At 45.9% G+C, this 57671-nt stretch carries 54 protein-coding genes and 1 riboswitch (1 of these 55 running past the window's edge); of the genes, 20 read left to right on the top strand and 34 right to left on the bottom strand.

The window, feature by feature from the left end; genetic code table 11:
* Both AB4493_RS15725 and AB4493_RS15720 read left to right on the top strand, forming a co-directional pair.
* On the top strand, positions 1-324 hold the 3' portion of the coding sequence (locus tag AB4493_RS15725; RefSeq protein WP_017063015.1) for a thiol:disulfide interchange protein DsbA/DsbL. The gene continues 276 nt to the left of window position 1, outside the view; 324 of the gene's 600 nt are visible here — the last part of the coding sequence; its start codon lies off the left edge, out of view; it ends in the stop codon at positions 322-324.
* Between the two features lie 140 nt (positions 325-464).
* Positions 465-1421, top strand: a complete 957-nt coding sequence (locus AB4493_RS15720) for a DUF2860 domain-containing protein (RefSeq protein ID WP_017066751.1) — start codon at positions 465-467, stop codon at positions 1419-1421.
* Between the two features lie 62 nt (positions 1422-1483).
* Here AB4493_RS15720 and AB4493_RS15715 read toward each other — a convergent pair whose 3' ends face one another.
* Positions 1484-3007 (bottom strand): YifB family Mg chelatase-like AAA ATPase, encoded by a 1524-nt coding sequence (locus AB4493_RS15715; protein WP_372155373.1) that lies wholly within the window; start codon positions 3005-3007, stop codon positions 1484-1486.
* 472 nt (positions 3008-3479) lie between these two features.
* Between AB4493_RS15715 and ilvG the strand changes: the two genes are divergently transcribed.
* The 5 genes from ilvG to ilvA are packed head-to-tail and all read left to right on the top strand — an operon-like array spanning position 3480 to position 9816.
* Entirely contained in the window at positions 3480-5126 is a 1647-nt protein-coding gene (ilvG, locus tag AB4493_RS15710) for an acetolactate synthase 2 catalytic subunit (RefSeq protein ID WP_102321080.1), read from the top strand.
* Position 5127: 1 nt separating this feature from the next.
* Positions 5128-5412 carry an acetolactate synthase 2 small subunit gene (gene ilvM / locus AB4493_RS15705; protein ID WP_017055442.1) on the top strand — a complete coding sequence of 95 codons (285 nt, stop codon included), beginning with the start codon at positions 5128-5130 and terminating at the stop codon, positions 5410-5412.
* A gap of 12 nt (positions 5413-5424) precedes the next feature.
* The gene (locus AB4493_RS15700) at positions 5425-6393 is read left to right on the top strand and encodes a branched-chain amino acid transaminase (RefSeq protein ID WP_065584154.1); all 969 of its coding nucleotides are present in this window, start codon (positions 5425-5427) and stop codon (positions 6391-6393) included.
* A 33-nt stretch (positions 6394-6426) separates the two neighbouring features.
* Entirely contained in the window at positions 6427-8268 is a 1842-nt protein-coding gene (gene ilvD, locus AB4493_RS15695) for a dihydroxy-acid dehydratase (protein WP_372155371.1), read from the top strand.
* 3 nt (positions 8269-8271) lie between these two features.
* The gene (ilvA, locus tag AB4493_RS15690) at positions 8272-9816 is read left to right on the top strand and encodes a threonine ammonia-lyase, biosynthetic (RefSeq protein ID WP_372155369.1); all 1545 of its coding nucleotides are present in this window, start codon (positions 8272-8274) and stop codon (positions 9814-9816) included.
* Between the two features lie 97 nt (positions 9817-9913).
* On the opposite strand, the gene punR is transcribed toward ilvA, so the two are convergent.
* Positions 9914-10828 (bottom strand): DNA-binding transcriptional activator PunR, encoded by a 915-nt coding sequence (punR, locus tag AB4493_RS15685; protein WP_136974240.1) that lies wholly within the window; start codon positions 10826-10828, stop codon positions 9914-9916.
* Positions 10829-10991: 163 nt separating this feature from the next.
* Here punR and punC point away from each other — a divergent pair, with 163 nt between their 5' ends.
* Entirely contained in the window at positions 10992-12203 is a 1212-nt protein-coding gene (gene punC, locus AB4493_RS15680; RefSeq protein WP_017063021.1) for a purine nucleoside transporter PunC, read from the top strand.
* A gap of 124 nt (positions 12204-12327) precedes the next feature.
* Here the strand turns inward: punC and glmU are convergent, their stop codons facing one another.
* The 23 genes from glmU to AB4493_RS15565 all read right to left on the bottom strand — a co-directional run bounded on the left by glmU (position 12328) and on the right by AB4493_RS15565 (position 32523).
* A complete protein-coding gene (gene glmU / locus AB4493_RS15675) occupies positions 12328-13689 on the bottom strand; it encodes a bifunctional UDP-N-acetylglucosamine diphosphorylase/glucosamine-1-phosphate N-acetyltransferase GlmU (RefSeq protein WP_017058790.1) in 1362 nt (453 codons plus the stop codon).
* 182 nt (positions 13690-13871) lie between these two features.
* Positions 13872-14294 (bottom strand): F0F1 ATP synthase subunit epsilon, encoded by a 423-nt coding sequence (locus AB4493_RS15670; protein WP_017058791.1) that lies wholly within the window; start codon positions 14292-14294, stop codon positions 13872-13874.
* An 18-nt stretch (positions 14295-14312) separates the two neighbouring features.
* On the bottom strand, positions 14313-15716 hold the full coding sequence (atpD, locus tag AB4493_RS15665; protein WP_017058792.1) for a F0F1 ATP synthase subunit beta: 1404 nt from the start codon (positions 15714-15716) through the stop codon (positions 14313-14315).
* A 34-nt stretch (positions 15717-15750) separates the two neighbouring features.
* Positions 15751-16617: a F0F1 ATP synthase subunit gamma gene (gene atpG / locus AB4493_RS15660; protein ID WP_017058793.1), complete on the bottom strand. Its 867-nt coding sequence runs from the start codon at positions 16615-16617 to the stop codon at positions 15751-15753.
* A gap of 48 nt (positions 16618-16665) precedes the next feature.
* Complete coding sequence (atpA, locus tag AB4493_RS15655; protein WP_102321083.1) at positions 16666-18207, bottom strand: F0F1 ATP synthase subunit alpha; 1542 nt, start codon at positions 18205-18207, stop codon at positions 16666-16668.
* A gap of 13 nt (positions 18208-18220) precedes the next feature.
* A complete protein-coding gene (gene atpH, locus AB4493_RS15650) occupies positions 18221-18754 on the bottom strand; it encodes a F0F1 ATP synthase subunit delta (protein ID WP_017058795.1) in 534 nt (177 codons plus the stop codon).
* 15 nt (positions 18755-18769) lie between these two features.
* Complete coding sequence (atpF, locus tag AB4493_RS15645) at positions 18770-19240, bottom strand: F0F1 ATP synthase subunit B (RefSeq protein ID WP_032545592.1); 471 nt, start codon at positions 19238-19240, stop codon at positions 18770-18772.
* Between the two features lie 59 nt (positions 19241-19299).
* Complete coding sequence (atpE, locus tag AB4493_RS15640) at positions 19300-19557, bottom strand: F0F1 ATP synthase subunit C (RefSeq protein WP_004411110.1); 258 nt, start codon at positions 19555-19557, stop codon at positions 19300-19302.
* 48 nt (positions 19558-19605) lie between these two features.
* Complete coding sequence (gene atpB / locus AB4493_RS15635) at positions 19606-20403, bottom strand: F0F1 ATP synthase subunit A (protein WP_017058797.1); 798 nt, start codon at positions 20401-20403, stop codon at positions 19606-19608.
* 8 nt (positions 20404-20411) lie between these two features.
* Positions 20412-20801 (bottom strand): F0F1 ATP synthase subunit I, encoded by a 390-nt coding sequence (locus AB4493_RS15630; RefSeq protein ID WP_017058798.1) that lies wholly within the window; start codon positions 20799-20801, stop codon positions 20412-20414.
* Positions 20802-20993: 192 nt separating this feature from the next.
* Positions 20994-21875 (bottom strand): ParB/RepB/Spo0J family partition protein, encoded by an 882-nt coding sequence (locus tag AB4493_RS15625; protein ID WP_017058799.1) that lies wholly within the window; start codon positions 21873-21875, stop codon positions 20994-20996.
* A 23-nt stretch (positions 21876-21898) separates the two neighbouring features.
* Positions 21899-22672 carry a ParA family protein gene (locus AB4493_RS15620; RefSeq protein ID WP_029235097.1) on the bottom strand — a complete coding sequence of 258 codons (774 nt, stop codon included), beginning with the start codon at positions 22670-22672 and terminating at the stop codon, positions 21899-21901.
* A gap of 14 nt (positions 22673-22686) precedes the next feature.
* Complete coding sequence (gene rsmG, locus AB4493_RS15615) at positions 22687-23319, bottom strand: 16S rRNA (guanine(527)-N(7))-methyltransferase RsmG (protein ID WP_017058801.1); 633 nt, start codon at positions 23317-23319, stop codon at positions 22687-22689.
* A complete protein-coding gene (mnmG, locus tag AB4493_RS15610; RefSeq protein WP_017058802.1) occupies positions 23319-25214 on the bottom strand; it encodes a tRNA uridine-5-carboxymethylaminomethyl(34) synthesis enzyme MnmG in 1896 nt (631 codons plus the stop codon). Before mnmG ends, rsmG begins: the two co-directional genes overlap by 1 nt.
* 482 nt (positions 25215-25696) lie before the next feature.
* Positions 25697-26131 carry an FMN-binding protein MioC gene (mioC, locus tag AB4493_RS15605; protein ID WP_017058804.1) on the bottom strand — a complete coding sequence of 145 codons (435 nt, stop codon included), beginning with the start codon at positions 26129-26131 and terminating at the stop codon, positions 25697-25699.
* A gap of 50 nt (positions 26132-26181) precedes the next feature.
* The gene (gene mnmE, locus AB4493_RS15600) at positions 26182-27543 is read right to left on the bottom strand and encodes a tRNA uridine-5-carboxymethylaminomethyl(34) synthesis GTPase MnmE (protein ID WP_029235098.1); all 1362 of its coding nucleotides are present in this window, start codon (positions 27541-27543) and stop codon (positions 26182-26184) included.
* A gap of 130 nt (positions 27544-27673) precedes the next feature.
* Positions 27674-29296 (bottom strand): membrane protein insertase YidC, encoded by a 1623-nt coding sequence (gene yidC / locus AB4493_RS15595; RefSeq protein ID WP_017058806.1) that lies wholly within the window; start codon positions 29294-29296, stop codon positions 27674-27676.
* A 2-nt stretch (positions 29297-29298) separates the two neighbouring features.
* Positions 29299-29556: a membrane protein insertion efficiency factor YidD gene (gene yidD, locus AB4493_RS15590; RefSeq protein ID WP_004735802.1), complete on the bottom strand. Its 258-nt coding sequence runs from the start codon at positions 29554-29556 to the stop codon at positions 29299-29301.
* Complete coding sequence (gene rnpA, locus AB4493_RS15585) at positions 29523-29846, bottom strand: ribonuclease P protein component (RefSeq protein WP_017055478.1); 324 nt, start codon at positions 29844-29846, stop codon at positions 29523-29525. Before rnpA ends, yidD begins: the two co-directional genes overlap by 34 nt.
* A 45-nt stretch (positions 29847-29891) precedes the next feature.
* Positions 29892-30026: a 50S ribosomal protein L34 gene (gene rpmH / locus AB4493_RS15580; RefSeq protein ID WP_004735800.1), complete on the bottom strand. Its 135-nt coding sequence runs from the start codon at positions 30024-30026 to the stop codon at positions 29892-29894.
* A gap of 206 nt (positions 30027-30232) precedes the next feature.
* Positions 30233-30970: an amino acid ABC transporter ATP-binding protein gene (locus AB4493_RS15575; protein WP_017058807.1), complete on the bottom strand. Its 738-nt coding sequence runs from the start codon at positions 30968-30970 to the stop codon at positions 30233-30235.
* Complete coding sequence (locus AB4493_RS15570; RefSeq protein ID WP_009848134.1) at positions 30967-31638, bottom strand: amino acid ABC transporter permease; 672 nt, start codon at positions 31636-31638, stop codon at positions 30967-30969. The genes AB4493_RS15575 and AB4493_RS15570 overlap by 4 nt, the downstream gene beginning before the upstream one ends.
* Positions 31639-31773: 135 nt before the next feature.
* Positions 31774-32523, bottom strand: coding sequence for an amino acid ABC transporter substrate-binding protein (locus AB4493_RS15565; RefSeq protein ID WP_009848135.1), 750 nt, complete (start codon positions 32521-32523; stop codon positions 31774-31776).
* A 311-nt stretch (positions 32524-32834) separates the two neighbouring features.
* Between AB4493_RS15565 and dnaA the strand changes: the two genes are divergently transcribed.
* From dnaA to gyrB, 4 genes are all read left to right on the top strand, one after another.
* On the top strand, positions 32835-34256 hold the full coding sequence (gene dnaA / locus AB4493_RS15560) for a chromosomal replication initiator protein DnaA (protein ID WP_017058808.1): 1422 nt from the start codon (positions 32835-32837) through the stop codon (positions 34254-34256).
* Positions 34257-34337: 81 nt separating this feature from the next.
* Positions 34338-35438, top strand: a complete 1101-nt coding sequence (gene dnaN, locus AB4493_RS15555; RefSeq protein ID WP_017058809.1) for a DNA polymerase III subunit beta — start codon at positions 34338-34340, stop codon at positions 35436-35438.
* A 53-nt stretch (positions 35439-35491) separates the two neighbouring features.
* Entirely contained in the window at positions 35492-36571 is a 1080-nt protein-coding gene (recF, locus tag AB4493_RS15550; protein ID WP_017058810.1) for a DNA replication/repair protein RecF, read from the top strand.
* Between the two features lie 17 nt (positions 36572-36588).
* The gene (gene gyrB, locus AB4493_RS15545; RefSeq protein WP_017058811.1) at positions 36589-39006 is read left to right on the top strand and encodes a DNA topoisomerase (ATP-hydrolyzing) subunit B; all 2418 of its coding nucleotides are present in this window, start codon (positions 36589-36591) and stop codon (positions 39004-39006) included.
* A 239-nt stretch (positions 39007-39245) separates the two neighbouring features.
* Here the strand turns inward: gyrB and AB4493_RS15540 are convergent, their stop codons facing one another.
* Positions 39246-39368, bottom strand: coding sequence for a hypothetical protein (locus AB4493_RS15540; protein WP_267869012.1), 123 nt, complete (start codon positions 39366-39368; stop codon positions 39246-39248).
* A 142-nt stretch (positions 39369-39510) separates the two neighbouring features.
* Between AB4493_RS15540 and AB4493_RS15535 the strand changes: the two genes are divergently transcribed.
* On the top strand, positions 39511-39945 hold the full coding sequence (locus AB4493_RS15535; protein WP_009848140.1) for an Hsp20 family protein: 435 nt from the start codon (positions 39511-39513) through the stop codon (positions 39943-39945).
* 106 nt (positions 39946-40051) lie between these two features.
* Here the strand turns inward: AB4493_RS15535 and AB4493_RS15530 are convergent, their stop codons facing one another.
* From AB4493_RS15530 to glyQ, 4 genes are all read right to left on the bottom strand, one after another.
* Positions 40052-41302 carry a valine--pyruvate transaminase gene (locus AB4493_RS15530; protein WP_372155367.1) on the bottom strand — a complete coding sequence of 417 codons (1251 nt, stop codon included), beginning with the start codon at positions 41300-41302 and terminating at the stop codon, positions 40052-40054.
* A 254-nt stretch (positions 41303-41556) separates the two neighbouring features.
* Complete coding sequence (locus tag AB4493_RS15525; protein WP_017058813.1) at positions 41557-43644, bottom strand: alpha-amylase; 2088 nt, start codon at positions 43642-43644, stop codon at positions 41557-41559.
* A 202-nt stretch (positions 43645-43846) separates the two neighbouring features.
* Positions 43847-45913 carry a glycine--tRNA ligase subunit beta gene (gene glyS / locus AB4493_RS15520; protein WP_017071788.1) on the bottom strand — a complete coding sequence of 689 codons (2067 nt, stop codon included), beginning with the start codon at positions 45911-45913 and terminating at the stop codon, positions 43847-43849.
* Between the two features lie 2 nt (positions 45914-45915).
* Positions 45916-46833, bottom strand: coding sequence for a glycine--tRNA ligase subunit alpha (glyQ, locus tag AB4493_RS15515; RefSeq protein ID WP_017058815.1), 918 nt, complete (start codon positions 46831-46833; stop codon positions 45916-45918).
* Between the two features lie 210 nt (positions 46834-47043).
* Positions 47044-47160, top strand: a riboswitch (yybP-ykoY riboswitch).
* Between the two features lie 93 nt (positions 47161-47253).
* On the opposite strand from glyQ, the gene AB4493_RS15510 reads away from it, so the two are divergent.
* Together AB4493_RS15510 and AB4493_RS15505 are read left to right on the top strand one after the other, a co-directional pair.
* The gene (locus AB4493_RS15510) at positions 47254-47811 is read left to right on the top strand and encodes a TMEM165/GDT1 family protein (RefSeq protein WP_004739245.1); all 558 of its coding nucleotides are present in this window, start codon (positions 47254-47256) and stop codon (positions 47809-47811) included.
* Positions 47812-47958: 147 nt separating this feature from the next.
* Positions 47959-48213 (top strand): hypothetical protein, encoded by a 255-nt coding sequence (locus tag AB4493_RS15505; protein ID WP_017058818.1) that lies wholly within the window; start codon positions 47959-47961, stop codon positions 48211-48213.
* 83 nt (positions 48214-48296) lie between these two features.
* On the opposite strand, the gene tusA is transcribed toward AB4493_RS15505, so the two are convergent.
* Entirely contained in the window at positions 48297-48548 is a 252-nt protein-coding gene (gene tusA, locus AB4493_RS15500; protein WP_004736675.1) for a sulfurtransferase TusA, read from the bottom strand.
* Between the two features lie 149 nt (positions 48549-48697).
* Between tusA and AB4493_RS15495 the strand changes: the two genes are divergently transcribed.
* Positions 48698-48883 carry a hypothetical protein gene (locus AB4493_RS15495; RefSeq protein WP_004736674.1) on the top strand — a complete coding sequence of 62 codons (186 nt, stop codon included), beginning with the start codon at positions 48698-48700 and terminating at the stop codon, positions 48881-48883.
* A 156-nt stretch (positions 48884-49039) separates the two neighbouring features.
* The gene (locus tag AB4493_RS15490; protein WP_004736673.1) at positions 49040-49981 is read left to right on the top strand and encodes a LysR family transcriptional regulator; all 942 of its coding nucleotides are present in this window, start codon (positions 49040-49042) and stop codon (positions 49979-49981) included.
* Positions 49982-50116: 135 nt separating this feature from the next.
* On the opposite strand, the gene AB4493_RS15485 is transcribed toward AB4493_RS15490, so the two are convergent.
* The 3 genes from AB4493_RS15485 to fadB all read right to left on the bottom strand — a co-directional run bounded on the left by AB4493_RS15485 (position 50117) and on the right by fadB (position 54701).
* Positions 50117-51097: an MDR family oxidoreductase gene (locus AB4493_RS15485; protein ID WP_017058820.1), complete on the bottom strand. Its 981-nt coding sequence runs from the start codon at positions 51095-51097 to the stop codon at positions 50117-50119.
* Positions 51098-51339: 242 nt separating this feature from the next.
* Complete coding sequence (fadA, locus tag AB4493_RS15480) at positions 51340-52503, bottom strand: acetyl-CoA C-acyltransferase FadA (protein ID WP_017058821.1); 1164 nt, start codon at positions 52501-52503, stop codon at positions 51340-51342.
* A gap of 26 nt (positions 52504-52529) precedes the next feature.
* Positions 52530-54701 carry a fatty acid oxidation complex subunit alpha FadB gene (fadB, locus tag AB4493_RS15475; protein WP_017058822.1) on the bottom strand — a complete coding sequence of 724 codons (2172 nt, stop codon included), beginning with the start codon at positions 54699-54701 and terminating at the stop codon, positions 52530-52532.
* A 227-nt stretch (positions 54702-54928) separates the two neighbouring features.
* Here fadB and AB4493_RS15470 point away from each other — a divergent pair, with 227 nt between their 5' ends.
* The 3 genes from AB4493_RS15470 to hemG are packed head-to-tail and all read left to right on the top strand — an operon-like array spanning position 54929 to position 57582.
* Positions 54929-55552: a YigZ family protein gene (locus AB4493_RS15470; RefSeq protein ID WP_004736669.1), complete on the top strand. Its 624-nt coding sequence runs from the start codon at positions 54929-54931 to the stop codon at positions 55550-55552.
* A 34-nt stretch (positions 55553-55586) separates the two neighbouring features.
* A complete protein-coding gene (locus tag AB4493_RS15465; RefSeq protein ID WP_008223210.1) occupies positions 55587-57044 on the top strand; it encodes a TrkH family potassium uptake protein in 1458 nt (485 codons plus the stop codon).
* Between the two features lie 10 nt (positions 57045-57054).
* Positions 57055-57582, top strand: a complete 528-nt coding sequence (hemG, locus tag AB4493_RS15460) for a menaquinone-dependent protoporphyrinogen IX dehydrogenase (RefSeq protein WP_017058824.1) — start codon at positions 57055-57057, stop codon at positions 57580-57582.
* Positions 57583-57671 lie beyond the last annotated feature (89 nt).

Here is a 57671-nt window from a genome sequence, read left to right as displayed (position 1 = left end):
GCGACAATGATTGCACTGAAAGTTGAAGATAAAATGGTGCCAGTGATGTTTAACCGCATCCACACAATGAACAAGCCACCACGTGATGAAGAAGAACTGCGTCAAATCTTCCTAGACGAAGGCGTTGATGCGAAGAAATTCGATGCTGCGTATAACGGCTTTGCTGTAGATTCTATGGTTCGTCGCTTCGACAAAGCATTCAAAGACAGCGGCCTTTCAGGTGTACCCGCTGTTGTGGTTAACAACCGCTACCTAGTAGAAGCTCAAGGTATCAACTCTCTTGATGAGTACTTCGAGCTCGTGAACTTCTTATTAAAGAAGTAAGCCATTGATGAAAGGAAGCTTCGGCTTCCTTTTTTTTTGCTAGTTCAAAAATCATTATTGATAAATAATTAACCTGGAAGTTTAAAGCTTTACTGCTATTAATAACCCGTCCTAAGAACCGGTGGGCAAGGAGCCCTTGAATGAAAATAAAAATAACTCTCTTGGCATTGAGCGTTGCGGCTTCTCCCGCTTTTGCCAAGCTTGCAGACCAACAAGGTTTCAGTGGTGAAATCTCTCTCAATACCGGGGTTACCTCTTCCACCTCGAACTTTAATACCGATGCTGATAGCAATCTTTCATCCACAGATCAGAAGGCTTCTTCGGAAAGCTCTTTTCTGGTTGCTCCTTTAGGTAGTGTTGCTTATACCTTTGGTGAAAAGCTAAACCATCAGGTATACACAGGTACCGCGCGAGATGATGTAGCAACAGGTACTGTAGTTCTCGAAGTCGGTTACAAATACCAACTTGAGTCAGGCATGGTGATCGACGCTTCACTGCTGCCAACCATTATGTCTGGTGAAACTTGGGCTGATCCATACAACACCACATCAGCTCGCACCAAGACCGATGAAACTGGCAATGCGTTTCGTTTGAAGCTAAGCAACATTGCGGGCTCAGCTTTCTCGCTAGACATGGCCTATGCGACCAAAGATGTCGACAAGGATGATATTCAAGATCAAGAGCTCAAACGAGATGCCAATACTCTCTACTTGAAAGGTCAATATCGCCTGCCACTTAGTCGTACCATGATGCTTATTCCATCCGTCATCTATCAAACACGTGATGCTGATGGTAAAGCTGAATCTTACGACCAATTCGGTGGTGAGGTAAGCTTGTTTGGTGGCATGGGGCGTCACAAGTACGCACTAACAGCGGGTTACAACCAACGCTCTTACGATGCGAGCAACCCGATCTACGACAAGAAACGCAGCGACGACAATATCAACCTATTCGCCGCCTATGAGTATGATCAATTCATGGATTGGGAAAACTGGTCGTTTATTTCACTGGCAGGCTACGGCACCAGCGACTCGAACATTACCTTCTACGACGAGTCTCAATATATAGTTTCAGTTGGCTTGAACTACAAGTTCTAACCTTAGCGAGTATGAACTGCAATCCAACGAAAGCCTGCATCTAAGCAGGCTTTTTCTGCTTGCTAGACAGCTTGAGCCGTGAGTTGTTTCAGCAAGCGATCCATCGCGCGATAGCCTAGCGCTTCTGATAGATGTTTCTTTTCGATCTGCTCGTTACCGTCAAGGTCGGCAATGGTTCGTGCCACCTTAATAATTCGATGATAAGCACGAATCGATAAACCCAAGCGATGTAGTGCTGTCTCAAGAAACTCTGCATCTTCGCGTCGCAGTGGGCAATACTTCTCAATTTCTCGGCTACCTAACAGTGCATTCGATTTATGGTTGCGAGATAGCATTAACTCTCGCGCCTGCCTAACCCTTTGCTTAACTACTTGAGTGGTTTCACCGCGATCACCGCCTTCGGCCAACATTCCTTTTGGCAACAGAGGTATCTCCAATGACATATCGAACCTATCCAGCAAGGGCCCAGATAAGCGATTGAGGTAACGCAGGATGATCTGTGGGTTGGCGCGCGCCTGGTTACCTTCGTAATAACCCGTTGGACTTGGGTTAAGTGCACCGACCAATTGAAAACGCGCAGGAAAACGAGTCTTGCCCGCAGCACGGGAGATAATGATCTCGCCCGACTCTAGTGGCTCTCGTAATGAATCAAGCACCTTGCGCTCAAACTCCGGCATCTCATCTAAGAACAATAAGCCGTTATGCGCTAAAGAGATCTCTCCGGGGCGAGGCACCGAACCACCACCCACTAATGCCGCCATTGAACTGGAATGGTGAGGAGAGCGAAAAGGTCGTTGCTTCCAGTTGTATTGATTGATTTCTTGTTGCGTTAACGAGGCCACCGACGCGGTTTCCATCGCTTCGTCATCACTCATTTCAGGTAATAGGTCACGCAGTCGAGAAGCGAGCATAGTTTTTCCGGTTCCGGGTGGGCCAAGAAACAATAAGTTATGATTCCCAGCAGCGGCTATCTCTAGAGCTCGCTTGCCTTGTTGTTGGCCGATAATATCTTGTAGGTCGCGAAGCACTGAAACATCAGCCTGATGATGTTCCGTTCTATATAGCCCAAGCTGAGCCTGTCCACACATGTCAGCACAAACCTCCAACAAGGTTTGTGCAGATTTATGCGCTCCCTTGCCCACCAGCGCAGCCTGATCACCGTTATGATGTGGGACAACTAAGCATCGCTCTACACTGTCGGCGGCTAACGTCGCAGGCAAAACGCCCTTTACCGAGCGAAGTTCTCCTGACAATGCCAACTCACCGATAAATTCATGTTGAGCTACTTTTGATGTCGGAAGCTGATCTGACGCCACCAAAATCCCAAGCGCGATGGGCAGGTCAAAACGGCCACCTTCTTTGGGCAAATCGGCTGGGGCGAGATTAACCGTGATTCTTTTCGATGGAAACTCAAAGCGAGAATTGATGATCGCGCTTCTCACTCGATCTTTAGATTCCTTGACCGTTGTTTCAGGTAGACCCACCAGCGTGAAGCCAGGCATTCCGTTGCTTATATGCACCTCAACGGTCACTTCTGGCGCCTCTACACCCACACTAGCTCGGCTATGAATTATCGCGAGTCCCATAACTTTCCTTTGTCTTTGATTTAAAAGTATTCACTCTGGATATTCGTTGCTCACCAAAGCGATAAGGTTGTTATATAGCTTGGTGGAATGGTATTTTAATGTGAAAAAAGAATGACATTTCCCTTGTCATGCGGCAGATTTGTGTGATAACACTAGAGATGTAGATATTTACTGAAGACAATAAACGAGAAAACTCGAATATTATGATTTTTAACGCTCGCATTTACGCACTGATTAACCTGATTATCGTAGTCATTATTAAGACTGCGCGGGGGCGAGTGGGAAGAAAGTAACCACGAATTAGAAAAAACCCCCGCACTGACAAGTCCGGGGGTTTTTTCTAATTTAAACATTCGATTTTTATATTTTTGAGCATTTTCGGCTTTGCCGATTTACAGGAAGAATGGGAGCACAAGATGTGCAGAGACAAAGGAAACAGTTACCAAAATAAAGGTAATACGGGAGAATTCCGATGAAAGGCGCAGAACTAGTCGTATCCGCACTCAAGCAACAAGGAATTGAGACCGTATTTGGTTACCCCGGTGGTGCCATCATGCCAATCTACGATGCACTCTATGACGGCGGGGTTGAACATATCCTATGTCGCCATGAGCAAGGCGCCGCTATGGCCGCGATCGGCATGGCTAGAGCAACACAAGATGTCGCTGTTTGTATGGCAACCTCGGGACCAGGTGCAACCAACCTAGTCACTGGCCTTGCTGATGCCTTTATGGATTCAATCCCATTGGTTGCTATCACAGGTCAGGTTGCAAGTTCCCACATTGGTACCGATGCATTCCAAGAAATGGATGTGATTGGTATGTCTCTGTCATGTACTAAACACAGCTACCTAGTAACTGATATTGAAGAGCTAGCTCCAACCCTCGCTGAAGCGTTTGTGGTAGCAAAGTCTGGCCGCCCTGGCCCGGTTATCGTCGATATCGCTAAAGACGTTCAACTAGCAGAAGCACCTGTTAACGCTCTTCCTGAATTTACTCCACCCGCAATTCCTGTTGCGACAACTGATGCCATTGAACAGGCACAGTACTTTTTGTCTCAAGCGACCCGTCCTGTTTTATACGTAGGTGGTGGTGTTCAACTTGCTAAAGCAACCGATGCGGTTCGTGAGTTTTTACGCCTAAACCCAATGCCAGCAGTAAGCACACTGAAAGGCTTGGGCACTATCGAACGTGACGACCCACACTACCTTGGCATGCTGGGTATGCACGGCACTAAAGCCGCTAACCTTGTGGTTCAAGAGAGTGACCTGTTGATTGTTGTCGGTGCTCGTTTTGATGACCGAGTAACTGGCAAACTCGATACCTTTGCGCCGCATGCTAAGGTTATCCATATCGATATCGATGCCGCTGAGTTCAGCAAACTGCGTCTTGCCAATGCGCCAATTCGCGGTGACATCAACAAGATCATGCCTCAACTAGAGCTAAGTCAAGACATCTCCTCTTGGGTTCATCACTCTGAAGGTCTTCGTAGCTCATTCAAATGGCGTTACGACCACCCTGGTGATCTGATTTTTGCTCCACTGCTGTTGAAGCAACTGTCAGACATGATGCCAGCAAGCTCTATCGTATCGACTGATGTGGGCCAACACCAAATGTGGGCAGCTCAGCACATTCAGCCTCGCGATCCACAGAACTTCATTACCTCTGCCGGTTTAGGCACCATGGGCTTTGGCTTGCCAGCTGCAATGGGTGCATCGGTTGGGCGTCCTGACGACCAATCTATACTTATCTCTGGTGACGGCTCGTTCATGATGAACATTCAAGAGCTTGGCACATTGAAGCGTCGTCAGATCCCAGTGAAGATGGTACTGCTTAATAACTCTCGTTTGGGCATGGTTCGCCAATGGCAATCACTGTTCTTTGATGGCCGCCACAGTGAAACTATCTTAGATGACAACCCTGATTTCGTGATGCTCGCGAAAGCGTTCGATATCCCGGGCAAAACCATCACTCGTAAAGAAGAAGTAGAACCAGCATTGAAAGAGATGCTAGAGAGCAAAACCGCTTACCTACTTCATGTTCTTATCGATGAAGAAGAAAACGTATGGCCACTAGTACCGCCAGGTGCTTCAAACAGTGAGATGTTGGAGAACACATAACATGAAAAGATACCTATTAGACATCAAAGCCGATGATAAGCCTGTACTACTAGAGCGTGTTCTTCGTGTTATCCGCCACCGTGGCTTCATTGTTAAGCAAGTTGCGGGCACTCAAAACCACGAAAGCAAAGTGGCGAGTGTTGAGATCATCGTAGACAGTGACCGTCCGATCTCGTTCTTGGTAAACCAAATCGAAAAGCTGTGGGATGTACGTACCGTTGACGTTATCTCGATCAGCCGTAATGAACTGCCAAACAACAACTTACAACAAAAGATAAACGCATAAGGAACCGCAAACATGACAGCTAAAACAGCAGACTATATTTGGTTTAACGGTGAGATGGTTCCTTGGGCAGAGGCGAACGTTCACGTCCTGACTCACGCAATGCACTACGGTACTTCTGTGTTTGAAGGTGTTCGTTGTTACAACACACCAAAAGGGCCGGTTATCTTCCGTCACCCTGAACATGCTAAGCGCCTAAAAGACTCAGCAAAAATCTATCGCTTCCCTATTCCTTACACTGAGGAAGAAATTATGGAAGCGACTCGCGAAACGCTACGCCAAAATAAGCTAGAGTCAGCGTACATCCGCCCTCTAGGTTTCGTAGGTAACGTTGGTTTGGGTGTCTGCCCGCCAGAAAATACTGAGATGGAACTGATCATCGCTGCTTTCCCTTGGGGGTCTTACCTAGGCGAAGAAGCACTAGAAAACGGCGTTGATGCAATGATTTCTAGCTGGAACCGTGCCGCTCCAAACACGATCCCAACCGCAGCAAAAGCCGGTGGTAACTACCTATCTTCACTATTAGTTGGTGGCGAAGCTCGCCGTCATGGTTACGATGAAGGCATCGCACTGAGTGTTGATGGTTACCTTTCTGAAGGGGCTGGTGAGAACATCTTTGTGGTACGTAACGGCGTGCTATCCACACCACCAGCGACCAGTGCGATTCTGCCGGGTATCACGCGTGATTCGATCATGACACTAGCAAAAGACATGGGTTATGAGATCCGTGAAGAGAACATTGCTCGTGAAGCGCTATACCTTGCCGATGAAGTATTCATGACAGGCACAGCGGCGGAAATCGTTCCGGTTCGCAGCGTAGACAAAATTACAGTAGGTGAAGGCAAACGCGGTCCTATCACTGAAAAAGTTCAAGCGGCTTACTTTGGTCTATTCAATGGCACCACTGAAGATAAGTGGGGCTGGTTAGACTACGTTTATCCAGCAGGCCAAACTTCAGAAAACCAAACGCAAACAACTAAGTAAGCAACAGCCAAATATTTTATAAGGATTTAAGCAATGCCAATCTATCGTTCAGCAACGACTACCCACGGACGCAACATGGCTGGTGCGCGCGCTTTATGGCGTGCAACTGGCGTTAAAGATGATGACTTCGGTAAGCCAATCATCGCAGTTGTAAACTCGTTCACTCAATTCGTACCAGGCCACGTTCACCTTAAAGATATGGGGCAACTGGTTGCGGGTGAAATCGAGAAAGCGGGCGGTATCGCTAAAGAATTCAACACCATCGCAGTCGATGATGGTATCGCAATGGGCCACGGCGGCATGCTGTACTCACTGCCATCACGTGAGCTTATCGCGGATTCAGTAGAATACATGGTCAATGCACACTGTGCGGATGCGATGGTGTGTATCTCTAACTGTGACAAAATCACTCCGGGAATGATGATGGCAGCAATGCGCCTTAACATCCCAGTGATCTTTGTATCAGGCGGCCCAATGGAAGCGGGTAAAACTAAGCTTTCCGATCAAATCATCAAGCTAGACCTTGTTGACGCAATGATCCAAGGTGCCGATCCAACCATTTCTGATGAGCAAAGTGAGCAAGTAGAGCGTTCTGCATGTCCGACATGTGGTTCATGTTCAGGTATGTTCACAGCGAACTCAATGAACTGTCTAACAGAAGCGCTTGGTCTATCTCAGCCAGGTAACGGTTCTATGCTAGCAACCCACGCAGACCGTGAAGAGCTATTCATCAATGCTGGTAAGCGCATCGTTGACCTAACCAAGCGTTACTACGAGCAAGATGACGCATCAGCACTGCCTCGTAACATCGCGAACCGCGCAGCCTTTGAAAATGCAATGGCTCTAGATATCGCAATGGGTGGCTCGAGTAACACCGTTCTTCACCTATTGGCAGCAGCTCAAGAAGGTGAAGTCGACTTTGATATGGGTGATATCGACGAGATGTCTCGCCGCGTTCCACACCTATGTAAGGTTGCGCCTTCAACACCTAAATACCACATGGAAGACGTTCACCGCGCTGGTGGTGTTATGGCTATCCTAGGTGAACTAGACCGCGCAGGCCTACTGAACAACCAAACTCGCACTGTACTTGGCCTAAGCATGCAAGAGCAGCTAGCTCAATACGACATCATGCAAACAGAAGATGAAGCGGTGCTTAAGTTCTTCCGCGCTGGCCCTGCTGGCATTCGTACTACCAAAGCCTTCTCACAAGATTGTCGTTGGGATCGCCTTGATGATGACCGCGTCGATGGTTGTATCCGTACCAAAGAGAACGCATTCAGCCAAGAAGGTGGTCTAGCGGTACTTTCAGGTAACATCGCGGTTGATGGTTGTATCGTTAAGACCGCGGGTGTTGATGAAGAAAACCTTAAATTCCAAGGCCCTGCAATCGTATTCGAAAGCCAAGATACGGCAGTAGACGGCATCTTAGCGGGTAAAGTAAAAGCAGGTGAAGTGGTTGTTATTCGTTACGAAGGTCCTAAAGGTGGTCCGGGCATGCAAGAAATGCTCTACCCAACGACTTACCTAAAATCTATGGGTCTAGGTAAATCTTGTGCTCTTCTAACTGACGGACGTTTCTCTGGTGGTACATCAGGTTTGTCTATCGGTCACGCGTCTCCAGAAGCTGCAAGTGGCGGTGTGATTGGTCTAGTAAACACTGGCGATATCATCACTATCGACATCCCTAGCCGTTCAATCACACTTGATGTGCCTGAAGCCGAGCTAGAAGCGCGTCGTGTTAAGCAAGACGCACTAGGCTGGAAACCAGAAAACCGTCAGCGTGAAGTTTCATTCGCACTGAAAGCTTACGCAAGCATGGCAACCAGTGCCGACAAAGGCGCCGTGCGTGATAAGTCTAAGCTAGAGGGCTAGTCTATGAGTGATGACACGGTCAGTCCCCAAAAACAAACTGGCGCAGATTATCTGCGTCAGATCCTGAGAGCGCCGGTTTACGAAGCGGCAATCGTAACACCTCTACAGGATATGCCGCGTCTAAGCGCGCGCATTGGTAATCAGGTTCAGCTTAAACGAGAAGACCGTCAGCCGGTGCACTCGTTCAAGCTACGTGGTGCCTACAACATGGTATCAAGCCTTTCTGAGCAGCAAAAAGCCGCAGGTGTGATTGCTGCATCGGCGGGTAATCATGCTCAAGGTATGGCTCTGTCTGGCTCTAAGCTGGGCATTCAGACTACGATTGTGATGCCAAAAACCACGCCAGACATCAAGGTTGATGCGGTACGTGGCTTTGGCGGTAACGTGGTTCTGCACGGCAGCAACTTTGATGAGGCCAAGGCAGAAGCCGAGCGTCTTTCTGCTGAACATGGCTTTACCTTTGTGCCGCCTTTCGATCACCCACTGGTGATTGCAGGACAAGGCACGATGGGTATGGAGATGCTGCAGCAGAATGGTCATATGGATTACATCTTTGTGCCGGTTGGTGGTGGTGGCTTAGCTGCGGGTGTTGCTGTATTAGTAAAACAGCTGATGCCAGAGATTAAAGTCATTGCAGTAGAACCAGAAGATTCGTCTTGCTTAAAAGCGGCCCTCGATGCCGGTGAACCTGTGGTACTGGATCAAGTCAGCATGTTTGCCGATGGCGTTGCGGTTAAGCGCATTGGTGAAGAGACATTCCGTCTGTGTCAGCAGTACATCGATGGTCACATTGCCGTGTCTAGCGATGAGATCTGCTCTGCGGTCAAAGACATCTTTGAAGACACTCGTGCGATTGCCGAGCCTTCTGGTGCGCTTGCTCTGGCTGGTTTAAAGAAGTTTGCAGAGCAGAACCAACTGCAAGGCAAACAACTGGCAACTGTACTTTCTGGTGCTAATACCAACTTCCACGGTCTGCGTTATGTCTCTGAACGTTGTGAACTAGGTGAGAAGCGAGAAGGTCTACTTGCGGTTACGATTCCAGAGCGACAAGGAGCATTCCTAGAGTTCTGTAATATTATTGGTGGTCGAGCGGTAACTGAGTTTAACTACCGCCACAACGACGAAAGCCTAGCGAATATCTTCGTTGGTGTACGCCTACAAGGTGGTCAAGAAGAACTCGAACACATCATCAATGACTTACGTGAGGGCGGCTACCCGGTTGTCGATCTCTCTGATGATGAGATGGCAAAACTGCACATTCGTTACATGATTGGCGGTAAACCATCGAAGCCACTGAAAGAACGCCTATACAGCTTTGAGTTCCCAGAGTACCCAGGTGCATTGATTAAATTCCTTGATACCTTAGGGACACACTGGAATATCAGCCTATTCAATTACCGTAACCACGGTGCCGACTACGGCCGTGTATTGTGTGGCTTTGAACTTGATGACGATGATTTGGCTCAGTTCTCAACACATCTACGAGAGCTTGGCTATCAGTGTAAAGATGAAACCGATAACCCTTCCTACAAGTTCTTCTTGTCATAAGAGTTAACGACCGAATCAAAAAGAGCGAGTATTTACTCGCTCTTTTTATTGGTGCTGATTCAACTCAAACTTGAAAAGGATCTTCTCGCTAAGATCATTAGACCGCCTTGCGATGATCCAACCAATCTTGGTGAAGTTGTTCACTCGATCCTAGGTATTTCACCATCCACTCGATCAACTTATGGTTATCGTCTTTTCGCCACACCAAACAACAATGACTCTGCGGACTCGGTTCAGGCAGTATTTTTTCCACCAGCAAGCCTTGTTCGATAATTGGCGCGGCAATGTGCCTCGGCATATAACCCACCCCTACTCCATTTTTAAGGCATTCAATTGCGCTATACCAATTGGGTAACAACAGGCGTCTTTGACTTGAGTAGTGGCCTGTGTGTCGCTTAGGGAGCACACTGGAGGTATCATCCAAGCAGATGGCTGGATATTGGCTCACGAACTCTTCATTGAGGTTCTGTTCGCGCACACACGGGTGACTTGGCGACATTACAAATGCCCAATCTAATTGCCCCATGTCTTTGACTTCAAAATCGCCACCAACTGGCACAGCTGAGGTGGCGCCAATCACGATATCCGCCCTGCCCTGTGCAATCGCTTCCCATGAGCCGTTGAATACCTCCATGTTGATCTGAAGTTCGGCAAACTCAAAGGTTTGATAGAACTCTTCAATCATCGGCTTCATCTTGTCGAGCTTCACCACATTATCGAGCGTCAGACGCAAGGTTTTCTTCCAACCTCGAGCTGCTCGACGAGTCTGGGCACTGACCTCTTCCATTTGCCTCAGTAGTGCACGCGCCTCTTCAATGAACAGTTCACCTGCCGGAGTGAGCTCAACCTTTCTCGGTAAACGCCTGAAAAGCAGCACATCCAGTTCTTGTTCGACCTGTCTGACACCATAACTGATCGCCGAGGGCACTTTGTGCAACTGCTCAGCCGCCGCGGTAAAACTGCCCAAGCGCGCTACCGTATCGAGCATTTCTAAAGAGGATTTAGAGAACATAAGCCTTCAAATTTTTTGATTGATAACCACATATTTTAGCGTTTTATTTTATCAGGTCTGAAAAATAGAATGTCAGCATAAATAAACAGGGGCTTTCACTTCTGTATATCAAACAATTTTTTTGATGATAAAAACATCACTACCTTTAGCTTAATGGCATCTTATGAATATTTCTAAATTTCAATTGGTCTACCTTGCAGTTCTTTCAATGCTTGGCTTTATTGCGACCGATATGTACCTTCCTGCATTTAAGGCAATGGAAGTTGATTTCGCAACCGGCCCAGAGCAGATTGCCCTGTCTTTAACGGTATTCCTTGGCGGTATGGCAATGGGTCAGCTTCTTTGGGGTCTGGCGAGTGACAAGTATGGTCACCGTAATACGCTGGCGGTTGGTCTTGTTATCTTTACTGCAGCTTCATTCGGCTTAGCATTCAGCACCGAGGTATGGCATCTACTGACACTGCGCTTCATTCAAGCGATCGGCGTATGTGCTCCTGCGGTAATCTGGCAAGCAATGGTTATCAAGCGTTACTCACAAAGCAGTAGCCAACAAATTTTTGCAACCATCATGCCTTTGGTTGCGCTATCTCCTGCATTAGCACCTCAGCTAGGTGTGTTACTGGCGGATAGCTTTGGCTGGCACAGCATCTTCATCACATTAACCTTGATGGGTGCACTGCTAGTGGCGACAACAATGGCTCAACCAAAAGAAGCGCCTGAAGTAAAACAGACATCGATTAAGACAGACATCAAGATGTTGCTTAAATCAAAGCCTTACATGGGTAATGTCTTAATGTTTGCTTCAGCATCTGCAGCGTTCTTCGCTTACCTAACGGGTATGCCAGAGATCATGGCTCAACTAGGTTATGAAGCAAAAGACATCGGTTTGAGCTTTATCCCACAAACAATCGCGTTCATGGCGGGTGGTTACTTCGGTAAGCAAGCAGTGAAGAAATATGGCGATGGCGTTGTACTAAGAAACCTTATCGGTTTGTTCAGTGTAGCGGCGATGCTTATCTTTATCGCATCACAGTGGGAACTGACGTCAATCTGGCCTCTACTTGCGCCTTTCTGTTTGATTGCTGTCGCAAACGGCGCACTTTACCCAATCGTAGTAAACCGTGCTCTATCAAGCGCTAAACAAAGCCCAGCAACAGCTGCTGGTCTACAAAACAGCCTGCAAATCAGTATCAGTGGCCTATCAAGTGCATTGGTCGCGGCAATGGCTAGCCAAGCACTAAGCGCGACGGGTATTGCCGTTGTGATCTGTTTGGGTGCGTTGTGGGTTGGCTATATTGTTTCGAACAAAGAGCTTTCTGAACACTTCGCGACACCTGACAACTCTCGAGTAGTCGCTGACGAGAAACAAGACTAGTTTCTAAGTTAACGAAAACAAAAAAGAGCGATATTACTCGCTCTTTTTTTATATCTAGATAAATAAGAAAAAGCCAGTAGCGGTACTACTGACTTTCATTTAAATCATCTTATTTGTTAAGAGACTACTTTTTCTTAGTCGGACGCTGCCAGTCAGCAATCTTACGTTCTTTCGCACGGCTGATAACCAGCTCATTTTCAGAAACATCGCGTGTTACGGTAGAGCCAGCTCCAACGGTAGCACCATTACCAATCGTAACAGGCGCTATTAATTGACTATCTGAACCAACAAACACGTCATCACCAATAATGGTCTTAAACTTATTCGCCCCATCGTAGTTACAAGTAATTGCACCCGCACCCACGTTTACGCGCTGACCAATTTCAGCATCCCCAAGATAAGTCAGGTGGTTGGCTTTAGAGCCTTCGCCAAGGCGAGTATTCTTCACTTCAACAAAGTTACCGACGTGCGAGTTATTACGCATATCGGCACCCGGACGTAGGCGAGTGAATGGACCAACGGTACAGTCTTCCCCCACCGTTGCCCCTTCAATAACGCTGTATGGACGAACGATGGTGTTGTCGTCAATCTCACAGTCTTTCAGTACACATCCCGTACCAATAACCACATTATCACCAATGCTGACACTGCCTTCAATGATAACGTTAGTATCGATCTCGACATCCATACCGCACTGCAGATCACCGCGTAGATCAAAGCGGCTAGGGTCGCGTAGCATCACGCCTTGCTTCAATAGCTTATCGGCTTGCGTAGCTTGGTAAGCGCGCTCTAGGCGAGCCAGTTGCGAACGATCGTTAACGCCTTCCACTTCAATTGGGCTTACTGGGTGTACCGCTTCAACTGCACGACCTTCGTCGTGAGCCGCAGCGATAACGTCAGTCAGGTAATATTCACCCTGTGCGTTGTCGTTGCTTAGACCTGACAACCAGCGCTTCAGATCGCCACCAGTCGCCACCATAACGCCGGTATTGATCTCTTTGATAAGCTTCTGCTCATCCGTTGCATCTTTCTGTTCAACGATAGCCACAACAGGGCCATTACGACGAATAATACGTCCGTAGCCCATCGGGTTGTCTAACACGACAGTAAGTAGCGCGATGCCACCGTTTGGTTGAGCGTCTAATAGGTTTTCAATGGTTTCAGGTGAGATTAGTGGAACATCACCGTAGAGCACCAATACTTTTTCATCATCAGCGAAATGTGCAGATGCTTGATCCACAGCGTGACCTGTGCCGAGCTGTTCAGCTTGCAGTGCCCAGTTTACAGATTCTTCAGCTAAGGTAGCCTTCATCTGATCACCACCGTGGCCGTAAACCAGGTTGATGTTTTGAGCGCCTAGACCATTACATGTATCGATAACATGCTTCACCATTGGCTTACCCGCAAGTGTGTGCAGAACCTTTGGTGTGTTTGAATACATGCGAGTGCCTTTGCCCGCCGCGAGAATTACCGCGCTAAACTTCATTGTAAACCTATCCAACGTTATTTTTATTAAGCCGATATTGTAACCGTTTTTGGGCAAAAAATTAAATCGCAATAACCATTTAACCGGTAGTGATACGTAAAAGAAGCATTTTTGAGAATCTAAAAATGCAAAAAGGCGACCCTTAGGTCGCCTTTATCTCAGAGTCTGTAATCTTAAAAAGATTAACGACGCTGTTTTGTCAGTTCGATAACTCGTAACTGAGCAATGGCTTTAGCCAGTTCACCGGCCGCTTGTGCGAAGTCTATGTCGCCATGCTGATTTTGGATATTCTCCACAGCCTTGCGCTTAGCTTCTTCCGCCTTTGCTGCGTCTAGCTCTTCACCACGGATAGCTGTATCAGCCAGTACAGTTGCTGTACCAGGCTGAACTTCTACCATACCACCAGAAACATAAATGATTTCTTCGTGGCCGTGCTGCTTAACAATACGCACCATGCCAGGCTTGATAGCGGTCAGCAGTGGACAGTGACCATGGAAAATACCAAGTTCACCCTCACTACCGGTCACCTGAAACGTCTCAACAAGGCCTGAGAAAATTTGTTTCTCTGCACTTACAACGTCTAGGTGAAAGGTTATTGCTGCCATATCGCCTCCTAGTTAGCCTTATAGCTTCTTAGCATTCTCGATAGCTTCGTCAATTGCACCACAGTACATGAACGCTTGCTCTGGAATGTCATCGTATTCACCAGATAGAAGACCTTGGAAGCCACGTAGAGTCTCTTTAAGAGGTACGTAAATGCCTGGGTCACCTGTAAATACTTCCGCTACGTGGTAAGGCTGAGTTAGGAACTTCTCAATCTTACGAGCACGAGATACAACTTGCTTATCTTCTTCAGATAGCTCGTCCATACCTAGGATAGCAATGATATCTTTCAGCTCTTTATAGCGCTGAAGAGTAGACTGAACGCCACGAGCGATGTCGTAGTGCTCTTGTCCAACTACCAATGGATCCAGTTGACGTGAAGTAGAATCTAGCGGGTCGATCGCAGGGTATAGACCCATAGATGCGATGTTACGGTTAAGTACAACCGTTGCATCCAAGTGAGCGAACGTTGTTGCTGGAGACGGGTCAGTCAAGTCATCCGCAGGTACGTATACCGCCTGTACAGACGTGATAGAACCAGCTTTAGTTGACGTGATACGCTCTTGTAGAACACCCATTTCTTCAGCCAGTGTAGGTTGGTAACCTACCGCAGAAGGCATACGACCTAGAAGTGCTGATACTTCAGTACCTGCTAGTGTGTAACGGTAGATGTTATCAACGAACAGTAGAACGTCACGACCTTCGTCACGGAAGCGCTCTGCCATTGTTAGGCCAGTCAGGGCAACACGTAGACGGTTACCTGGTGGCTCGTTCATCTGACCGTAAACCATCGCTACTTTTGATTCTTCAGGTTTTTCGATGTTTACAACACCTGCTTCCTGCATCTCAAAGTAGAAATCGTTACCTTCACGAGTACGCTCACCTACACCTGCAAATACAGATAGGCCTGAGTGTTGAAGTGCGATGTTGTTGATAAGTTCCATCATGTTAACGGTCTTACCTACACCAGCACCACCGAATAGACCGATTTTACCACCCTTAGCGAATGGACAAATCAAGTCGATTACTTTAACACCAGTTTCTAGAAGAGCTGTCTCGTTAGACTGCTCTTCGTAGCTTGGAGCTTCACGGTGAATGGCGTAATGCTCTTCAGCACCAATCTCGCCACACTCATCAATCGCGTCACCTAGGACATTCATGATACGACCCAATGTCTTAGTACCTACTGGTACTGAGATTGGAGCGCCAGTATTTTCAACTGTCAAACCACGACGTAAACCATCAGAGCTACCCATTACGATTGCGCGAACTACGCCACCGCCAAGTTGTTGCTGAACTTCAAGAACTAGACGTTCTTGTACTTCATTAACATTCAGAGCGTCGTATACACGAGGTACTTCACCCTGTGGGAACTCTACGTCGACTACCGCACCGATGATCTGTACGATCTTACCTGTAGCCATCGTTAATCCTCTAACTATTTAGTTTTACCTAAGCTTAAACCGCAGCTGCGCCTGAAACGATCTCAGAAAGTTCTTGTGTAATTGCCGCTTGACGCGCTTTGTTGTACACAAGTTCTAAGTCATCAATAATGTCACCAGCGTTATCTGTTGCTGATTTCATAGCAATCATTCGAGCCGCTTGCTCACAAGCAAGGTTCTCGACCACACCTTGATATACTTGAGATTCGACGTAGCGAACCAGTAGTGCATCTAGTAGTGGTTTTGGCTCAGGCTCATAAATGTAGTCCCAAGCATGATCGCGTTTCATGTCTTCGCTGTCTGATTTAGGCAAAGGAAGTAATTGATCGATCGTTGGTTCTTGTACCATAGTGTTTTCAAACTTGTTGAACACTACGAACAGGCGATCCAATTCGCCTTCATCATATTTCTTCAGCATAACGCTTACAGAGCCAATCAAGTCTTCAAGGCTTGGGCGATCGCCCAGACCAGAAACTTGAGCTGCTACTTTCGCGCCGCTGTTGTTGAAAAATGCTGTCGCTTTTGAACCTACAATTGCAAGTTCAACGTCAGCACCTTTCTCAGACCAATCTTTCATGTCGTTCATGGCTTTTTTGAACAAGTTAATGTTCAAACCACCACAAAGACCACGGTCTGTAGAAACGATGATGTAACCAACACGTTTGGCTTCACGTTCCTCAAGATAAGGATGCTTATACTCGAGGCTACCATTAGCCAAATGACCGATCACTTTACGCATTGTTTCTGCATATGGACGAGTAGCTTCCATTGCGTCTTGAGAACGACGCATTTTTGAAGCTGCTACCATTTCCATTGCTTTCGTAATCTTCTGTGTGCTTTTAACACTACCGATTTTATTACGTATCTCTTTTGCGCCGGCCATCGTTACTCTCCGTTAATGGTATGAGGTGGCCCTAAGACCACCTACCAATTACCAGGTCTGGGTTGCCTTGAAATCGTCAACAAGCTTCTTCAGCTCAGCTTCGATTTCTTTATTGAAAGCACCCGTTGTGTCGATCTGTGTTGCTAGATCGGCATATTGACCACGAGCAAACGACAGTAAAGCAGCTTCAAAGTCTAGAACTTTAGAAAGTTCAACGTCTTGAAGGTATCCACGCTCTGCAGCGAAGATTACTAGAGCCTGATCAAATACAGACATAGGAGCGTATTGCTTCTGCTTCATCAGTTCTGTAACTTTTTGACCGTGGTCTAGCTGCTTCTTAGTCGCTTCATCAAGATCCGAAGAGAACTGAGCAAATGCTGCAAGTTCACGGTATTGAGCTAGAGCAGTACGGATACCGCCAGATAGCTTCTTGATGATTTTAGTCTGCGCCGAACCACCTACACGAGAAACTGAGATACCAGGGTCAACAGCTGGACGTACGCCCGCGTTGAATAGCTCAGTTTGTAGGAAGATCTGACCATCGGTAATCGAGATTACGTTCGTCGGTACGAATGCAGATACGTCACCAGCTTGCGTTTCGATGATAGGAAGAGCAGTTAAAGAACCCGTCTTGCCTTTCACTTCGCCTTTAGTGAATTCTTCTACGTAGTGTTCGCTTACACGAGCAGCACGCTCTAGTAGACGAGAGTGAAGGTAGAAAACATCACCAGGGAACGCTTCACGACCTGGTGGACGCTTAAGCAGTAGTGAGATCTGACGGTAAGCGACAGCTTGCTTAGATAGATCATCATAAACAATCAGTGCATCTTCACCGCGATCACGGAAGTATTCACCCATCGCACAACCAGCATACGGTGCAAGGTATTGCAGCGCTGCAGATTCAGAAGCCGATGCAACAACAACAACAGTGTTTGCTAGTGCGCCGTGCTCTTCTAGTTTGCGAACTACGTTAGCGATAGTCGACGCTTTTTGGCCGATTGCAACGTAGATAGAGAAAATACCAGAATTTTTTTGGTTAATAATCGCATCGATCGCCATCGCTGTTTTACCAGTCTGACGGTCACCGATAATAAGTTCACGCTGACCACGACCGATAGGGATCATTGAGTCAACTGACTTGTAACCAGTTTGAACAGGTTGATCTACCGATTTACGGTCGATTACACCTGGTGCGATAATTTCTACAGGCGAAGTCAATTTCGCATCAATAGGACCTTTACCATCAATTGGCTCACCTAGCGTGTTTACCACACGACCAAGCATTTCAGGACCTACTGGTACTTCGAGAATACGACCCGTACCTGTAACTTTCATGCCTTCCTGTAGGTCAGCATATGGGCCCATTACAACAGCACCAACCGAATCACGGTTCAAGTTAAGTGCTAGCGCGTAACGGCCACCCGGTAGTTCAATCATTTCACCTTGCATCACGTCCGCTAGGCCGTGAATGCTAAGGATGCCATCGCTTACCGAAACGATAGTACCTTCATTGCGAGCTTCACTAACAACGTCGAAAGATTCAATACGTTGTTTAATTAGATCGCTAATTTCAGTGGAATTAAGTTGCATGCTCCAATCCCCATTAAGACTGCAATGCATCGCTCAGGCGGTCTAAACGACTGCGCGCTGAGTTATCGATGACTAGGTCTCCGGCTCGAATAATAACTCCACTAAGTAGAGTCTCATCTATACTGCAATTCAGCTGAACTTTGCGCGCTAAGCGCTGTTCCAATTTGCTGCTGATCTCTGCGCGTTGTTCTTTAGAAAGTTCAACCGCTGAAGTGACTTCAACGTCGATCTCTTTCTCGTGCTCTTGTTTGAGCAATAAGAACTCTTTGCAAACATCAGGAAAAGCCATTAAGCGGCCATTCTCTGCCATTACTTTTATCAAGTTCTGGCCGAATTCATCAAATTGTTCGCCACAAATTACAATGAATACTTCAGCTAATTTTTCAGCAGTTTGAGAGCTGCTTAAGAAATTGTGAACATCATCATTTTGTGCCACTTCGGCAGCAAAAGTAAGCATCTGACCCCATTGGTCTAGCTCACCTTTCTCTACCGCAAAGTCAAACGCTGCTTTAGCATAGGGGCGTGCGATTGTAGTCAAATCAGACATATACAGCCCCTTGCTTTAAAGTTTTGCAGTAATGTTGTTAAGAAGATCATCGTGTACATCTTTATCGATTGTACGCTCAAGGATTTTCTCAGCACCAGCAATTGCCAGAGTTGCGACTTGTTTGCGCAGGTCATCACGGGCACGTGTGCGCTCAGCTTCAATTTCGGCTTCCGCTTGCGCTAAGATTTTCTGGCGCTCTGCCTGAGCCTCTTCGCGAGCTTCATCAATAATTTGAGCCTTGCGTTTATTTGCCTGTTCAATAACCTCAGTTGCGGTGCGCTTCGCTTCTTTCAATTGGTCAGAAGCGTTGGCTTGTGCTAGATCCAAGTTTTTAGCAGCGCGTTCAGCGGCTACTAGACCGTCAGCAATTTTTTTCTGACGCTCTTCAATTGCTTGCATGATTGGTGGCCATACATATTTCATGCAGAACCAAACAAACATAGAAAAAGCAATTGCTTGACCTAACAGAGTTGCGTTCATATTCACAACAGCTACCCCTCGTTAAGAATCAACTACAAAAATTTAATTAACTAATTAACAGTTAATTAGCCTGCTAGTTGACCAACAAATGGGTTAGCAAACGTGAATAGTAGTGCGATTACGATACCGATCATTGGAACAGCATCCAGTAGACCAGCGATGATGAACATCTTAACTTGTAGCATTGGAGCCATTTCAGGTTGACGCGCAGCGCCTTCTAGGAATTTACCACCAAGAATAGCAAAACCAATTGCAGTACCTACGGCACAAAGACCAACAATAATAGCAACAGCGATTGCTGAAAAACTTAGTACAGTTTCCATTTACGTTCTCCGATTAACATTAATAGTTAGAATAAAACTTAAAAATTTTTAGTGATCGCCATCTTCATGGGCCATTGATAAATAAACAATTGTTAACATCATGAAAACAAATGCTTGAATCAAAATAACCAAGATATGGAAGATAGCCCAAGGTAGAGAGCCTACCCATTGTAAATACCACGGTAGCATTGCCGCACAAAGAATGAATACAACCTCACCTGCGAACATGTTACCGAATAGACGCATACCAAGTGATAGAGGCTTCGCGAGTAGCGATACCACTTCAATCAGTAGGTTAAACGGGATCATGATTGGGTGATTAAATGGATGTAAAGCAAGTTCTTTGGCGAATCCACCTAAGCCTTTTACTTTGATGCTGTAGTAGATCATCAGAGCAAAAACACCTAAGGCCATTGACATGGTTATATTAACATCAGCTGAAGGAACCACTTTCAAATAAGGGATACCTAGCCAATGCTCCGCAGGATATGGTAAGAAATCGATAGGCACTAAGTCCATCAAGTTCATTAAAATAATCCAGCAGAATATAGTCAGTGCTAATGGAGCAATCAGAGGGTTGCGGCCATGGAAAGTGTCTTTAACGTTGCCATCAACGAATTCAACTACCATTTCAACAAAACACTGAAGCTTACCAGGTACACCTACTGTTGCTTTCTTAGCGACTGAGCGAAAAACCCAAAGGAATAACATCCCTGTCAACACCGAAAAAAACAGACTGTCTATATGTACGTTCCAGAAACTTGTCTCCTCTACAAGACCAAACTTAGCTAAAGAAAGGTTTTGTAAGTGGTGCTCAATGTATCCGGATGCTGTTGGCGCAGCCATAACTCATCCTATTTTTTATTGTTAATGAAAAGCACTGGCGCAAAGATATTAATACCTAGAACCAGTAAATAGGTCAGTTTGAGGGGAACTAATTCCACCTGCATATACATGTAGACAATAGAGAATAGTAGAACTGTGATAAGGATTTTTAGCGCTTCGCCTGCATAGAACGACGCCGCAACTAACTTAGTTGCGCGAGCTCCACTAAATAGGAAAGCACACACACAAAAAACTGCATTTGCGATGACAAAAATACCGCCACCGATTAATGCAGCAAAACCCCAATCAGGATTAACAGCTAAACCTAACCCTATCGCCACTAATATAACCGCGCTAAGCTCGATCAATAACATTTGCTTTGCAAGCACTCGTCCTGGTCTTGCTAACGCCGCTACCATGTATTCGTTCCTCTTTTAAGCCTTCTTTACTACTCGCTTAAAAGCGTGCTGAGAAATTGGCGAAAATTATACGTTCAGCCAAATTGATTGCAATAACAATGCAGCAATCATTTACATTTTTGCATACAAACCTACAACTTTTGTACGAAATTACTTGTTTATTACATAATTGACCTAAATCAATTATCTCATTTAGTACTCTAGTTTAGCAATAAGTTGCTCTAATTTGTGAGGCTCATCAAGAGTAATTGTCACTTTTGACTTACCGCTAACAGAACGAGTAACTGAAACGTTTGCTTGCAATTTTTCCGTGAGTCTTCGTGAAAGTTCGATAGCTTCTGTGTCTTCAGGCTTCGATTCACCTTCAACGTCTGGTTTTAAGCACTTTTTGACAAGTTGCTCAGTTTGACGCACGGTCATTTTTTTGGTTGCCGCAGTGTTTGCTGCTTCAACCTGGGTATCACCTTCAAGCGCAAGCAGTGCTCGAGCATGCCCCATTTCCAGTTGTTTATTGGAAACTAAACCTTTTACTTCATTTTCGAGCTGATTTAGACGTAATAAGTTACTCACCGTAGCTCTCGATTTACCGATTACATCAGCGACTTGTTGGTGTGTCAGCTCAAATTCGTTCTGTAGTCGCTCTAGCGCTTGTGCTTCTTCGATAACATTCAGATCTTCACGCTGAATATTCTCAATCAACGCCATCGCGATAGCGGCTTTGTCTTCGACTCTCTTGACCAAACATGGCACTTGTTTAAGGCCAGCTTGACGAGCCGCTCTCCAACGACGTTCACCAGCAATAATCTCGAACTGGTCGTGCGCCAATGGGCGAACTACGATCGGTTGGATAATGCCTTGAGATTGAATTGATGCTGCCAGCTCTTCTAGCGCTTCAGGCGCAATATCCTTACGCGGTTGATATACACCAGGCTTCAAGCAACCAACAGCCAGTTCAATAAGCTCACCATCAGCCGACAACGCCTGACTATGAGAAGCAACTTGCTGTTTTTCACGAGCCAATGAGCTAGTTGCAAGCAATGCATCTAGCCCTTTTCCTAAACCACGCTTAGACATTGAGCGAATTCCTTTGGTTGGACCTATACTGGGACTTCTTCACGACGCAACATTTCGCCAGCAAGAGCAAGGTAAGCCTTAGCTCCTGCGGAATATTTGTCGTAGTACATTGCTGGCTTGCCGTGACTCGGGGCTTCTGCCAGACGCACATTTCTAGGGATCACAGTTCGGTAGACTTTGCTACCAAAGTGTTTTTTGAGTTGATCAGATACTTCGTTCGATAAGCGGTTGCGAGGATCGTACATAGTACGCAGAAGACCTTCGATCTTCAGGTTCTCGTTTACAACAGCCGCTAGCTTACTGATGGTATCCATCAATGCAGTCAAACCTTCCAAAGCAAAGTATTCACATTGCATAGGAACCAATACGGAGTCGGCCGCAGCCATCGCGTTGATTGTAAGAAGGTTTAATGAGGGCGGGCAATCAATAAAGATGAAATCATAGTTATTGCGAATGGGTTCGAGTGCATTTTTTAAACGAACTTCACGAGCAAACACTTCCATCAGCTTGATTTCTGCCGCAGTAACATCACCGTTCGCGGCGATGAGGTCATAATTGCCAGATGTACTCCGGCAAACCACCTCATCAAATGGGGTGTCTTCAACCAACAAATCGTAAGCTGTTGCTTCAACTTGATACTTGTCGACACCGCTCGCCATAGTGGCATTACCTTGAGGATCGAGGTCAACAACCAATATCTTGCGTTTTGTTGCCGCCATTGATGCTGCTAAATTAATGCAAGTTGTTGTTTTTCCTACGCCACCCTTCTGGTTGGCAATTGCTACGATTCTACCCACTATGGCCTCGCTGATTATCCCTGACGCGATAAAGTAACTAGATGACGCTCTCCATCAAGCTCTGGCACTTGCAAAGCTTTAATGTCTGTCACTGAACACCATTCAGGTAACAGGTCGATTTCGTCTCTAGGATGTTGTCCCTTAAGAGCCAAAAATACACCGGATTGCTCTTTAGGTAAATGGTGACACCACTCTACCATGTCTGTCATTGACGCAAATGCACGACTGAGCACTGCATCAAACTTTTCTTCTGGTTGAAATTCTTCAACGCGACTTTGAACCGGTACCACGTTGTCGATACCCAGCTCATGAATCACCTGTTTGATAAAACGAATACGCTTACCTAGGCTGTCTAGCAAGTAAAACTCGCAGTCTGGATTCATGATTGAGAGCGGAATCCCAGGAAGACCAGGTCCCGTACCCACATCGATAAAGCGCTTACCTTGTAAGTGAGTGCTAACAATGATGCTATCTAAGATATGTTTCACCATCATTTCTTGTGGGTCACGAACTGATGTTAGGTTATAAGCTTTGTTCCACTTGTTCAGTAACTCAACGTAGCCAACCAACTGGCCACGTTGTTTTTCAGATACTTCAAGTTCAGTCTGGCCAATAAGGTGATCCAGTTTTTCGCGTAATGCGCTCATTATGCTTCCTCACCTTTTTTCAACAGGCCGTGTTTTTTCAAGTAAACCAACAGAATTGAGATTGCTGCAGGTGTGATACCTGAAATTCGCGAAGCAATACCAATTGAGTCAGGCTTAGCTGTCGTTAGTTTAAGAACCACTTCGTTAGAAAGTCCTTTTACCTTGCTGTAATCGATATCAGCAGGCAGTTTGGTGTTTTCATGACGCAGTGATTTTTCAATTTCGTCTTGTTGACGCTGAATGTAACCATCGTACTTCACTTGGATCTCAACTTGCTCAGACGCTTGTTGATCTTCCAGTGCAGGACCAAAACGATCCAATGCGGTTAACTGTGAATAAGTCATTTCAGGGCGACGAAGAAGATCTTCACCGCTCGCTTCACGAGACATTGGTGTTTTCAGAATTTGGTTCAGTTGATCAATATCTTCAGATTTTGGATTAATCCAAGTCTCTTTCAGACGTTGACGCTCCTTCTCCATGTTTTCCATCTTCTCGTTGAAACGAGCCCAACGAGCGTCATCAACAAGGCCAAGTTCACGCGACTTTTCAGTCAAGCGGATATCGGCGTTGTCTTCACGAAGCAGCAGACGGTATTCCGCGCGAGACGTAAACATGCGGTAAGGTTCTTTGGTACCCATGGTAGATAGGTCGTCGATAAGCACGCCCATGTAAGCTTGGTCACGACGTGGACTCCAGCCTTCTTTGCCTTGAGTAAACAAACTTGCATTCAGACCGGCCATCAAGCCTTGTGCAGCCGCTTCTTCATAGCCAGTGGTACCGTTGATTTGACCCGCAAAGAATAGACCTTTGATAAACTTAGTTTCGTAAGTCAGCTTAAGGTCGCGAGGATCAAAGAAATCGTACTCAATCGCATAGCCAGGGCGAACGATATGAGCATTTTCAAAGCCCTTCATCGAACGAACAATTTGAACCTGTACATCAAACGGCAGACTGGTAGAGATACCATTCGGGTATAGCTCGTGAGTCGTTAGACCTTCTGGCTCAATAAAAATTTGGTGACTGTTCTTGTCAGCAAAACGCATTACTTTGTCTTCAATCGAAGGGCAGTAACGAGGGCCAATGCCTTCAATCACACCCGCGTACATAGGGCTGCGATCAAGGTTGGCACGAATTACGTCATGCGTATTTTCATTGGTATGCGTGATGTAACATGGAATTTGACGAGGTTGTTGAGCTCGGCTGCCCATGAACGAGAAAACAGGCGTCGGGTTATCACCGTGCTGAACCTCAAGCTCAGAAAAATCAACGCTACGCGCATCGATACGAGGAGGAGTACCTGTTTTCAGGCGATCAACTCGGAATGGAAGATCACGAAGACGGTCAGCCAGTGCGATCGATGGTGGATCACCAGCACGGCCACCTGAAGAACTTTCCATACCAATATGGATCTTGCCGCCTAGGAATGTGCCCACAGTCAGAACCACAGCGCTTGCGCGGAACTTAAGGCCCATCTGCGTTACCACACCTACCACTTGATCCTGTTCAACGATCAAGTCATCAACCGACTGTTGGAACAAAGTCAGGTTTGGCGTGTTTTCAAGAACGTTACGAACAAAGGCTTTGTACAGTGCGCGGTCAGCTTGTGCACGAGTAGCACGAACCGCAGGGCCTTTTGATGCGTTCAATGTTCTGAACTGAATACCTGCATGATCAATAGCTTGCGCCATTAATCCACCCATTGCATCGACCTCTTTTACCAAGTGGCCCTTACCGATCCCGCCAATGGCTGGGTTACAAGACATTTGTCCTAGTGTATCGATATTATGAGTAAGTAATAACGTACTTTGACCAGTACGTGCAGATGCGAGTGCGGCTTCCGTTCCTGCATGGCCACCACCAACAACGATGACGTCAAATTTTTCGTGATAAAGCATGAACCGACCTCAGGTATTCAAACGTTTTCTAGATTGATAAAAAGGAGCGATATTCTACCTGTTTTCATAGCCTGAGAAAACGTTTTTGGGATTTTTCGAAAAAGCTGTTTTTAATTAATATATATAAGATCTTTAAGGAGATCTTTTATTAGATCTATTATTAGGATCGAGGGTATCTGTGGATAAGTCGGAAATGATCAACGAGATCATGGATCTTTTTTGGATCAAATGATGTGATCTAACTTTGATCAGGATGAGGATTAGCTGGGATCAAAATGGCTACTTATTCACAGGAGGAAATTAGCCTAAAACTTGTTATTTGGATAACTATAGGTTAATCACCGTATATGTATGATCTTATCCACAGCAGAAATTGAAAATAGATCGCTAATTTTCGATGTTTTTGAAAAAAAGTTATTCACAATCACGATGTTCAGAGACAAAAAAAGCGGCGTAAGCCGCTTTTTGAGAGAGGAGAGAGGTTAAAACTGGTCGCTATGATCGTTGAACCAAGCTTCTGCTGCGTCTTCTGGTACCGGAGTTTCCAATACATCGATGGTAAAACAGTCAGAAATAGGCTGAGCACCGAGCTCTTTCATCTGGCTGTGGACTGATTTTCCCGCCAAACAGAAGGTATCGTAACTCGAATCACCAAGCGCCACGACAGCAAAGCGAACCGGGCTTAAATCTGGAGATTGCTGGGTCAATGCGTCGATAAACGGCTTAATATTATCTGGAAATTCACCCGCACCATGAGTTGAAGTCACCAGCAACCAAAAGCCTTGTTGGGGAATATCATCGAATTCAGGCTGATTATGAAGGGTGATCTCGTGGCCTTGCTCTTCAAGAAGATCATTAAGGTGATCGCCAACGTACTCTGCACCACCTAAGGTGCTGCCTGTAATAATGTGGATCATTAAGCTGTCCTTACTAAAGAAAAAGGCCAGCATGAGCCGGCCTTTAAAGGTTATTTACCAATACAGAAAGAGGTGAAGATACGGCCGAGTAGGTCATCGGAACTGAATTCACCAGTAATCTCGTTAAGGTGTTGCTGCGTTATACGCAGTTCTTCTGCCAAGATTTCCCCTGCCATATAGCCTTCGAGCTGTTGCTGGCCAATATCTAGATGCTCAGATGCGCGTTCTAGGGCATCTAAGTGGCGACGACGTGCCATGAAGCCACCTTCATTGCCACCAGCAAAGCCCATGCAATCTTTTAAGTGATTACGTAGTGCATCAACGCCTTGTCCCGTCTTTGCTGATAGTCGAATCAGAGTTGGATCATTAACATGGCAAATCCCGAGATCTTCACCGGTTTGATCGGCTTTGTTACGAATCACGGTCATTCCGATGTTATTCGGCAGACGATCAACGAAATCTGGCCAGATATCTTTCGGGTCGGTTGCATCGGTAGTGGTGCCATCGACCATAAATAAAACGCGATCGGCTTGAGCAATTTCTTCCCAAGCGCGTTCAATACCGATTTTTTCGACTTCATCCGAGGCTTCACGCAGGCCTGCGGTATCAATAATGTGCAGTGGCATACCATCAATATGGATATGTTCACGAAGTACATCACGGGTTGTACCTGCAATATCAGTCACAATCGCGGAGTCTTTACCCGATAATGCATTCAGTAAGCTCGACTTACCGGCATTAGGACGACCTGCAATCACCACCTTCATACCTTCACGCATGATGGCACCTTGATTGGCTTCTTGGCGAACCGCTTCGAGGTTGTCGATGATAGCTTGTAAGTCAGCACTTACTTTACCGTCAGCAAGGAAATCAATCTCTTCTTCTGGGAAGTCGATAGCGGCTTCAACATAGATGCGTAAGTGAATCAGAGAGTCCACCAGCGTATTAATGCGTTTCGAGAACTCACCTTGCAACGATTGCAGAGCTGATTTCGCCGCTTCTTCTGAACTGGCATCAATGAGGTCAGCAATCGCTTCTGCTTGGGTTAAATCCATCTTGTCGTTCAAGAAGGCACGCTCCGAGAACTCACCTGGGCGTGCTGCGCGTAGCCCTGGAATAGCGAGGATGCGCTTGATGAGCATATCCATTACCACAGGACCACCGTGGCCTTGCAGCTCTAAAACGTCTTCACCGGTAAACGAGTGCGGGTTAGGAAAGTAAAGCGCGATGCCTTGGTCTAGCTCTAAACCATCGTGAGATTTAAAAGGGGTGTACTCAGCGTAACGTGGTTTCAGTACTTTGCCGGTAACTTCAAGCGCAACTTGGGCTGCTTGTGGGCCTGAAACGCGAATAATACCGACGCCGCCACGGCCGGGTGCAGTCGCTTGAGCAACAATCGTATCTGTAGTCATAGTTGTGCCTGCTAGCATGTGAAAGCCAAAAAGGGGCGCTCACGATTAATCAATTAGCTGAATTGTAATCAGCTAAAAACAAAAAGGCGACCTTTTGGTCGCCTTTCTTTGTCTCTTTCTATTATCGAACTTACTTAGAATGTAAGCCTTTCTTTTCCAGCGCGCGGTAGATAAGCGTTTGCTGAATCAGAGTTACGATGTTCGATACTAGCCAGTATAGAACCAGACCTGAAGGGAAGAACAGGAAGAAGAATGTGAACATAACCGGCATAAAGGTCATGATCTTCTGCTGCATTGGATCCGTTACAGTTGTCGGGCTCATCTTCTGGATTAGGAACATTGAAGCACCCATCAGAAGTGGCAAGATGTAGTATGGGTCTTGTGCTGAAAGGTCAGTAATCCAACCGAAGAACGGTGAGTGACGCAGTTCAACAGACTCCATTAGTGCCCAGTATAGCGAAATGAAGATAGGCATTTGCAGAAGGATAGGTAAACAGCCACCTAGTGGGTTTACTTTCTCTTTCTTGTAAAGCTCCATCATTTCTTGGCTCATGCGTTGACGGTCGTCGCCGATACGCTCACGCATTGCAGTCAGCTTAGGCTGAAGCATACGCATTTTCGCCATAGACGTGTACTGAGCTTTCGTTAGTGGGTACATAGCACCACGAACGATGAAAGTTAGACAGATGATTGCCAGACCCCAGTTCACAACGATGCCTTGAATGAACGAAAGCAGAGTATGAAGTGGTTTAGCAATGAACCATAACCAACCGTAGTCAACTACTAGGTCTAGGTTAGGTGCAACAGCAGCCATTTGGTCTTGAAGTTTAGGACCAACCCAAAGCGTTGCTTTGAAGTTTGCTTCGTCGCCAGTAGCGATGGTTTTGTTCGGCATGCGAACACCGATGTCGCCAAGGTTACCAATTACACGAGTGTAAAGGTTGCTGCCTGCTTCGTCGCGTGGGATCCATGCACTTGCAAAGTAGTGCTGAATCATCGCTGCCCAACCTTGACCGTTTGCTAGGTTAAGAGACAGGTTGCGATCTTGCATGTCGTCGAAGCTGTATTTTTTGTAACGCGTATCTTCCGTAGAGTAAGCACCACCACGGTAAGTTGGCATTGTTAGGCTACCGCCGTCATCCATTACGTTCTGACGCAGGTGAGCGTACATGCCGAATGTCGCGTTGTTACCAGAGTTGTTGACTACATCGTATTCAACATCCATTGCGTAGCTGCCACGCTTAAGGATGAATGTTTTCGTGTAATCAAGGCCGTTCGCTTGGTAAGTCATCGGGATGCGTAGTTCATCCTGACCATCAGCAAGCGTGAAGCTGTCTGCTGAAACTGTGTAGCTTGGGCGGTTTGTGCTGCTTAAATCGATACCTTGAGGACCCACTAGACCGCTTTGTGCGATAAATTGGTGACCTGGTTCGTTTTTAAGAAGAACAAACGTATCTTCAGAATCGAACTCAGCAGAGTAATCGTTTAGGTTTGCTTTAACGACATCACCACCAACCGTATCAATTGACAGAGTCAGTACATCAGTTGTTACTGTGATAGTTTTAGCAGAAGAAGCAACTTGACCAGGAGCCGGGTCTAGATCATCTGCATAAGATGGCGCTGGTAGGGTGCTGCCAGATTGTGCCTGCTCAACCGCTTGTGGTGCTGGATTCTGAGCTACGTTCCATTGTTGGAACAGTAGGAAAGAAACCAAAGCCAATGCGATTAACAGGATATTACGTTGAGAATCCATCGTTATTTATCTCTGTCTTGTTTTTGGACTGGTGGAACGGGGTCAAAGCCCCCTTCGTTCAAAGGATGGCATTTTAATAGACGTTTGCCTGATAACCAACACCCTTTTACAAAACCGTGAGCTTTCAACGCTTCTATCGCATATAAAGAGCAGGTTGGAGTAAATCGGCAGCGTGGGCCGATGAGTGGACTAATAAACCATCTATAAAAATAGATGGGTATTAGCGCTATCCACGCGAAGGGCGAGACAGGCGAAGCCATAATTTGTCGAGTAGCTTGAACATTTCTTCATTGCTTAAATCTTGCGCGCTCTTTTTAGCGATTACAACAAAATCTTTGTTAGGAAGTTTGTGTTGAGTGTTACGAAAGCTTTCACGAGTAAGACGCTTGAATCGGTTACGACCCACGGCGGTTTTAATCTGCTTTTTCGGAACGGCTAATCCAAGACGAGGATTTGAAAGAGAGTTATTTCGGGCAATGATGGTGAAATGAGGGGAGCCAGCTCGATGAGCTTGCTTGAAGACATTTTGATAATGTTCGGGAGTTAACAAGCGTAACTCCCGACCGAAGGCTAGCTTATTCAAAATAATCAAAGATTACTTAGAAAGACGCTTACGGCCTTTTGCACGACGTGCATTGATTGTTGCGCGACCGTTCTTAGTAGCCATGCGAGCACGGAAACCGTGAGTACGCTTACGCTTTAGAACTGTAGGTTGAAAAGTGCGTTTCATTGTAATTACCTTACTGATCAGTAGTTTTAGGTTTTTGTTAAACCCGGCGTGGGCATTTTTTCTCTTCTTTATATAAGAAAGGAAAACCGACGCCTCTCAACAAAGAGGCGGAATTGTAATCACTGTCACAAAAAGTGTCAATGATTGGGTTAACTAAAATTCCGGTCGGGGGATTATACGTAGAATAACTAAAATCACAAGGATCCTTAGTCGATCCCAACCTTATTTAAGAATTTTTTTAATTTAGGATCCTGTGGATTACCAAAAATATCCTGTGGAGATCCCTGCTCGATAATATGACCGTCAGCCATGAAGATCACTCGGTCTGCGACCTCTCTCGCGAACTGCATTTCATGGGTAACCACCAGCATGGTTTGATGCTGATTTGCCAGTTTTTTCATTAGGTTAAGCACTTCGCCAACCCACTCAGGATCGAGCGCTGAAGTCGGCTCATCAAACAGTAAAAGCTCGGGTTGTAGTGCCATTGCACGGCCAATACCCACCCGTTGTTGCTGGCCACCAGAGAGCGCGGCTGGGTAGCTATCACCTTTGTCACCTAAGCCAATATCATCAAGTATTTGTTGTGCTTTTTCATGGGCTTGCTGTTTTTTCCAACCACGAACGGTAATTAAACCTTCAGCAATATTCTGTCTCGCGGTTTGGTGAGCGAACAGTGCATAGTTTTGGAACACAAAACCGGTCTTACGACGCAGTGCAAGCACCTCTGCCTTAGTGTGTTTCTGAGTATCAACCTTGATATCATCAATCGAAATCGTGCCTTGATCGGCTTGCTCTAGAAAATTCACACAACGCAGTAGGGTAGATTTACCCGTACCACTTGAACCTATGATGACAATTATCTCACCTTGTTTGATTTCTAGGTCGATCCCTTTCAAAACTTCGGTGTCACCAAACTGCTTGTGGATATTTTGTAATTTGATCATCGTACATACGCCTTATTCAGTTTCACTTCGGCCCAAATTTGAATACGAGTGAGGATAACCACCACGCCCCAGTAAATCAGTGCGACTGCTAAGAAAGCCTCGAAGAAGCGGAAACTTGAAGAAGCCTCCATCTGAGCTTTAGCCATGATTTCGGCGACACCTAGGGTGAAGGCAAGTGAAGTCGACTTGATCATATCGATGAAGTAGTTCATCAACGACGGCAGTGCCACGCGAGTTGCTTGCGGTAAGATCACTCGGCGCATCGCTTGGCTGGTTGTCATACCGACCGAAAGGCTGGCTTCCATCTGGCTGCGATCAATACCGATAATCGCGGCACGAATACTTTCTGCCATATACGCGGCAAAGTGCAGGGTTAAGCCAATCACAGCGGCGCTGAAGGCATCCAACCCAACCATCCACGGGAAGACTTGTGGTAAGCCGTAATAAAGGAGGAACAGCTGCACCAACAGTGGTGTGCCTCGGAAGAAGCTAATGTACAGCTGGCTCAGTTGGTCGAGCACTGGGATTTTGAATACACGAATATTCGCCAGTATCAGAGACAGGATCAGAGCAAAGAACAAGCCCCAGGTCGCCATCTCCATCGTGGTGCCTAAATACTTCAGTAGTATTGGCAACAGCTCTAGCATGTAATTAAAGTCAAATCCCATAATCTATCTCGTATTTTTATTGGCAGTGTTGTTCTATATGTAAGTACTGTTGTATCAGGTTTTTTAATCAGTGCACAAAAGCAAAAAGCCCACCGCTGTATAAAGCAGTGGGCCTTGAATGGAGAAAGTGAGTAATTACTTCTGAGTAATGTCCGCACCAAACCATTTCTGAGAGATACTTTCTAGCGTACCATCTGCGCGCATTGCTGCTAATGCTTCATTTACTTCTGCTTGCAGTTTTTTGCCGTTATCGTTGTCGACGAAAGGCCAAGCGTTTTCAATTGTTTCGAATGGCTGACCTGCTAGTTGTAATGGTAGACCAGTCTTCTTGATAAGCTCTAGTGCTGATAGGCGATCCATTACGAATGCATCGGCACGACCCAGTGCCACGTCATGTTCAATACCTGTATCGTAGGTTTTTACATTGATCTTGCCATCTTTGTCGTAGCTGCGAAGCAGTTGTTCAAAGTTTGAGCCTAGGTTTACCGCAACCGTCTTGCCATCAAGGTCTTCGATGCCTTTAATGCTGTCATTACCTTTACGAACGGTAATTTGTGCGCCGTCTACTACGTATGGGTCTGCGAATAGGTATTTCGCTTTACGTGCATCCGTCATTGTAATTTGGTTTGAAATGGTATCGATGCGACCCGTTTCAAGAAGACCAAACAGACCAGAGAAGTTTGCCGTTACGTATTCAACCTTGTAATCGTTACGCTTACCGATCTCATCCCATAAATCCACTTCAAAACCCTGTAGCTGGTCTTGTTTAACGAACGTAAACGGGAAATAGCGACCAGACATGCCGACTTTAACTTCAGTCGCAGCTTGAACAGTAGCAGCAGAGAGTGCGATAGCCGCAATTGCAGCCTTAATCCAGTTATTCATTTGGTAACTCCTTATATTTATGGGTTTGGATGTTACTGGGAAAATGCTCACTAGAATAAATAACCAGATGTTATTAACCATAACCAGATTGAATTCCCGATTTGGGGATAACTAGCAAGGATCCGGGCATAAGTGGATCATTGTGTGAGTAAATTAGGGGCAAGATGTGTGGATCCACCGATAAATTACAAATTTATTGTGAATAACTTGGATCTTATTCACTGGATCTGTGATCAATTGCTGGTGATCTGACTTATCAACAGGTAAAATTAGCGGTCATTTCATATTACTTTAAATAGAGTGAGGGCACCGTGTCATCTTCGCTTTGGTTGCAGTGTTTGCAACAGCTTCAAGAAGAGTTACCAGCTACAGAATTCAGTATGTGGGTTCGTCCGTTACAAGCGGAACTCAATGACAATACTCTAACTCTATTTGCACCGAACCGTTTCGTACTCGATTGGGTTCGTGATAAGTATCTAAATAGCATTAACCGTCTGCTGCAAGAATATTGCGGTAACGATATCCCACATCTTCATTTTGAAGTGGGAAGCAAGCGTGTGATTGCACCAAAGCCTGCGACACCGACACCAACTCAGACTCGCACTGCAGCTGATGTGGCCGCTGAGTCATCAGCACCTGCGCAATTACAAGCTCGCAAACCTGTCCATAATATCTGGCGTGATGAAGAGCCTGTCGCGGTTGACTTGAATCACCGCTCAAACGTGAACCCAAAACATAAGTTCAATAACTTTGTTGAAGGTAAGTCGAACCAACTCGGTTTGGCTGCGGCACGTCAGGTTTCTGATAACCCAGGTACAGCCTACAACCCGTTGTTCCTATACGGCGGCACTGGTTTAGGTAAAACGCACTTGTTGCATGCGGTGGGTAACGCCATTGTTGATAATAAGCCGAATGCGAAAGTGGTTTACATGCACTCAGAGCGTTTTGTTCAGGATATGGTAAAGGCTCTGCAAAACAACGCGATCGAAGAATTTAAGCGCTACTACCGTAGTGTTGATGCATTGCTTATCGATGACATCCAATTCTTTGCTAATAAAGAGCGTTCTCAAGAAGAGTTCTTCCATACCTTTAACGCGCTGCTTGAAGGCAATCAACAGATCATCCTAACGTCTGACCGTTATCCAAAAGAGATCAACGGGGTAGAAGATCGTCTTAAATCTCGTTTCGGCTGGGGTTTGACGGTAGCGATTGAGCCACCAGAGCTTGAGACACGTGTTGCGATCTTGATGAAGAAAGCCGAAGACCACCAAATTCACCTTGCGGATGAAGTGGCGTTCTTTATTGCCAAGCGTCTACGCTCTAACGTTCGTGAACTGGAAGGCGCATTGAACCGTGTTATTGCGAATGCAAACTTCACTGGCCGCCCGATCACGATCGACTTCGTGCGTGAAGCACTGCGTGACCTACTTGCACTGCAAGAAAAACTGGTCACTATTGATAACATTCAAAAGACAGTAGCCGAGTACTACAAAATCAAAGTCGCTGATCTATTGTCTAAGCGTCGTTCTCGTTCTGTTGCTCGTCCACGTCAATTGGCGATGGCACTGGCGAAAGAGCTAACAAACCACAGCTTGCCTGAGATTGGCGATGCATTCGGTGGTCGTGACCACACGACGGTACTGCATGCTTGTCGTAAGATTGCTCAGCTGCGTGAAGAGAGCCACGACATTAAAGAAGATTATTCGAACTTGATTCGTACCCTTTCTTCTTAATACACAGTATTCTTAACCTTAATAAGCAGAATCTTGGCCACGTACTATTACGCAGTGCCATTTAGACCGTAAGAGCAAGATATGAAATTTACCATTGAACGTAGTCACCTGATTAAGCCATTACAACAAGTATCTGGCGCACTCGGTGGCAGGCCAACGCTTCCAATTCTAGGAAACCTACTGATTAAAGTAGAAGATAACGTGTTGTCGATGACAGCGACGGATCTAGAAGTTGAACTGATCAGCCGTGTAACGCTTGAAGGTGATTTCGAAGCGGGTAGCATTACCGTACCTTCACGTAAATTCCTAGATATCTGCCGTGGATTGCCAGATAACTCAGTGATCACGGTGGTATTGGATGGTGACCGTATTCAGGTTCGCTCTGGTCGTAGCCGCTTCTCTTTAGCAACATTACCTGCGGCAGATTTTCCAAATATTGAAGACTGGAGCAGTGAAGTTGAAGTGTCAGTGACACAAGCTGAACTTCGCGGTCTTATCGAGAAAACACAATTCTCAATGGCGAACCAAGATGTTCGTTACTACCTCAACGGTATGTTGTTTGAGATTGAAGGCTCTATCCTGCGCAGCGTAGCGACCGATGGTCACCGTATGGCAGTATCTCAAGCACAACTGGGTGCGGATTTTGCTCAGAAGCAGATCATTGTTCCTCGTAAAGGTGTTCAAGAGTTAGTGAAGCTATTGGATGCACCTGAACAGCCAGTAACACTGCAAATTGGTAACTCTAACGTGCGAGCTGAAGTGAACAACTATGTCTTCACTTCTAAGTTGGTTGATGGTCGTTTCCCTGATTATCGCCGCGTAATGCCGCAAAATACCACCAAGACACTTGAAGCTGGCTGTGATGAATTACGTTCAGCATTTTCTCGTGCTGCGATTCTATCGAATGAAAAATTCCGTGGTGTTCGCGTTAACCTTGCGGATAGCGAGATGCGTATTACCGCGAACAACCCAGAGCAAGAAGAAGCAGAAGAAGTACTCGATGTTAACTTCGACGGTGACGCGCTAGAGATTGGCTTCAACGTAAGCTACGTATTGGATGTTCTGAACACACTGCGTTGTGAACAGGTTCGCATCTCAATGTCAGACGCCAATGCGAGTGCTCTTATCGAGAACGCACAAGATGACAGCGCGATGTACGTTGTTATGCCAATTCGCTTATAAGCAGCCCTATGTTGACCTACCGAGTCGTGATTGAAGATTAATATGAAGACGTTATGCCTTTATCGCGCTTAATCGTTAAGCAGTTTAGAAATATTGAAGCCTGTGACATTCAACCGTCATCAGGCTTTAACTTTCTTATAGGGGCTAACGGAAGCGGCAAAACCAGTGTCCTTGAAGCTGTGTATCTGCTCGGACATGGTCGCTCATTCAAGAGTTCACTTACCGGTCGTATCATACAAAACGAGTGTAGTGAGCTGTTTGTACATGGCCGTTTTATGACCTCGGATCAATTTGAGCTGCCAATTGGCATTAATAAGCAGCGCGATGGCACGACAGAGGTTAAAATAAGCGGTCAAACTGGGCAAAAGTTGGCTCAGTTAGCTCAAGTCTTACCTTTGCAGTTGATTCACCCTGAAGGGTTTGATTTACTAACCGATGGACCTAAGCATCGCCGAGCATTCATTGATTGGGGAGTCTTCCACAGTGAGTCGGGCTTTTATGATGCGTGGGGCAGGGTAAAGCGCCTCAATAAGCAGCGAAACGCCTTATTGAAAACGGCAACGCACTATCGAGAGCTGAGCTATTGGGACCAAGAATTGGCCCGTTTAGCAGAAAGCATCAGTCAGTGGCGTGCCACCTACGTTGATCAGCTCAAAGAAGTCGCCGAAGAAATCTGTGCGACCTTCCTTCCTGAGTTTGAGATAAAGATTAACTACTATCGTGGCTGGGACAAAGACACCCCGTACGCCGATATATTAGAAAAGAATTTTGAAAGGGATCAGCAGCTTGGTTACACCTTTAGTGGGCCAAACAAAGCGGATCTGAAGATAAAAGTGAACGGCACTCCAGTGGAAGATGTCTTGTCACGAGGTCAATTGAAGTTGATGGTGTGCGCGCTACGAGTAGCACAAGGGCAACACCTCACTCAAATGACAGGTAAGCAGTGCATCTATTTGATAGATGACTTCGCTTCCGAATTAGATAGCCAACGCCGAGCACGTCTTGCTGAGTGTTTAAAGGCGACCCAGGCTCAAGTTTTTGTAAGCTCTATTACCGCTGATCAGATTGCAGATATGCATGACGAAAATAGCAGGATGTTTCATGTGGAACATGGCAAAATAGAGCAAGGATAATTAGTCAGAGAGTAACTATGTCAGATAATTACGATTCATCGAGTATTAAAGTACTGAAGGGTCTGGATGCGGTACGTAAGCGTCCTGGAATGTACATTGGCGACACGGATGATGGTACCGGTCTGCACCACATGGTTTTTGAGGTGGTAGATAACTCTATTGATGAAGCGCTAGCTGGTCACTGTAATGACATCATTGTAACTATCCATGAAGATAGTTCTGTGTCTGTGAGCGATGACGGCCGTGGTATTCCAACAGAATTGCACCCAGAAGAAAACGTATCTGCAGCCGAAGTAATCATGACGGTTCTTCACGCTGGTGGTAAGTTCGATGATAACTCGTACAAGGTATCTGGTGGTCTGCACGGTGTTGGTGTTTCAGTAGTTAACGCACTTTCTAAGCAAGTTACTCTTACTATCCACCGCGGTGGCAAAATCCACACTCAAACCTACAGCCACGGTGAGCCTCAAGCGCCACTAGCGGTTATCGGTGACACGGATAAAACAGGTACAGAGATTCGTTTCTGGCCGAGTGAAGAAACCTTCACTAACATCGAGTTCCATTACGACATTTTAGCTAAGCGTCTACGTGAGCTATCATTCTTGAACTCAGGTGTATCAATTAAGCTAATTGACGAGCGCGAAGAAGACAAAATGGATCACTTCGAATACGAAGGCGGTATCCAAGCGTTTGTTGAACACCTTAATACTAACAAAACGCCAATCATCCAAAAAATCTTCCACTTTAACTCTGAGCGCGAAGACGGTATTACCGTTGAAGTTGCGATGCAGTGGAATGACGGCTACCAAGAAAACATCTACTGTTTCACCAACAACATCCCTCAACGCGATGGTGGTGCTCACTTAGCAGGTTTCCGTGCGGCGCTAACGCGTACTCTGAACAGCTTCATGGACAAGGAAGGCTTCTCTAAGAAAGCGAAGACTGCGACCTCTGGTGATGATGCTCGTGAAGGTCTGACGGCGATTGTTTCTGTTAAAGTGCCTGATCCTAAGTTCTCAAGCCAAACTAAAGATAAGCTGGTTTCTTCAGAAGTGAAGTCTGCCGTTGAATCTACAATGGGTGAGAAGTTGTCTGAGTTCCTTATTGAGAACCCAGGTGAAGCGAAAACAGTTTGTTCTAAAATTATTGATGCAGCACGTGCTCGTGATGCAGCGCGTAAAGCTCGTGAAATGACTCGTCGTAAAGGCGCATTAGATTTAGCGGGTCTTCCTGGTAAGCTTGCTGACTGTCAGGAAAAAGATCCTGCACTGTCTGAACTATATATTGTGGAAGGAGACTCTGCTGGCGGTTCAGCTAAGCAGGGGCGTAACCGTAAGAACCAAGCAATCCTACCGCTGAAAGGTAAAATCCTTAACGTAGAGAAAGCACGTTTCGATAAAATGCTGTCTTCTCAAGAAGTAGCAACGCTAATCACCGCTCTTGGTTGTGGTATTGGTCGTGACGAATACAACCCAGATAAACTGCGTTACCACAACATCATCATCATGACCGATGCCGATGTCGATGGTTCTCACATCCGTACCCTGCTACTGACGTTCTTCTACCGTCAAATGCCAGAGCTGATTGAACGTGGCTACATCTACATTGCTCAACCGCCACTTTACAAAGTGAAGAAAGGTAAGCAAGAGCAGTACATTAAAGATGAAGATGCGATGAACCAGTATCAAGTATCTTTGGCTTTAGACAACGCAGAACTGCACGTAAACCCTGAAGCGCCAGCATTTGCAGGTGAAGGTTTAGAGAAGCTTGTTCAGCAATACAATGCGGGTATTAAGCTTGTTGACCGCATGAGCCGCCGTTACCCACGCGCATTGGTTCACGAACTGATTTACGTTCCTCGTCTAACGGCCGAGCAGTGTCATGATGACGCGGCAGTTGAAGCTTGGGGTAAGCAGCTTGTTGAACAGCTAAACGCGAAAGAAGTAGGTGCAAGCCAATACAGCCTTGAAGTTGAAAAACACGAAGAGCTAGGCTTAAGCGTTCCTAAGATTGTGGTTCGTACTCATGGTGTGACTCATGAACACCTACTAAGCATCGATCTTATTAACTCTAAAGAGTTTGGTAAGCTAGCGGATCTTTCTGAAGCTCTTGATGGCTTGATTGAAGAAGGCGCTTACATTAAGCGTGGTGAGCGTACTCAAGAAGTTTCTAGCTTCGTTGATGCTCTGAACTGGTTAGTGAAAGAGTCTCGTCGTGGTCTAAGCCTACAGCGATACAAAGGTCTAGGTGAGATGAACCCTGATCAACTTTGGGAAACCACGATGGATCCTGAAACTCGCCGTATGATGCAAGTAACAATTGAAGACGCTGTTGGTGCTGATTTGTTGTTTACGACGCTAATGGGTGACCAAGTTGAACCTCGTCGTAACTTCATCGAAGAGAATGCACTGAAAGTAGCAAACCTAGACGTTTAGTCTCTTTGATACTTCGCTCTTTGGCTTAATTTCTGTGTCAGAGGTGCTCACATACATTCGTATGCTCCGCGCCTCTTCCTTGAACTAAAGCCAAATAGCTTCGTCTCAAAAAACTAAAATCATTTTAAAGCACTATCCTTTGGATGGTGCTTTTTTATGTTTGTAAGATATTGAAAAATATTGAGTTGCAAAAATAATTGAAAATAACCCCTTGAAACTATTTTGCTCAATCCATATATCTATTTGTGAAGAGGATGACTGTCTTGCTCTACAAGAGAAGAAACAGAACCTTCATTACCGCTAACGAAGTATCGCTCAATAGAGGATAACTTTGGCAGCACACAACTTAAAAATTGATTCATTGCCATGTCCCAGCGTTGTCGCCAATAGAGGTGAAACCCGAGGAATGCGAATTGAATCTCTTAGCTGTTTACTGGGTCACACACAGGTTAGATCCAAGTTAAATTCGCAGCTAAGACTATTGCTTACTAAAAGGATAGCATTATGAGAACTGTAGATTTCACTCCACTTTACCGCAACGCAATCGGCTTCGATCGTCTATTCAACATGATGGAAGCGAATACATCGAAGAACTCTTCTGGCGGTTACCCTCCATACAACATCGAGCAAAAAGACGAGAACAACTACCGTATTACTATGGCAGTCGCTGGTTTTGCTGATGACCAATTAGATCTGACTCAGAAAGAGAACATGCTAATTGTGAAAGGTGAGCGTAAAGCAGAAGCAGAGAAAACCTTCGTATACCAAGGTATCGCAGAGCGCGATTTCGAGCGTAAATTCCAACTGGCTGACTACGTAAAAGTGGTAGGTGCAAGCATGGAAAATGGTCTTCTTCACATCGACCTCGAACGCGAAATCCCAGAAGCGATGCAACCACGTAAGATTGCTATCAATGGTAATAGTCTACTAGAAGGCTAATTACTGTTAGCTCCTTAGAGCTAAAAAATATCGGGAAGTAAAAGTGAAAGAGCACCTAATGAGGTGCTCTTTTTGTATTTGACCTGCGGTAAGCTAAAAGCTCTTATTACTGCTCTGAGTAAGCCTTTTTCACTTCTTCAGCAATGATAGCAATGCCTTTCTGCATCGCCTCATCATCTTGTACGTAGTTCATGCGTAAGCACTGGTGAGCATGATCCCACTCGTCTTCTTGGCCGATAAAGAAGTATTCACCCGGAACAATCAATACGCCGCGAGCTTTAAGGCGGTCGTACAGTTCCATTGTGGTGATCGGCAGCTCATCAAACCATAGCCATAAGAAGATAGCGCCTTCAGGCTTGTGAATACGGAAGCGAGGGTCGTCGATAGCGTCTTGTAACAGTTCAACTGCACGTAGTGACTTATCTTTATAGAAAGGTTTGATTACCTCGCTACTTAAGCGCAGTAAATCGCCTTTTTCAATCATGTGATTGGCAATTGCAGGGCCAACACTGTTTGGCGCTAAGCTAATGATGCCATTCATGTTGGTCAATGCTTGTGTTACTTCTTCACTCGCAATTACGATACCGCAACGCACACCCGGCAAACCAAGCTTAGAAAGGCTCATGCACAGAATCGTATTTTCATTCCAGAACGGTTCGACATCTTCAAAGATGATGTTAGGAAACGGCAGGCCGTAAGCATTGTCGATCAGCAGTGGGATGTTGTTTTCACGCGCCAGTTTATCCAGTTTACGCACTTCTTCGTCGGTCAGTACGTTACCCGTTGGGTTGGTTGGACGAGATGCACAGATAGCCGCGACTGAGTCATCAACCTTTAGTTGTTCAAAATCAACGTGGTATTTAAACTGACGGTTTTCTAGCAGTTCGATCTCTGGGTGGTAAGAGATAAAAATATCGTCATCAATACCCGCGTCGCCGTAGCCGATGTATTCCGGTGCGATCGGCAGTAGGATTTTCTTATGTGAGCCGTCAGGCTGTTGGCCTGCTAGCAGGTTGAATAGGTAGAAGAAGCCACTTTGACTGCCATTAGTCAGGCTGATGTTCTTCTCGCTGATGTCCCAACCGTAGGTCTCTTTCAGAATTGCCGCTAACGATTTGATGAAGCTGTCTTTACCCTGCGGACCATCGTAGTTGGCGAGGGCGGCGATGAGTTCTCCACTGGCGAGCATGTCGGCACTGGCTTGGTTAAAGTAATCGAGCATGGCAGGGATAGCGGCTGGGTTGCCACCACCGAGCATGATAGCGCCAGGAGTGCGCAGGCCATCATTCAAATCATCCATTAAACGAGTGATTCCAGAGTATCGATTAAACTTTTCGCCAAACTTAGAGAACTGCATTACTAATTTTACCTAATTCATTGTGATTGCTTGTTACGTGTCATTAAGGCAGACCTTATGTCTGCCATCAGTGTATTCCTTGAACATACCGCAATGTTTTTGCGACGCATAGCGCCAAATGCTCTAACACGTAAAAAACTTCTATAAAGTTTGGTTAATGAGTGACAGCTTGCTTATTGAACGTACCTTTAGCGATAAAAAAAGGAGAAGCCTAAGCTTCCCCTTTAGTTTCTGGTGTTTATGTTAATGAAGGTTTAGTTCGAACCGGTATAAACGACTAATACCTTGTCATCTTGGTATTGGCGTTCGAACGCATAGTAGCCCTTGCTGTTACGGATGATGTGCTTACCCTGAGCAACGGCTGGGTGGCGTTGGCGGAATTGGCCAAGCGCTTGCCAGTGTTCTAGCAGCTCTGCACGTTCGCCAGTGATTTGATCCCAAGGCATGTCTGAGCGTGTGCCTTGCATTGGATCAGAACCCGTTGGGCCAAAGTCTCGGGCGATTTCATCGCCGTAATAGATCTGTACCGCACCGGGAGCCAGCATCAACGCGTTTGCAGCTTTGGTTTGTTTTGCAAAGTCACTGCCATGTTGTGTCCAGAATAGCGAGGTGTCGTGAGACGAAAGGTAACTCAGTACGTTGAACTCGCTGTCGTTGTTGATCTTCTCTGCGTATCGAAGGTAATCAGCATCAAGATCGGATAGGCACTTGAGCGCCTTTGGTGCGATATCACTCTGGAATTCAAAGTTGATGATCGAATCAAATCCGTTAGCGAAGTAATCTGATTTGACCACGCTGTGTGCCCATACTTCGCCAGTCATCCAGAAGGGTAAGTCATCCAAGGCCTTGTCTGGGTTGTTCTGTTTCCACTCGGCAAGTGCCTGGTTGGTGCTCTCTTTCAGTTCTGCCCATGCTTCGAGTTCAACGTGTTTAGCGGTATCGACCCTGAAACCATCGACACCATATTCGCGCACCCAATCCGATAACCAAGTGATTAAATGGTTACGAGGTGTTTTGAGTTCATCGGTCGCGCTGGTGGACTTATTGCGATAGAAATTAGGCAGCCCGATTGTCTCTGTCGACTCTGTTTTGAAATCGGGCAGATGCGCCAAAGACATGGTGAGGTTATTGTAGCCCGGAGAGTCATAGGCGCCGATATCGCTGCGTAGCCAAGCTTTGCCCCACCACTTTTCCCACGCTTCTTTGTCGCTGTAAGAGATGTAGTTGTTGAAGTAGTGCCAGTTCTGACCTTTGGCAGGTTGCCAATCTGTCCAGTTTTCGCCAAGTGTTTGTTTGGCTTCTTCGTCAGTTAGGTTGAGCTTACCAAAATCAAACTCTTGCATGTCGGCAAGCGTCGCATAGCCGGTGTGGTTCATTACCACATCCCAAACAACACGAATGCCTTTGCTATGCGCGGTATCGATGAAGGTTTTTAGCTCGTCTTCGGTGCCCATGTTGTCATCGAGCTTGGTCCAATCTTGATGGTAGTAGCCGTGGTAGCCGTAGTGTTTGAAGTCACCTCGATCACCGCCGCCAACCCAGCCGTGGATTTGCTCTAACGGAGACGTTATCCAGATAGCATTAGCACCGAGTGATTCTATGTAATCGAGTTTTTCGGTTAAGCCTGCCAAGTCACCACCGTGGAAGGTGCCGATTTCGTCTTGTCCATCTTGGCTGCGACCGTAACTGTTGTCGTTATCAGGATTACCATTGTGGAAACGGTCAGTCATTACGAAGTAAACCGTGGCGTTATCCCAACTAAAGTCAGCTTTGGTTTCTGGTTCTACTTTCTCAAGCAGCAGAACACCTTGGCTATTTTCTGCTGGCTGCATGGTGACGCTGCCATTCGTTACTGTGACTTGTTTGCCTGAAAGAGCGTCTCTAACCACGGTGCCATCATCAAAGGTTTGAGCAACGTCGATGATGGTTGGTTCGTCACTAGGAACCGGACAAGCAAAGCTTTGTACTTGTTGTTGCTTCGGCTTTATCTGAACGGTCAGTTCATTGGTTTGTGGGTTGAGCATAAACTGATAGGTGTTAGCGCGAAAGATCTTGATATCTAATTCAGACTTCTCGGCGCAGTCGTCTAGGCGAAGGGGTTTATTGAATTTGATGCGGTTTTCTTCAGCCAGCGCATAGTTGGTGCCACAGGTATTTTGAGTATCGCTGATAGAGAAGGTATAGCTACCTTTCGCGAGTTCCTGTTCTGCAATCACGGTGCCTTTACCGGATGATTCGAATACGACAGTGTCGTTATCAATTGTCAGTAATAGGTTGTTGTCACTGGTTTGGCTGCATGCGCTGAGTGCGAGTATTGAAAGCGCGAGTACTGTTTTTTTCATTGTTCCCTTCCCCTGAATAAACAGGTCAGTTATAGCAAACAATGCCCTCTACAGTCTGAGTGCTGTTTCATTCAGTTAATCAATAAGACATCTACAAACAAATGCTTGGTTCACAAAAACAAAAAGGGAAGCTTTCGCTTCCCTTTGGGTGTTTACCGTTAATTACTCAGAGTATGACTTAGAGTAATTGTCTCACTTGTGCTTATTTTTGCAGTAGAGAGATGTCAGCAATCTGTAGGAACAGGTTACGTAGGTTGTTCAGTAGCGTTAGACGGTTCTTCTTAAGCGCTTCGTCATCAGCCATAACCATTACGTTATCGAAGAATGCATCAACTGGTTCACGTAGATCAGCAAGCTTGCTTAGGGCTTCTTGGTAGTTACCTGTTGCGAATGCTGGTTCTAGTGCTTCCGTCATTACTTCAACGTTTTCAGCCAGTGCTTTCTCTGCGTCTTCTTGAAGAAGCGTTAGGTCGATTTCAGCTGGTAGCTCGCCATCGAATTTCGCAAGGATATTACCTACACGCTTGTTCGCTGCTGCTAGTGCTTCTGCTGCTTCCAGTTCACGGAAGTGAGAAACCGCTTTAACACGTTGGTCAAAGTCAGCAGGCTTAGTTGGACGACGTGCTAGTACCGCTTGGATGATATCAACGCTGAAACCAGCATCTTGGTACCATGCGCGGAAACGACCTAGCATGAAGTCGATAACGTCAGCTTCTACGTTTTTGTTAGTCAGCTTGTCGCCTAGTAGCTCTTTCGCTTTGCCGATCAGATCGGTTAGGTCTAGGTTGTAGCCGTTTTCAACGATGATACGTAGCACACCTAGAGACGCACGACGAAGTGCAAATGGGTCAGAACCTTTTGGTGCTTGGCCAATACCGAAGATACCTACGATAGTGTCTAGCTTGTCTGCCATTGCTACTGCTGAAGAGATACCAGTGCTTGGTAGATCGTCACCCGCGAAACGAGGCATGTATTGCTCGTAAAGTGCCAGTGCAACTTGCTCGTCTTCACCGTCGTGAGTCGCGTAGTGCATGCCCATCACACCTTGAGTATCCGTAAATTCGAATACCATAGAGGTCATTAGGTCACACTTAGCCAGTAGGCCAGCACGCTTAGACTTTTCAACGTCAGCATCGATTTGCTCAGCAATGTAGCCTGCAAGCTCTGTGATGCGGTCTGTTTTGTCTTTGATAGTACCCAATTGCTTCTGGAAGATAGCCTGGTCTAGTTCAGCAAGACGGTCGATAAGCGGGCGCTTACGGTCTGTGTTGAAGAAGAATTCAGCATCAGCAAGACGTGGGCGTACCACTTTCTCGTTACCTTCGATAACGTGACGAGGCTCTTTAGACTCGATGTTCGATACGAAGATGAAGTTCGGTAGTAGCTTCTTGTTGTCATCGTAAACAGGGAAGTACTTTTGGTCACCCTTCATGGTGTAAACCAAAGCTTCAGAAGGGACTTTTAGGAACTCTTCTTCAAACTTCGCTGTCAGTACTACTGGCCATTCAACCAGAGACGTTACTTCTTCAACAAGGTCATCTTCTAGGTCAGCTGTACCGCCAACCGCAGCTGCCGCTTTTTTCGAATCAGCAAGGATGATCGCTTTACGCGCTTCGTAATCTGCCATTACTTTACCGCGCTCTTCTAGGATCGCAGGGTATTGGTCAGCAGAGTCGATTGTGAACTCTTGTTCGCCCATGAAACGGTGGCCACGGATAGTACGAGCAGATGCTACGCCTAGGATTTCGCCTTCAACAAGCTCATCACCTAGTAGTACTGTCAGTGTTTTTACTGGACGGATAAATTGAATGTCTGAGTTACCCCAGCGCATTGCTTTAGGAATTGGTAGGCCAGCCAGTGCTTTCGCAGCAATGTCCATCACCAATTCTTGAACTGGTTTGCCAGCTACTTCTTGTTTGAAAAGAAGCCACTCGCCTTTGTCTGTTTTCAGACGGTCAGCTTGCTCAACAGTAATACCGTTACCACGAGCCCAACCTTGTGCCGCTTTGGTCGCGTTGCCTTCAGCATCGAACGCCACAGAAACAGCAGGGCCACGTTTCTCAACCACTTTGTCTGCTTGGCCTTCAGCCAGTGCAGTTACTTTAAGTGCTAGACGACGAGGTGCTGCGTACCACTTGATGCCTTCGTGAGAAAGCTCAGCCGTTTTAAGACCTGCTTCAAAGTTAGAAGCAAACGCTTCTGCTAGAGAACGAAGTGCTGTTGGTGGAAGCTCTTCCGTACCCAGTTCAATTAGAAAATTCTTCGCCATGATTATTTACCTTCCTTCTTACACATTGGGAAGCCAAGCGCTTCACGTGACGCGTAGTACGCTTCAGCAACTGATTTAGTCAGGTTGCGGATACGAAGGATGTAACGTTGACGCTCTGTTACAGAGATAGCTTTGCGCGCATCAAGGATGTTGAATGCGTGACCTGCTTTTAGAATGCGCTCGTAAGCTGGAAGCGGTAGTGGCTTCTCAAGCTCAAGTAGCTCTTTACACTCTTTCTCGCACTGGTCGAAGAAAGTGAATAGGAAATCTACGTCTGCGTGCTCGAAGTTGTACGTCGATTGCTCAACTTCGTTTTGGTGGAAGATGTCACCGTAAGTCACGTTAGAACCGTCTGGTGCTACGTTCCATACTAGGTCGTAAACAGAATCTACTTCCTGGATGTACATTGCTAGACGCTCGATACCGTAAGTGATCTCGCCAGTTACTGGCTTACACTCAAGGCCGCCAACCTGTTGGAAGTAAGTAAACTGAGTTACTTCCATGCCGTTTAGCCATACTTCCCAACCAAGGCCCCATGCGCCTAGTGTTGGGTTTTCCCAGTTATCTTCAACGAAGCGAATGTCGTGAACAAGTGGGTCAACACCAAGAACCTCTAGGGAGCCTAGGTACAACTCTTGGATATTGTCTGGCGATGGTTTTAGCGCTACTTGGAATTGGTAGTAGTGCTGCAGACGGTTCGGGTTTTCACCGTAACGGCCATCGGTCGGACGACGAGAAGGTTGAACGTAAGCTGTAGACATTGGCTCTGGGCCAAGTGCTCGTAGACATGTCATTGGGTGAGAGGTGCCTGCACCTACTTCCATATCTAGAGGTTGAACAATGGTACAACCGTTTTGAGCCCAGTAATCCTGCAGCGCGAGGATCATTCCCTGGAAGGTTTTGATATCGTATTTTTGCATAGTCAGGTTCGCGCGATTCTTTTAAATGAATGAGAAAAATAACCTCTGAGTATACCGAGATATTCGTAAAGCGAGTAGGGGTAATCTTGTTTAATTAGTGGTCTAAAATGTCGTTTAGTGGATTTTTGTGCCTTTAATGTTTGTTTTTCGGCACAAGTGGATATTTTGATAACTTTGACACTTGTGTTTGAAAGCATGGGCTATTAAAATCTCGCGGTCTTTGGGGAGTAGCTTACTTATTCATATCCTATTGAATGAGTTCGTTCGTCAACATAATTGATGCAAAATCATCATGGCGTTCGAGGCAACCACCACCTTGGTGGTGCTTAGCAAGACCATAGACAAGCATCGTGAACCGGGATGGGGCGCGAGGTTTGTCTTTGGTTAAATATAATAATCCCCATCCCAAATGAGCATGTCGTGAGCGTTTTAGCAATTTCAATTACAACTGTCGCCTTAGCCGAGATCGGTGATAAGACTCAGTTGCTATCTCTTTTATTAGCCAGTCGATATCGCAAGCCGATACCTATCATCGCAGCTATCTTCTTTGCCACCATTGCCAATCATGCCCTTGCAGCATGGCTCGGGGTCGTGGTTGCTGATTATCTTTCACCTGAAGTATTAAAGTGGGTGCTGGTGGTCAGTTTCATTGCGATGGCTGGCTGGATTTTGATTCCCGATAAGTTAGATGACGATGAACAGATCTCAAACCGAGGACCGTTTGTCGCCAGTTTTATCGCTTTCTTTATTGCTGAGATCGGCGATAAAACCCAAATTGCGACCTCTATCCTAGGGGCTCAATATGCGGATGCATTAGCGTGGGTGATTCTGGGTACAACCATTGGTATGTTGCTGGCAAATGTGCCTGTGGTGATCATCGGTAAGCTGTCTGCTGATAAGATGCCTCTTGATCTGATTCGTAAGATCACAGCCTTGCTATTCGTGGGTTTAGCTATCGCTGCTGCGTTTTACTCGTAAGTGTTTTGAGTCTTATTATACTCAATCAGTAGAGTAATGTGTTGTAGGTCATACTCTTACAGTATTGTGGGGTTTATCGAGCGAATGGACATATAACTGTCATACTTGTCATGATATTTTAATCTTGTGAGTTAAGAACACGAGGGCATGATTATGTTGACGCGTTATATGGGTATTACTCCACAAAGCCAAAGTTATCTATTTACTTTTGGTCTTGCACTTACACTGTTAGGCATGGTGTTGACGGACATGTGGCTGCCAATGGTCGCGGGTGCCATCATCATGACTGCACTTGCGGTAGAGGCTTGGATTCGGGTCGCGCATATTATTCCGATGCGCAAAGATATCCGAGAAATTCAGCATCAGCTGGAGCATCTGCAAAACAAATCTAGAAGCGAATAAACAAAAAGCCGCTCGTACTCTGAGTTCTGTTTAAGAACATAAGGTACGAGCGGCTTTTTTGATACTTGATAGTCGGTGGGGCGTTACGCCTCCAATCCCTTTCTGATCAAATACTGGTAAGGCAACGTTTCTGTCGCTTGACCTACCAACTGGTGATCCATGAATCGACAAAAACTCGGGATATCTCGAGTTGTCGAAGGATCGTCAGCTTTTACCAGTAACACATCGCCATCCTGCATGTTTCTAATTGTCTTCCTGACCATCATTACTGGTTCCGGGCAACGCAGGCCTTCAGCTTCTAAAGTATGGGTTGCCAGTTCAGGTTTGAATGTCATGGTTTGTATCTCTATATCTATCTAACGAGTGAATAATACGTCTGCAGAAAAAATATGCAATAAGTGCTTGGCAAACAGAATCATTTCCTATAACTTAGTTAACAAGTTGATAACAACTTGAAGCAAAGGCAACTAGCTAAGGAGTGGCGATGTTGACAGGATTAGATAGATTAACAATTTATTCGGTTCTCTGTTTTATTTCTTTTTGTGCGTTAGTACTACGCTCATCGACAGAGACCTCACTGATGCCTATTTTTGGCATAGTAGCAACGATTATTGGTATTTGGGTAGAGATGCGCCGTTGGCAAGGCATAGCCGAAGAGCAAGAGCACTAACCCGAATACAGCAAGCGAATTCCGATACGACAACATTCCGACACTATCCCCAAATTTTCTTGGGCTTCCCCGCGTAATTGCGGGATTTTTTTTATCTAAAGCATGCTATAAACAACTTAGTGACTAATGGCAAGCGTATACAGCTAGGTAAGTGGCGTGGAATTAGAAGACATCTATCGTAGAGACCTTAATTTATTGGTCGCTTTAAAGGTATTGATTGAAGAGGGCAGCGTAAGCCAGGCCGCGCTTCGTCTTAACTTAAGCCAATCCGCAACCAGTCGAGTATTAGGGCGTTTAAGAGAATTACTAAACGATCCGTTGTTTACACGTCAAGGTCAGCACCTTATTCCTACCAAGAAAGCACTCGAGATCAGTCAGCGTATTGATCAGCCTTTGGAGTCTTTTCGCCAATTGCTGAGTCCGAGTGACTTTGACCCTTACTATTGCAGCGAACGTTTTCTGATCGCTACCACCGATTATGCGATGCAAACCATCTTGCCTTATGCGTTGCCTAAGATTTATGAACAAGCACCCAATATCTCTTTGGAGTTTGCTCCGTTGCAGCATGAGCATTTGTTTAAACAGCTCAGCACCGAACGCGTTGATATGGCGATCTGTCGTCCGAGTGGCAGCATTGCACCACTTCATCAAGAAGTCTTGGGGCCGGTTGGTGTGTCGTGTCTGTTATCTAAAAACCATCCATTAGCCGATCAACCTTTAAGCCTTGAAGACTATGTTTCACTCCCACATGCGATGATTGCGATCAGTGATGGTGTTAAGGCTTTATTAGACAACGCGTTAGCCAATCAACAGCCTCGTAAAATGGTGTTGCGTGCTTATCACCTTGAAGCTGCATTGGCGATTGTTGATAGAATGCCGTTGGTGATTACTGTGCCTGCTGATTTGGCTTATTTGGTAGCAGAGCGTTATGACTTGGTTGTTAAGCCATTACCATTTGAATTTATGCCGTTTGATTACTCACTGATCTGGCACTCGCGTTGCGATTCTTCTGCTTCACAACAATGGTTAAGAAGAGTGGTAAAAGAAGAGTGTGGTGAGTTGATTCAAAAACGGATTGCGGATGTCGGTTTGGGTTAACCGGATCTGAGTCTGAGTTCACTTGACCCGAATGACAAAAACGCAAAAGGGCTGATAAAAATCAGCCCTTTGTTGTTTTGGGTTATCCAAGCCTAAAGCTGTTGCTTAAGGTTTGATAACTTTATGTTTGAGAGCCTATAGTTTAATGACTACGCGACCAGTGATTTGACCGTTAGTGATGTCTTCTGCTGCTTGAATTGCACCGTCTAAAGACACTTCTTTGGTTGCTTGAGCGTAGAAAGATTCTGGTAGTAGCTCAGCCAGTTGTTCCCACGCTTTAATACGTTTTTCACGAGGGCACATTACAGAATCAACACCTTGTAGGCGAACGTTACGCAGAATGAATGGCATTACCGTGGTTGGTAAGTCAAAACCGCCTGCTAGACCACACATCGCAACCGCACCGTTGTAATCAATTTGCGCCAATACTTTCGCAAGGACTTTGCTGCCTACCGTATCGATAGCGCCAGCCCACAGTTGTTTTTCTAGTGGCTTAGCTGGTTCTTCTAGTTCAGCACGCTCTACAATACGTGTCGCGCCTAGTGATTTAAGTAGTTCACCGTTTACAGAAGCACGGCCAGTCACTGCTGCCACTTTGTAGCCCAGTTGGTTTAGTAGAGTGATAGATACGCTACCTACACCGCCACTTGCGCCGGTAACTAGGATTTCACCGTCTTCAGGCTTGATGCCAGCATCGACAATAGCTTGAACACAAAGCATTGCTGTGAAGCCTGCTGTACCAATCGCCATTACTTTCTTAGCGTCTAGACCTTTAGGCATCGGCACTAACCAGTCACCGTTTAGGCTTGCTTTCTCAGCCATGCCGCCCCAGTGACCTTCACCAACACCCCAACCAGTTAGAACCACTTCGTCGCCTGCTTTGTAGCGAGGGTCATCAGATTGTGAAACCACACCAGAAAGGTCGATACCAGGAACCATAGGGAAGTTGCGAACAATGCGCCCTTTACCTGTAATCGCCAAACCATCTTTGTAGTTCAAAGAAGAGTAGCTAACATCAATCTTCACGTTACCTTCTGGTAATTGAGATTCTTCAATTTGAGAAACTGACGCGATAGTTTTTTTGTCTTCTTGGTTTAGTACAAGTGCTTTAAACATGATCTGCTCCGTGGAGGAATATTAGGAAACTGAAGTAACTTTAGTTGAATCATCCGAGAAAAAATAATGAAACATCAACATTGAATATATGCGTTTTGTGCATAGATGTCAGGGTTGGTTTTTCTCTCGTTGAGTTCGCTGAACACAATCGATGCATTGTTGGATGCCAAGCAATAAAAAGTGCAGCTATATAAATATAGCTGCACAAAAGATTACCCTTCAAATATTACAGTCAGTAAACGCTATGGGCGTTCAAATACCGTTGCAATACCTTGGCCTAAACCAATACACATAGTCGCCAAGCCGTATTTCACGTCTTGTGCTTCCATCAGGTTGATTAGCGTCGTCGAGATACGAGAACCAGAACAGCCTAGTGGGTGACCCAGAGCAATCGCACCGCCGTTAAGGTTTACTTTCTCGTCAACAACATCCAGTAGACCTAAGTCTTTAGCACAAGGTAGAGATTGAGCAGCAAACGCTTCGTTTAACTCAATCACACCCATGTCTTCAATGGTTAGTCCTGCACGTTTAAGTGCTTTTTGGGTTGCTGGTACTGGGCCGTAACCCATGATTGAAGGATCGCAGCCAGCGATAGCCATAGACTTCACGCGAGCGCGAATCTTAAGGCCAAGTGCGTTAGCTTTCTCTTCGCTCATGATAAGCATTGCAGAAGCACCATCAGACAGAGCTGATGAAGTACCTGCTGTTACTGTGCCGTTTGCTGGGTCAAATACCGGACGCAGCTGGGATAAGCCTTCAACTGTTGTCTCTGGGCGAATGACTTCGTCGTAATCCAGAGTGAACAGAGAACCGTCTGCAGCGTGAGCTTCGGTTGGCAGGATTTCATTTTTGAAACGACCTTCAACCGTAGCTGCTTGAGCGCGAGCATGTGAGCGTGCTGCGAATGCATCTTGGTCTTCACGGCTAATACCGTGCATTTTGCCTAACATCTCAGCGGTTAGCCCCATCATGCCGGCCGCTTTTGCTACGTGTTTTGACATGCCTGGGTGAAAATCAACACCATGGTTCATTGGTACGTGGCCCATGTGCTCCACACCACCAATCAGGCAGATTTCAGCATCACCAACCATGATAGAGCGAGTTGCATCATGCAAAGCTTGCATAGATGAACCACATAAACGGTTGACTGTTACAGCACCAATCTCAATCGGTAGACCAGCAAGCAAGGCAGCGTTACGTGCAACGTTGAAGCCTTGCTCTAGTGTTTGTTGTACGCAACCCCAGTAAATATCTTCAATTTCGACAGGGTTTACTTCTGGGTTGCGCTCTAAAATGCCTTTCATCAAATGTGCAGACAGATCTTCAGCACGAGTGTGACGGAAAGCTCCACCTTTGGAACGTCCCATTGGGGTGCGAAGGCAATCAACAACAACTACATTTTTCATTTTGCTATTCCTTTTCCAAATGTGGGTTACAGAGAACTGGCTTGTTGGCTGTCGTAAAAGCTTTCGCCCTTCGCTGCCATATCAAGCAATAGCTGAGGAACTTGGTACATTGCACCTAAGTCTTGGTAGCCTTTCGCCATTTCAACGAAGTTACCAATGCCCACACTGTCTAAGTAGCGGAATACGCCGCCTCTAAATGGAGGGAAGCCTAAACCGTAAACCAGTGCCATATCCGCTTCTTGCGGTGTCGCGATAATGCCTTCTTCTAGACAAAGCACCACTTCGTTGATCATTGGAATCATCACGCGCTGGATAATTGTTTGGTCATCAAAATCTTGTGGTGCTTGACATACGTCAGCCAAGATAGGAAGAATGTCTTCAGAGAAGGTCTTCTTCGGACGACCACGCTTGTCTACGCTGTATGTGTAGAAACCGCTACCGTTTTTCTGACCGTATTTTTCAGCAACGTAAAGTGCATCAATCGCATCACGACCTTCTTTGCCCATACGCTCTGGGAAACCTTGCGCCATCACAGCTTGTGCGTGGTGTGCAGTGTCTAGGCCTACAACGTCTAGTAAGTAAGCCGGGCCCATTGGCCAACCGAACTTGCGCTCCATCACTTTATCGATCTTAGTGAAATCAGCACCGTCGCGTAGCAACATGCTGAAACCGCCAAAGTAAGGGAAAAGTACACGGTTAACGAAGAAGCCTGGGCAGTCGTTAACAACGATTGGGGATTTACCCATCTTCGCTGCGTAAGCAACCACGCGATTGATGGTCTCTTCTGAAGTTTGTTCACCACGGATGATCTCAACCAAAGGCATGCGATGCACAGGGTTAAAGAAGTGCATGCCACAGAAGTTTTCTGGGCGCTTCAGTGATTTCGCTAGCAGGTTGATCGGAATTGTAGAGGTGTTTGATGTTAGAACCGTGTCTTCACCAACCAAACCTTCCACTTCGCTCAGTACTGCTGCTTTTACTTTCGGGTTTTCTACTACTGCTTCAACAATCACATCCGACTGTTCTACACCCGCGTAATGCAGGCTTGGAGTAATAGAAGACAGAATACCTGCCATCTTGAATCCATCTAAGCGACCGCGTGATAAGCGTTTATTCAACAGCTTAGATGCTTCGTTCATACCTAGATCAAGCGATGCTTGTGCGATGTCTTTCATCATCACTGGCACGCCTTTTAGAGCTGATTGGTAAGCAATACCGCCGCCCATGATACCTGCACCAAGTACGGCTGCACGCTCAGTTGCTTTGTTTGCTGACTTACCCGCTTGTTTCGCTAAGCCTTTGATGTACTGGTCATTCAGGAATAAGCCAACTAATGCTTTTGCTTCTTCCGATTTCGCTAGCTTAACGAAGTGCTTACGTTCGATGTCGAGTGCTGCATCGCGATTGCTGCGTGCTGCTTCTTCAATCGCAATCACAGAAGTAATCGGAGCTGGGTAGTGAGGCCCTGCTTTTTGAGCAACTAAGCCCTTCGCCATGGTAAAGCTCATCATCGCTTCGAGTTTGCTTAGTGAAAGCGCTGATGTCTTTTGTTTACGGCGTAGCTGCCAGTCTAATTTTTCATTAGCAGCCAGAGAAACGGTATTGATTGCCGATTCTAGTAACTGGTCTGTTTCAACAATCGCATCTAACAAGCCAACTTTAAGCGCTTCATCTGCACGGCATGCTTTGCCTTGCGTGATAATTTCCATTGCGCTGTCAGCACCGATAACACGAGGTAGGCGTACACAACCACCAAAACCAGGCATGATGCCAAGTTTGGTTTCAGGTAGGCCAATGCTGGTGGTCTTGTCACCGATACGGAAATCGGTAGCGAGTACACATTCACAGCCGCCGCCAAGGGCATGGCCACGCATCATTGAAAGAGTTGGGACAGGAAGGTCTTCGAGCTTGCTGAAGATTGAATTAGCGAATCTTAACCATTCATCAAGTTCTGCTTCTGGCTTAGCAAATAGGCCAAGAAATTCAGTGATGTCTGCGCCTACAATGAACGCGTCTTTGTTTGAAGTTAAGATTAAACCACGTAATCCTGCGTGAGCATTAAGAGCATCTAACGCTTTATCTAGTGATTCTAAAGTAGCAAGGTCGAGTTTGTTTACAGAGGCTGGTGCACAGAAGCTTAATTCCGCAATACCATCTTGTAATTCCTTTACCTGTAGGGTGTTAGCTTGGTAAATCATTGTCTATCTCCATGACATACAATCCACGATTGTTTGAGAGAATCTTGTTATCTTTCTATTATTGTAGAATACCTGGTAAGACCAGTTATCTTAGTCTGTACCTCTGCTTGATTAATTTCAATACATTTTTTAAACAATTGTTTAACATTGTGCGATAGCACAGATCCTCTAACCCTTATTATTCACGCGTGATACACTTCGTCGCTCTTATTAACTAAGTTAACGATATGAATGAACAGCCTTATTTAATACCTTCTGCGTCGGCTCTGTTTGAAGAAGAGATAAAAAAGAGCGTCTTTATTACGCATCTTGCTCATACTCCAAGTGTAGAAGCGGCTAAGCAGTTCGTTGAACAGGTAAAAAAAGAGCATTCTTCAGCGCGACATAACTGTTGGGGCTTTGCTGCAGGGCGACCTGAAGACTCGATGAAGTGGGGCTTTAGTGATGATGGCGAACCCTCGGGTACTGCTGGAAAGCCTATCTTGGCGCAACTGTCTGGTTCAGGTGTTGGCGAGTTAACGGCTGTAGTCACTCGCTATTCAGGCGGAATCAAGCTCGGTACTGGTGGTTTAGTTAAGGCTTATGGTGGTGGAGTACAACAAGCTCTCAAGCTGCTTCAAACTATCGAGAAAAAAATAACCACAAAATTACGGCTAGAGTTAGACTATGGCTTTGTGCCGATCGCACAATCCATCATGGCTCAGCATCAGGCTGTTGAGGTCCAAGCGGATTATGGTGTTCAAGTTGAGCTTATTATTGAAATAGAGCTCCTTCAGGTAGATTCGTTTACCCAAACCATGATCAATAAAAGCGGTGCTAAGGCACTGGTAACGAAAGTCAAAGACAACTAGGAAGTGTGAAGCATTTCGCTTCGTTCAATAGCTCATGCAATTTCGCTCAATTATTCGAATCGTCGGATTATTATTAGCACTTTTTAGTGTATCAATGCTTGCTCCTGCGCTCGTCGCACTGATCTATCGAGATGGTGCGGGTGTGCCATTTGTGACGACCTTCTTCGTTCTCTTATTCTGTGGAGCAACTTGCTGGTTTCCAAACCGACGTTATAAGCATGAATTGAAAGCGCGTGATGGCTTTTTGATTGTTGTTCTGTTTTGGACGGTAATCGGTAGTGCGGGTGCGCTGCCGTTTTTGATCGCCGATAACCCCAATGTGTCGGTAACCGATGCTTTCTTCGAATCCTTCTCTGCATTAACTACGACAGGTGCGACCGTAATTGTCGGCCTCGATGATCTGCCTAAGGCGATTCTTTTTTATCGTCAGTTCCTACAATGGTTTGGTGGTATGGGTATCATCGTATTAGCGGTAGCTATCCTCCCTGTTCTGGGTATCGGTGGTATGCAGTTATATCGTGCTGAAATCCCGGGTCCAGTAAAAGATAGCAAGATGACTCCGCGTATTGCTGAAACGGCAAAAGCGCTTTGGTACATCTACCTGAGCTTAACCATTGCTTGTGCAGTGGCGTTTTGGCTTGCTGGGATGAGCTTCTTTGATGCCATCAGTCATAGCTTCTCTACTATTGCGATTGGTGGCTTCTCGACTCACGATGCGAGCATGGGGTATTTCAATAGCCCTGCGATCAACATGATTACAGTTGTGTTCCTTCTTATATCCGCATGTAACTATTCGCTTCACTTTGCTGCATTTGCTTCAGGTGGTGTGCATCCTAAGTATTATTGGAAAGATCCTGAGTTCCGCGCCTTTATCTTTATTCAGGCAGTACTGTTCTTGGTTTGTTTCTTATTACTGCTCAATCATCACTCTTATGATTCGTACTACGATGCTTTCGACCAAGCCTTGTTCCAAACCGTGTCTATCTCTACGACCGCGGGTTTTACAACGACGGGTTTCTCAGAGTGGCCATTGTTCTTACCCGTACTGCTTTTGTTCTCTTCTTTTATAGGGGGATGTGCAGGTTCTACGGGTGGTGGTATGAAAGTGATTCGAATCTTACTACTTACTCTGCAAGGTGCTCGTGAAATGAAGCGTCTTGTTCACCCACGGGCTGTCTATACCATCAAGGTTGGCGGTTCTGCACTACCACAACGTGTTGTAGATGCGGTCTGGGGCTTCTTCTCTGCATACGCATTAGTGTTTGTGGTTTGTATGCTGGCTCTTATTGCAACTGGTATGGACGAGTTGAGTGCTTTCTCTGCGGTAGCGGCGACATTAAATAACCTTGGCCCGGGCCTTGGTGAAGTCGCGGTGCACTTTGGCGATGTGAACGACAAAGCAAAATGGGTACTTATCGTATCTATGCTGTTTGGCCGATTAGAAATCTTCACCTTATTAATCTTATTGACCCCTACGTTTTGGCGTAGCTAAGGACAACATTGTGGCAAAAGTTCTATTTTTGTATTCAAGCCGTGAAGGGCAGACCAAGAAAATCTTGAACTATATAAAAGAAGAAATGAGTGAGTTCGAATGTGAGCTTCAAGATCTGCACACTATTGGCAAGGTGGACTTTGCTCAGTACGACAGAGTGTTGATTGGCGCATCGATTCGTTATGGCCACCTTAATAAGAAGCTATATCAATTTATTGATGCCAACCTTACTCAGTTGCAATCAAGCAAGGTTGCGTTCTTCTGTGTTAACTTAACGGCGCGTAAAGAAGACCAAGGCAAAGATACACCAGAAGGCAGTGCGTATATTAAGAAGTTCCTTACCAAGTCTCCATGGCAGCCGACTTTAATCGGTGTATTTGCAGGTGCCCTCTATTACCCACGTTATAACTGGTTCGATAGAACCATGATCCGCTTTATTATGAATATGACAGGTGGTGAAACGGATACAACGAAGGAAGTTGAGTACACAAACTGGGAAAAAGTCTCTTTGTTCACTGAAAAACTGAAGAATATGTAAGATAAAAGCCTACTTTTGAGGCGTTTTGAGTTCTTTTTAATCGAACGAATAAAAAAACGAAAAAAACTTAAAAAAGGGCTTGCCAGTGT

This window comes from Vibrio sp. 10N.222.55.A1 (assembly GCF_041473835.1).
In the GTDB taxonomy this organism is placed as follows: Bacteria; Pseudomonadota; Gammaproteobacteria; order Enterobacterales; family Vibrionaceae; genus Vibrio; species Vibrio crassostreae_C.
The sequence above is the reverse complement of the archived record's forward strand: the minus strand, read 5'-3'. Positions and strand labels throughout refer to the sequence as shown.

Coding starts and splice junctions, on each gene's coding strand:
- AB4493_RS15720 (WP_017066751.1), top strand. CDS start 465: ATGAAAATAAAAATAACTCTCTTGGCATTGAGCGTTGCGGCTTCTCCC.
- AB4493_RS15715 (WP_372155373.1), bottom strand. CDS start 3,007: ATGGGACTCGCGATAATTCATAGCCGAGCTAGTGTGGGTGTAGAGGCG.
- ilvG (WP_102321080.1), top strand. CDS start 3,480: ATGAAAGGCGCAGAACTAGTCGTATCCGCACTCAAGCAACAAGGAATT.
- ilvM (WP_017055442.1), top strand. CDS start 5,128: ATGAAAAGATACCTATTAGACATCAAAGCCGATGATAAGCCTGTACTA.
- AB4493_RS15700 (WP_065584154.1), top strand. CDS start 5,425: ATGACAGCTAAAACAGCAGACTATATTTGGTTTAACGGTGAGATGGTT.
- ilvD (WP_372155371.1), top strand. CDS start 6,427: ATGCCAATCTATCGTTCAGCAACGACTACCCACGGACGCAACATGGCT.
- ilvA (WP_372155369.1), top strand. CDS start 8,272: ATGAGTGATGACACGGTCAGTCCCCAAAAACAAACTGGCGCAGATTAT.
- punR (WP_136974240.1), bottom strand. CDS start 10,828: ATGTTCTCTAAATCCTCTTTAGAAATGCTCGATACGGTAGCGCGCTTG.
- punC (WP_017063021.1), top strand. CDS start 10,992: ATGAATATTTCTAAATTTCAATTGGTCTACCTTGCAGTTCTTTCAATG.
- glmU (WP_017058790.1), bottom strand. CDS start 13,689: ATGAAGTTTAGCGCGGTAATTCTCGCGGCGGGCAAAGGCACTCGCATG.
- AB4493_RS15670 (WP_017058791.1), bottom strand. CDS start 14,294: ATGGCAGCAATAACCTTTCACCTAGACGTTGTAAGTGCAGAGAAACAA.
- atpD (WP_017058792.1), bottom strand. CDS start 15,716: ATGGCTACAGGTAAGATCGTACAGATCATCGGTGCGGTAGTCGACGTA.
- atpG (WP_017058793.1), bottom strand. CDS start 16,617: ATGGCCGGCGCAAAAGAGATACGTAATAAAATCGGTAGTGTTAAAAGC.
- atpA (WP_102321083.1), bottom strand. CDS start 18,207: ATGCAACTTAATTCCACTGAAATTAGCGATCTAATTAAACAACGTATT.
- atpH (WP_017058795.1), bottom strand. CDS start 18,754: ATGTCTGATTTGACTACAATCGCACGCCCCTATGCTAAAGCAGCGTTT.
- atpE (WP_004411110.1), bottom strand. CDS start 19,557: ATGGAAACTGTACTAAGTTTTTCAGCAATCGCTGTTGCTATTATTGTT.
- atpB (WP_017058797.1), bottom strand. CDS start 20,403: ATGGCTGCGCCAACAGCATCCGGATACATTGAGCACCACTTACAAAAC.
- AB4493_RS15630 (WP_017058798.1), bottom strand. CDS start 20,801: ATGGTAGCGGCGTTAGCAAGACCAGGACGAGTGCTTGCAAAGCAAATG.
- AB4493_RS15625 (WP_017058799.1), bottom strand. CDS start 21,875: ATGTCTAAGCGTGGTTTAGGAAAAGGGCTAGATGCATTGCTTGCAACT.
- rsmG (WP_017058801.1), bottom strand. CDS start 23,319: ATGAGCGCATTACGCGAAAAACTGGATCACCTTATTGGCCAGACTGAA.
- mnmG (WP_017058802.1), bottom strand. CDS start 25,214: ATGCTTTATCACGAAAAATTTGACGTCATCGTTGTTGGTGGTGGCCAT.
- mioC (WP_017058804.1), bottom strand. CDS start 26,131: ATGATCCACATTATTACAGGCAGCACCTTAGGTGGTGCAGAGTACGTT.
- mnmE (WP_029235098.1), bottom strand. CDS start 27,543: ATGACTACAGATACGATTGTTGCTCAAGCGACTGCACCCGGCCGTGGC.
- yidC (WP_017058806.1), bottom strand. CDS start 29,296: ATGGATTCTCAACGTAATATCCTGTTAATCGCATTGGCTTTGGTTTCT.
- yidD (WP_004735802.1), bottom strand. CDS start 29,556: ATGGCTTCGCCTGTCTCGCCCTTCGCGTGGATAGCGCTAATACCCATC.
- rpmH (WP_004735800.1), bottom strand. CDS start 30,026: ATGAAACGCACTTTTCAACCTACAGTTCTAAAGCGTAAGCGTACTCAC.
- AB4493_RS15575 (WP_017058807.1), bottom strand. CDS start 30,970: ATGATCAAATTACAAAATATCCACAAGCAGTTTGGTGACACCGAAGTT.
- AB4493_RS15570 (WP_009848134.1), bottom strand. CDS start 31,638: ATGGGATTTGACTTTAATTACATGCTAGAGCTGTTGCCAATACTACTG.
- AB4493_RS15565 (WP_009848135.1), bottom strand. CDS start 32,523: ATGAATAACTGGATTAAGGCTGCAATTGCGGCTATCGCACTCTCTGCT.
- dnaN (WP_017058809.1), top strand. CDS start 34,338: ATGAAATTTACCATTGAACGTAGTCACCTGATTAAGCCATTACAACAA.
- recF (WP_017058810.1), top strand. CDS start 35,492: ATGCCTTTATCGCGCTTAATCGTTAAGCAGTTTAGAAATATTGAAGCC.
- gyrB (WP_017058811.1), top strand. CDS start 36,589: ATGTCAGATAATTACGATTCATCGAGTATTAAAGTACTGAAGGGTCTG.
- AB4493_RS15540 (WP_267869012.1), bottom strand. CDS start 39,368: ATGAATCAATTTTTAAGTTGTGTGCTGCCAAAGTTATCCTCTATTGAG.
- AB4493_RS15535 (WP_009848140.1), top strand. CDS start 39,511: ATGAGAACTGTAGATTTCACTCCACTTTACCGCAACGCAATCGGCTTC.
- AB4493_RS15530 (WP_372155367.1), bottom strand. CDS start 41,302: ATGCAGTTCTCTAAGTTTGGCGAAAAGTTTAATCGATACTCTGGAATC.
- AB4493_RS15525 (WP_017058813.1), bottom strand. CDS start 43,644: ATGAAAAAAACAGTACTCGCGCTTTCAATACTCGCACTCAGCGCATGC.
- glyS (WP_017071788.1), bottom strand. CDS start 45,913: ATGGCGAAGAATTTTCTAATTGAACTGGGTACGGAAGAGCTTCCACCA.
- glyQ (WP_017058815.1), bottom strand. CDS start 46,833: ATGCAAAAATACGATATCAAAACCTTCCAGGGAATGATCCTCGCGCTG.
- AB4493_RS15505 (WP_017058818.1), top strand. CDS start 47,959: ATGATTATGTTGACGCGTTATATGGGTATTACTCCACAAAGCCAAAGT.
- tusA (WP_004736675.1), bottom strand. CDS start 48,548: ATGACATTCAAACCTGAACTGGCAACCCATACTTTAGAAGCTGAAGGC.
- AB4493_RS15495 (WP_004736674.1), top strand. CDS start 48,698: ATGTTGACAGGATTAGATAGATTAACAATTTATTCGGTTCTCTGTTTT.
- AB4493_RS15485 (WP_017058820.1), bottom strand. CDS start 51,097: ATGTTTAAAGCACTTGTACTAAACCAAGAAGACAAAAAAACTATCGCG.
- fadA (WP_017058821.1), bottom strand. CDS start 52,503: ATGAAAAATGTAGTTGTTGTTGATTGCCTTCGCACCCCAATGGGACGT.
- fadB (WP_017058822.1), bottom strand. CDS start 54,701: ATGATTTACCAAGCTAACACCCTACAGGTAAAGGAATTACAAGATGGT.
- AB4493_RS15470 (WP_004736669.1), top strand. CDS start 54,929: ATGAATGAACAGCCTTATTTAATACCTTCTGCGTCGGCTCTGTTTGAA.
- AB4493_RS15465 (WP_008223210.1), top strand. CDS start 55,587: ATGCAATTTCGCTCAATTATTCGAATCGTCGGATTATTATTAGCACTT.